This window comes from Arthrobacter sp. Soil_N43 (assembly GCF_057655195.1).
The window spans coordinates 1-56,914 of the sequence record NZ_JBDGML010000116.1 but is presented as its reverse complement, the minus strand read 5'-3'; the positions used below and the strand labels follow the sequence as shown (position 1 = coordinate 56,914).

Genomic DNA, 56,914 nt, shown 5'->3' with positions numbered 1-56,914 from the left:
AAGGCGGCACCATCCTTGGCACCTCCCGCACCAACCCGTTCGAGAACGGTGGCGGACCGGACGTCATCAAAGCCCACATGGAACGGCTCGGCATTGACGCCATCATCGCCATCGGCGGCGAAGGCACCCTCGCGGCCGCCAAGCGGCTCACAGACGCCGGACTGAAGATCGTGGGCGTCCCCAAGACCGTTGACAACGACCTGGACGCGACGGACTACACGTTCGGTTTCGACACCGCGGTCCAGATCGCCACCGAGGCCATCGACCGGCTGCGGACCACCGGCGAGTCGCACCACCGCTGCATGATCGCCGAGGTCATGGGCCGCCACGTTGGATGGATCGCATTGCACGCTGGCATGGCCTCGGGCGCCCACGCCATCCTCATTCCGGAGCAGAAGGTCAGCATCGAGCAGATCACCAAATGGGTGAACGAGGCCCATGACCGTGGCCGTGCACCGCTTGTCGTGGTTGCCGAGGGCTTTGTGCCCGAACACATGGAGTCCCCGCACTCCGAGCGCGGCCTGGATACCTTTGGCCGGCCCCGCCTGGGCGGCATCGCCGACCAGCTCGCGCCGGAGATCGAAGCCCGGACCGGCATTGAGACCCGCGCCACCATCCTGGGCCACATCCAGCGCGGCGGCGTTCCGTCTGCCTTCGACCGGGTGCTGGCCACGCGCCTGGGCATGGCCGCCGTCGACTCCGTGGTCGAAGGCCGCTGGGGCACCATGGTGTCGCTGAACGGCACGGACATTGACCACGTGGGCTTCGAAGCGGCCCTGGGCAAGCTGAAGACCGTCCCGCAGCACCGCTACGACGAGGCCGCGGTCCTCTTCGGCTAAGCCGCACGCCCGCCATCCCCCGGAGGATTGGCGCGAACGTACACTTGAGGCCCTGAATCCCTGGAGATTCGGGGCCTCAAGTGTACGTTCGCGCTCTTCCGCGGGGCTCAAGTGTACGTTCGCGCTTCGTCGGGCGCGCGGGTCGGTAGGCTGGAGGCATGAGCCTTGAGTCCCATTCCGCCGCCATCATTCAGCTGGCCTGGGCACGCCGGCTGGGGCTCGACGACGGCGCGTTCGCCAGCGCCTTGGAAACCGGCGAGCGTATCACCCGGGCGGACGATTCGGCCCGCTCCGTGGAGTTCGTCCGGCTGTTCGGCAGCTCCGCACTCGTGGGGCCGCAGTGGGCACTGGACGCCGCCGCCGGAATCGCCGACGAGGAGATGGCACAGCACGTGACCCTGCTGACCATTACACGGCAGCACGGCGGCCACGGCCAAGGCTCCGCCGCACTGTTCTTCGCCGACGACCTGCCACTGCTGCAGCCCTCCGGGGAGCTGACCGTCTCCCACGGAAACCCGGCGGCCATCGAACTGGAGGGGCTCTGCCCGCCGGACGACGTCAATGAAGTGGGGCTCTCGGACCTCGAAAACCGGTACACGATCCTGCACGAAGAGGATGGCCGCAAGGTGCCTGTGGCCTGCGGCGCGTACTCCGAGTGGGAAGGGATCCTGGCCCACATGGGCGTGCTCGTGGCACCGCGGTGGCGCCGCCGCGGAGTGGGGTCACTGGCGGCCTCCGTCGCGGCCCACGAGGCCCTCGCGTCCGGTCTGACGCTGCAGTGGCGCACCGACGTCAGCAACAAGGGGTCTTTGGCCATTGCGCGGAGCCTGGGCTTCGCCACGGGAGGCATCGAGACCAGCGTGCTGCTGGGCTGAGGCGGCGCGGCTAGGGCCCCTTGGCCGCTGCGCTTTCTGCATCCGCCGTCTGCTGCCCGGCCCAGCCGTGGACCGCATTCGGCCGGGCGAAGAAGAGTGCCACCGCGGCGCCGAGCACGATCACGGCCGCAGGCAGCATGATCGACTGGCCCATCGCCGTCGAGAATCCCTGGTGCAGCGCCTCCGGAAGCAGGCCCCCGAAGCTGATTGCCTCGCCGGCCGGCCCGCCCGCACCCGGTTCCCCCTGCGCGCCAGCGGCCGGAAGCTCCGCCGCGAGCCGGGCCTGCATCAGGACGGCGATGGCCGCGCTGCCGAGGACGGCGCCGATCTGCCGGGTGGTGTTGTACACGCCGGCCCCGGCCCCCGCCTGCCGCGGCGGCAGGTTGCGGGTGGCCGTGGAACTCAGCGGAGCCCAGATACCCGCGTTCGCGAAGCCGAGCAGGGCGCTCGGCAGCAGGAACAGCCACACGGGGGTGTCCGGGTGCATGAGAGCCGAGTTCCAGAACAGTGCCACGGCCATGAGCAGCAGCCCGGCAGAGGTGAGGTATTTCGGGTTCACCCGGTCGATGATCCTGCCGACCACTGGGGCCAGTCCGCCGGAAATCAGCGCCATCGGCACCATCATCAGGGCCGACTGCGTGGGCGTCATGCCACGCACCATCTGGTAGTAGAAGACCAGCGGCAGGCCGAACGCCGTGACGGTGAAGCCGACCGTGGTGATCCCGATGTTGGCGAGCGAGAAATTGCGGTCCCGAAAGAGGCGCAGCGGCAGGAGCGGTTCGCCCTTGTTGACGCCCTGCCAGCCGACGAAAAGCGCCAGCACCACTATTCCGCTGATGATCAGTCCCCAGACCGTCACGGGGCCGGATATGGTGCCCCAGTTGTAGGTCTCGCCCTCCTGGATGCCGAACACCAGGAGGAAAAGCCCGACGGCGCTGAGCACCACGCCGGGGACGTCGAACCTGTGCGGATGCGTGGTCAGAGACGGCACGAAGCGCCAGGCGAGGATGAACCCTACGATCCCGATGGGGACGTTGATGAAGAAGATCCATTCCCAGCCCAGCCCGTCCACCAGCACGCCGCCGAGGACCGGACCCACCAGCGTTGCCATGCCGGCGGTGGCACCCCAAAGTCCCATGGCAGCTCCGCGCCGGTCCGGCGGAAAGATCCGGGTGATCACGGCCATGGTCTGCGGCGTCATCAGGGCGGCACCGAGGCCCTGAAGCACGCGGGCCGCGATCAGCATCTGGATGCTGCCGGACAGCCCGCACCACAGCGAGGCCAGGGTGAACACGACGAGTCCCGCCAGATAGAGCCGCTTGGGTCCGAAGCGGTCACCCAGCCTTCCGGTGATGAGCAGCGGCACGGCATACGCCAGCAGGTAGGCGCTCGTGACCCAGATGACGGCATTGATGTCCGTCTCCAGCCCCGCCATGATCCTCGGATTGGCCACGGACACGATGGTGGTATCGATCAGGATCATGAAGAAGCCGATGACCATCGACCACAGCGCAGGCCACGGCCTGCTGACGTTTTCCAAGGACTCAGCCCAGCAGGTCCTGGATGTCCCTGCGGGCGAACATCTCCGCGGCGGCGCGCGCCGAGGGGGTTCCGGCGTCGGCATCGGCGCCGGCGTCGAGCAGCACCCGGGCAACGTCCGTGTAGCCCTTGAAGACCGCACCCGCCAAGGGCGTCTGTCCGCGCCCGTTGGCCTGGTTCACGTCTCCGCCGTGGTACAGGATCAGCTGAACAGTCTCGGCATGGCCGTGATAGGCGGCGAGCATGAGCAGCGAGTCCCCGGCGGAGTTGGTGAGCGTCGCCGGGGCACCTGCGTTGAGGTAGCTGCGGAGCATCTCGGTTTCCCCGTTGCGTGCGGCGTCGAAGAGCCGGTGCGCGAGTTCGAGCGTCTCTTCGTCCATCCCGGCAGCGGTGCCGCCCGCGGCGTTCGGGTCGGTCTGGTCTGTCATTTGTGGGTCCCCCTCAGGAATCCGGTCTGCCGGCCAACCACCTGCCCGGCGTCGGGAGCCACGATCACTTCCTGCGCGGCTGTGTACGGCTCTTCACCGTCCATGACAGTCAGTATTTCATCCGGCCCGACAGAACGCTTTATGACCGCCAGCGCAATGGGACCCATCTCGTAGTGCTGGGCCACGGACGTGACGGTTCCCACCTTGCGCTCCCCCAGCAGCACGGGGCTCCCGGCCTCCGGCATGGTGTGCTGGGAGCCGTCGAGCTGCAGGAACACGAGCCGGCGCGGCGGATGGCCCAGGTTGTGCACGCGTGCGATGGTCTCCTGGCCCTTGTAGCAGCCCTTGGCCAGGTGGACGGCGGTCCGGAGCAGGTCCAGTTCATGCGGGATGGTCTTGTCGTCCGTTTCGGCGCCGAGCCGGGGCCGCCAGGCCGCCACGCGGAGCGCTTCGGCTGCCGAGACGCCGGCCAGCGGCCGGTCCGCCACCGTTGCTTCGAGCTCCGCGGCCGGGACCAGGTATTCGAACCAGGGGCGCTCGGCGCCAGGGTGGGCGTCCTCGCCCACCACCGAATATGCGTACCCGCCGGCGGCGACGTGCGGCCAGGGGTCCTGCCAGACCTTCAAGGCGGACCACTCCGGGACGGCCCTGGTGGATCCAACCACGGCCCAGTCCTCCGAGACGTCTGCGATTTCCACTCGCAGCATGAACTTCATCTTGTTCAGCCACTCCGCCAGCGGGGCGGCCTCGGCGGCTTCCACAATCAGCCAGGTGGTCCCGCCGTCGTCCACTACCCGGGCGTCGAATTCAATGCGGCCCTGCACGCTGAGGAGCAGCAGCTCGCTGGACTCGCCAGGCTGCAGGTTGGTGACCTGCTGGGAGGACAGCGTGTTGAGCCAGCTCAGGCGGTCGGGCCCGCTGACGGTCACCACGCCGCGGTGGGAAAGGTCGACGACGGCGGTGCCGGCGGCCAGGGCGCGCTGCTCGCGCAGCGGCTCACCGTAGTGGGAAGCGACGCCGGAATCGGCGCCGCCCGCTTCGACGGCGCCAGGGCGCGACAACAGAGGGCTCTTGATAGTCATATGAAGGGAACGTCCTTGGCTTGGCGGGTATTCCGGTGCAGCGAGTCCGTGCACCGGCTCTGTCATGCCCGGCTTCCCGGACAGCTCAGCGGTATTCCGGGTTTTCGAAACCGAACTTGGATCCGGATTTCCATTCTTCCGGAAGGTTGCCGTACGCGGGAATCCCGCCGGCGTCCTTGAGCATCCTGGCCAGATGCAGGAGATTCCACGTCATGAAGGTGGTGTTTCTGTTGGTAAAGTCACTCTCCGGGCCGCCGGATCCCTCATCGAGATAGCTGGGGCCCGGGCCAACGGGCCCGATCCAGCCTGCGTCCGCCTGCGGCGGAATGGTGAATCCGATGTGCTGCAGGCTGTAGAGGACGTTCATGGAGCAGTGCTTGATGCCGTCCTCGTTGCCGGTGATCAGGCAGCCGCCCACCTTCGGGTAGAACGCCCACTGGCCCTTGGCATTGAGCTCGCCCGAGTGTGCGTAGAGACGCTCGATGAGCTTCTTGGTCTGGGATGAGTTGTCACCGAGCCAGATGGGCCCGGCGACCACCACGATGTCGGCCTCCTGCACGGCCGGATACAGCTCGGGCCATTCATCGGTCTCCCAGCCGTGCTCCCGCATGTCGGGGTAGACGCCGCTGGCGATGTCATGGTCCACGGTCCGGATGACCCGGGTGGCCACGCCCTGCTTTTCCATGATGAGGCGGCTCAGCCGGATCAGCCCCTCGGTGTTGCTCCGTTCCGGAGAACGCTTGAGGGTACCGTTGAAGAACAGCGCCCTGAGGTCGCTGTAGTCAGTGGTGACTGCGGCTTCATCCATGGGCGGGTGCCTCAGGAGACGCGTTTCAGGAACGCGGAAGCGTGCGCTTCCAGGCCGTTGCCCGGCGCAGACGAGGTGGCCGTGGAGGCACCGCCGGTGGCCACATCCCACCGCCACAGCAGGTTCCCGTCCACCAGCCCGAAGATCCGGGTGGCGGCGCTGTAGTCCTTGGAGTGGCTGCCCCGCATCACCATGTCGGTGCTCAGCTGGATCTGCGGCCCCTTGATCTGGCCGTAGTACAGCTCGGAAATCCCGCCCGGATGCGAGATGGACACCGAAATGTCGAATCCACCGTCCTTGTTCCGGAGCGCCTCCACCTCGTCGGCGCTTTTCAGCGCCGGCACGATATCGGCGGGAATAAGGCCGGGACCGCCGTCGGCATCCAATTGTTTGCGCTCAAGCGCCCAAAAACCGGTCTCGACTGTGAGGGGCCGGAGCTTGGTGCCGTCCTCGTCAGTCAGCCAGCTTTCCGCACGGTACTGCAGGTACGGCAGCCCGTTGTGGGTGAACGAAACATGCTGCAGGAAGTGCTCAGATCCTTCGTCGCCGGATCCAAGCCGGCCGCGGCCCTCCCACTCACCAATGAGCCAGGACAGCGGGACCAGTTCGGGAGTCAGGTCTGTGGGTATCTCAATAGGCACAGCTGTTACCTCGTGAAGCAGCTAACAGGGAAGCGGTTCTACTTCTGGCCCTTGAACAGCCGATAAACCACAAAGCCGGCAAACCAGGCCATGGCAACGCTGGCGATGCCGAGCAGGACAAGGAAGAAAATTTCATATGCAAGTACGGACATGGTGCCATCCTAACGCGTTAGAAGATGAGTAGTTTGTCTATGAAGTAAGCAAGTGAACCAACCGCCGAAACAGGCGCCAGCCCCATCCCCAGGGCGGCAGGAAAGTTCAGCGGGGTACCCCGCAGCGTCACGAGCCGCCGGAAGCTGACCAGCACCGCCCCCACGACGACGCCGAAAACCGCGGCGGGCAGCACGGCAACGCCGGAGAGCACGAGCCCTGCCAGCGGCCCGGCAAGTCCGGCCAGGGCGATTCCCAGCGGGGCGACGATGCTGTCGGGCCAGCGGATCAGGCCGGCCAGCAGGGCAAAGGCAGCGCTCACCCCGGCCACGAGCATCATTTCCTTGACGCCGTTGAACCGGGCCCCGGCAATCCAACCTGCGCCCAGGCAGGACAGAAGGACGCCCACGCAGCAGCCCAGGGTTGACTCCAGCCGCTGCGCCTGGCCCGTCCCGCGCACAAGCTGGACGAGGAACACGGAGATGACCCCCAGGGCGATGAATCCGGGAGTCCAGTCAAGGTAGCCGGGAGCCGGAACGGTGGCTGCGGCCACGGCCGAACCGGCACCCGAAAGTCCGATGACCGCCGCCAGTGTCTTCTTGGCCGGGATGCCCAGGTAGTGCGGCCAGCCCACACCAACGGCCAGCGCAATGAGCACGGCCACAGCGAGAAGGACATCCGGCGTGCGGTAAATACTGGCGATGATGACGGCCAGGCCCGCGAGGCCGATGACCCCGACGCTCCAGGACTCCACGGCGGCCCCGGAGGGCGCGGCGGCGTTCACTTCAGGCGCGGCCATGGCGCACTCCTCTTTGACTCTGCACTCAAGTTCGCTGCGTCCTCATCTGCCTGTGCCGTTGACGGGCTGGGCTGGCGCCCTGACGGTTCAATCCTGCCCTATATGACTGCCATATGTCGCAAATGAGGCGCGTTGCCGGCCCGGATCAGTGTCTGCCGAAGAGCCGTTGGGTATACTCAAAGCTCAGCTACGCTTCCCGCAGGGGGAATGGAGACACTGGCCCGCCAGCGTGTCCGGGCTTCCTGCGGCAGCACAGTACCAACCGGTGAAAGCCCGGTTCAGTCGCCCAATGATGCGCGGACGGCCCCTTGGAGGAACAATGTCGCACATCCTGTTACTGACCAACAGCACCGGATCCTCGGTGGACATTTTGCCTGCCTTGGAGCTCCTGAACCACCGGGTTCACATCCTCCCGGCGGAACCGACTGCCCTGCTGGAAACGGACCCGTGCGACATCGTCCTCCTGGACGCCCGCAAGGACCTTGTCGGGGCCCGCTCCCTCACCCAGCTTCTGAAGGCAACAGGCCTCAGCGCACCGCTGGTGCTGATCCTCACCGAAGGCGGCATGGCCGCCGTGTCGTCCGCATGGGCGGTTGATGACATCGTCCTGGATTCCGCGGGTCCCGCCGAGGTGGAGGCCAGGATCCGCCTCTCAGTGGCACGGGCCGTGCCGGACGCGGAGGACACTCCGTCCGAGATCCGTGCCGCCGGCGTCGTCATCGACGAGGCGAGCTACACGGCGCGCGTCAACGGCGCGGCGCTCAACCTGACGTTCAAGGAATTCGAGCTCTTGAAGTACCTCGCGCAGCACCCCGGCCGCGTGTTCACGCGCCAGCAGCTGCTGACCGAGGTGTGGGGCTACGACTACTACGGCGGCACGCGCACGGTCGACGTTCACGTCCGGCGGCTGCGCGCCAAGCTCGGCGCCGACCACGAAAACCTGATCAGCACCGTCCGCAACGTCGGGTACCGGCTCACGCTGGTGCGCCAGCAGGAGGACGAACAACTCGCCGAGGCCTGACCCGCCCGCGATTTCGTACAACATTCCAAGCAAACATGAAGGCCCGGACTCTTTCGAGTCCGGGCCTTCTGCGTTGCATCAGTGGAGGACATACGGGTCGAACGTATCGAGGCCACCCCAGTGGTGGATCCCCCTCACATTCAGCTTCAGAAGCCGAACGAGATATCGACTATACCGGGCCATCCCGGCGGCTCCAAATCGGACAGCCGGGGTCACTGCGTATAGCCTTGACAGCATGAGTGTCGCGCATCCGGAGAACTGGCCCGTCACCGTCATCAAGGGCGGTGTGGACGAACAGCTGCTGCGTGACATCAGGACCCTGCTGTCCGCGGCCGAGGAGTCGGACGGCAACCCTTCGATCTCGGAACAGACCCTGGTCACGCTGCGCGCCGCGGACACCGGCCCCCACTCCCTGCTGACCCTGGCCCTCTATGCGCCGGATGAGGATTCCGATCCCGCCACGGCCCAGGACCTGGCGGGCTTCGCCGTCGTGGTCGAGGAGGGGGACGCCAGCGGGGTCCTGGAAATCGCCGTGCACCCGAGCTACCGGAACCAGGGCGTGGCGGACCGGCTCGTGAGCACGCTGAAGTCGGTCCGCGGATTCGACGGGCTGAAAGCCTGGTCCCATGGCAACCACGAGGCCGCCGCGGAACTGGCCTCCCGCTACGGCTACGGTCCCGTGCGGGAACTGTGGAAGATGCGGCTCGCCACAGCCGCCGCTGAACTGCCCGACGTCGGCCTTCCCGACGGCGTGGTGCTCCGCGCCTTTGTGCCGGGCAGGGACGAGGACGCCTGGCTGGCGGCCAACCGCGCGGCGTTCGCCCACCACCCGGAACAGGGTTCCATGAGCAGGGCGGACCTTGACGCCCGAATGGCGGAGCCGTGGTTCGACCCGGCCGGCTTCCTGCTGGCCGAGGACGGGGAGGGGCGGTTGCTCGGCTTCCACTGGACCAAGGTGCACCCGCGGCACGGCGACCACCCCGCGATCGGCGAGGTCTACGTGGTGGGCGTGGCACCCGCCGCCCAGGGCATGGGCCTGGGCAAGGCGCTGACAGTCGCGGGCATCCGGCACCTCCAGAAGCAGGGCCTGCACGCCGTCATGCTTTACGTGGATGCGGACAACGCTCCGGCCGTCGCACTGTACCGCCGCCTGGGTTTCACCCGGTGGGATGTGGACGTCATGTACGGCCCCCTGGACGGGCGTTAATCCAATCATTCGGCGCTGACCCCGGTCCGGCCGAAATCTGCGGGTCCCGCCGGGGCGGATGATTGTAAGGTTGAAGCTAAATCCCCCAGCACCAAGGAGAGAGCATGCAACCGGAATCCGCCGGATCAGCCACGACCGAAATCAAGGCGGCCCCCGTGCGTGCCCGTTTCGGCTCCTCCGAAGTGCCCGCGTCCCGCGCCACGCAGGACCGCATCGACATCCCGGAATTCGCCGCCATCCTCGAACCCGAAGGCGAAATCAGCCCGGACCGGTTCCTGGACCGGGAACTGAGCTGGCTTGCCTTCAACGCCCGGGTCCTTGAACTGGCCGAAGACCCCAATCTCTACCTGCTCGAGCGGGTCAGCTTCCTGTCGATCTTCGCCTCCAACCTCGACGAGTTCTTCATGGTCCGGGTGGCCGGCCTGAAGCGACGGATCGCCACCGGACTCGCGGTGCCCTCCCCCGCCGGCCTCAGCCCCGTCCAGGTCCTTGAGCAGATCGGCGAAGCGGCGCACCGTCTGCAGGAACGCCACGCCAAGGTCTACGCCGAGCAGATCCGGCCCGCGCTGGCGTATGAGCACATCCACCTCATGCACTGGGACGAGCTCGACGACGAAGCCAAGCACCGCCTCAGCGTCATGTTCGCGGAAAAGGTCTTCCCCATCCTCACCCCGCTGGCGGTGGATCCCGCCCACCCCTTCCCCTACATTTCGGGGCTCTCCCTCAATCTGGCTGTAGTGGTCCGCAACCCTGTCAGCGACAAGGAGCTGTTCGCACGTGTCAAGGTGCCGGACCAGCTGCCGCGCCTGATCTCCATCGACGGCCCGCGCGCAGGGTCCGTGCCGGGGCGCGTTGCCCGGTTCATCGCCCTGGAGGAAGTCATTGCCGTCCACCTCGACCAGCTCTTCGCCGGCATGGAGGTCCTGGAGCACCACACCTTCCGTGTCACGCGCAACGAGGACGTGGAGGTGGAAGAGGACGACGCCGAGAACCTCCTGCAGGCCCTCGAGAAGGAACTCCTGCGCCGCCGGTTCGGCCCTCCTGTCCGCCTCGAGGTCACCCACGACATCAACCCCAACATCCGGGCCCTGCTGATCCGGGAGCTCGGAGTGGAGGAATCCGAGGTCTACTCGGTACCCGCCCCGCTGGACCTCCGCGGGCTGTCCGTCATTGCGGGGATTGACCGGGCAGACCTGCACTACCCGAAGCACGTGCCGCACACGTCCCGCTACCTGAACGAATCCGAAACGTCCAAGGCGGCCAACGTCTTCGCAGCCATGCGCCGGCGCGACATCCTGCTGCACCACCCGTATGACTCCTTCTCCACCTCCGTGCAGGCGTTCCTGGAGCAGGCGGCCGCCGACCCCAAGGTGCAGGCCATCAAGCAGACCCTGTACCGCACCTCCGGCGACTCGCCCATCGTGGATGCCCTCATCGATGCGGCGGAAGCCGGCAAGCAGGTGCTGGCCCTGGTGGAGATCAAGGCCCGCTTTGACGAACAGGCCAACATCTCCTGGGCGCGCAAGCTCGAACAGGCCGGCGTGCATGTGGTGTACGGCATCGTGGGCCTGAAGACGCACTGCAAGCTGTCGCTGGTGGTCCGCCAGGAGGTGGACGGGCTGCGCCGCTACTGCCACATCGGAACGGGCAACTACCACCCCCGGACGGCACGCTACTACGAGGACCTTGGCCTCCTGACCGCCAACGAGCAGGTGGGCGAAGACCTGTCCAAGCTCTTCAACCAGCTCTCCGGCTACGCCCCGAAGTCGACGTTCAAACGACTCCTCGTGGCGCCGCGCTCGGTGCGGTCCGGACTCATCGACAGGATTGAGACCGAGATCCGCAACGCCCGCGCCGGAATTCCGGCCCGGGTGCAGATCAAGGTCAACTCCATGGTGGACGAGGCCATCATCGACTCCCTCTACAGGGCGTCCCAGGCCGGTGTGAAGGTCGACGTCATTGTGCGCGGTATTTGCTCGCTCCGGCCGGGCATCGCCGGGCTCAGCGAAAACATCACGGTGCGTTCCGTCCTGGGCCGCTTCCTCGAGCATTCACGCGTCTTCGCCTTCGCCAACGCGGGCGATCCCGTGGTCTACATCGGCTCGGCCGACATGATGCACCGCAACCTGGACCGCCGGGTTGAGGCGCTCGTCCAGCTCTCGGGCGGCGAGGACACCACGTATGTCCTGGACATGCTACGCCGCTACATGGACCCCGAAACGGCAAGCTGGCACCTGGACAGCAGCGGGGACTGGACCCGGCACCACCTTGACGAGGACGGCAGGGAGCTCGACGACGTCCAGTCCTGGCTCCTGGCGTCCCGGTCCCGCCAACGCGCCGTTGCCCGGCGGTAGGACCCGGGTTTGAAGAGCGATTCACCGGTAGCCGACCAGACTGACCACCCCGGCGAGCCCATTGCCGTTACCGCGGCCGGTGCCATCCCGTGGCGCGTCAAGAACGACGAGTTGGAAGTCCTGCTGATCCACCGGCCTAGGTACGACGACTGGTCGTGGCCGAAAGGCAAGCTCGACACCGGCGAGACAGTCCCCGAGTGCGCCGTCCGGGAAGTCGAGGAGGAGATCGGGCTGCAGGCCCCGCTGGGCATTCCGCTCCCGCCGATCCACTATCACGTGAGCGCAGGACTGAAGGTGGTCCATTACTGGGCGGTGGAAGTCGTCAACGGAGCCCAACTGCGCCCTGACGGCAAGGAAGTGGACAGCGTCATGTGGTGCACCCCCGAGAGGGCGGCATCCCTGCTGTCCAATCCGACCGACGTTGTGCCCCTTGAGTTCCTGGCCGCGGCGCATGCGAGGAAGGAACTGCACACCTGGCCGCTGGTGATCGTGCGTCACGCCAAGGCCAAGCCGCGGTCCTCCTGGACCAAAGCGGAAGGCGAACGTCCCCTCGCAGCCACGGGCGTCCGGCAGGCCCAGGCCGTCCGCCGGCTCCTGCGGGCCTGGAAGCCGATGCGCGTGGTCAGCAGTCCGTGGCGGCGGTGCGTCTCCACGATCGCGCCCTATGCCAAGGCCTCCGACGCGAAGGTGAAGCTCGTGGACGCCCTGACCGAACACCGGCACGCCCGGAACCCGAAGAAGACGGCGGCTGCCGTTGAGGCGCTGTTCGATAAGCAGCGGGCCGTGGTGCTGTGCACGCACCGTCCGGCCCTGCCCACCGTCCTGAAGCAGCTCAGTGACTCCATGAGCCCAAGGCTGAAGGGCGTGCTTCCCGTGGCCGACCCGTATCTGGCACCCGGCGAGATGATCATCTGCCACGTGGCCCACGCCAGCAAGAGCAAGATCGTCGCGGTGGAACAGTTCAAGCCGTTCGACGACTGAGGCGGATGCCCTCCCGGGCGGCAGGCCGCCACTCCACTAGACTGGACGCGTGAGCATCCCAACGCCCTATGAAGACCTCCTGCGCGATGTCATGGCCCATGGCACGCACAAATCCGACCGCACCGGAACGGGCACGAGCAGCGTGTTCGGGCGCCAGATGCGCTTTGACCTGAGCAAAAGCTTTCCGCTCATCACCACCAAGCGTGTGCATTTCAAGTCAGTGGCCGTCGAGCTGCTGTGGTTCCTGCGCGGCGACACCAACGTCAAGTGGATGCAGGACCAGGGCGTCACCATCTGGAACGAGTGGGCAGACACCGACGGCGAACTCGGCCCCGTCTACGGCGTCCAGTGGCGCAGCTGGCCCACACCCGACGGCGGGCACATCGACCAGATCGCCGAGCTCGTCGAAAACCTGAAGGCGAACCCCGATTCCCGCCGGCACATCGTGTCGGCCTGGAACGTGGCGGAACTCAAGGACATGGCCCTCCCGCCGTGCCACGCCTTCTTCCAGTTCTACGTGGCCGACGGCAAGCTGTCCTGCCAGCTGTACCAGCGTTCGGCGGACATGTTCCTGGGCGTGCCGTTCAACATCGCCTCCTACGCGCTGTTGACGTGCATGCTGGCCCAGCAAACCGGGCTGGAGCCCGGTGAGTTCGTCTGGACCGGCGGCGACGTCCACATCTACGACAACCACATGGACCAGGTCCTGAAGCAGCTGGACCGTGAACCGTACGAGTACCCGCAGCTGAAGATCACCCGCAAGCCGGCCTCGATTTTCGACTACACGCTGGATGACTTCGAGGTGCTCGGCTACCGCCACCACCCCACGATTAAGGCACCGATCGCCGTATGAGCACCGAGGAGACCATGGATCCGCAGGCCTTCAGCGACGACATCGCTGCGAACACCACCGGGATCGGGCTGGTCTGGGCGCAAACCACGTCCGGCGTCATCGGCAGGGACGGCGACATGCCCTGGCACCTGCCGGAGGACCTGAAGCACTTCACCAAGGTGACCAGCGGGCATCCGGTCATCATGGGCCGCAAGACGTGGCTGTCTTTCCCGCAAAAGTACCGCCCGCTTCCCAACCGGACCAACATCGTCATAACCCGGCAGGAAGACTGGGGCAGGACGCCCGAGGCGGAGGGCGCCGTCGTCGTTAAATCCCTTGACGATGCACTCCTGGAGTCGCAGTTCGCGCCCGGCTGCGAGACGATCTGGATCCTGGGTGGCGGCGAGATTTTCAGCCAGTCCGTGGACCTCGCCAACACTGCCGTGGTCACCACGATCGACGTCGAGGCCGACGGCGACACCCACGCGCCCCAGCTCGGCGCAGCGTGGGCTGCGGAGGACTCCGTACCCCGCGAAGGCTGGCTGACGGCAGCCAACGGCACACGCTACCGGTTCACCAAATGGAACCGCAGAGAAGGTTAGACACACAATGCTTAAGAAACCCGAAACACTCTTTGTGCTCGGCTACATGCTGCTGCCGCTGCTGGCCCTGCTGTCGGCCATCGTCGGCCTGACCATGATCCTCGGCGGAAACAAGATCGCCGGCATCATTGTGCTGGTTGTGGTCACGCAGGCGTTTGCCTTCGGAGCCTTCTTTGCACTGCGCGCCCGCAAGAATGCCGTCCTGGAAGAGACCGACCGGCAGTAGGGCCCCGCGATGGGGAGGGCTGCCCATCGCGGCGCCTGCGCACGCCAACTACAGTGTTGGCAGGACTCAGCAGCAACCGTTCAGACACTGAACGCTCAAAACTTTGGGGGATGATGCCACAGTGGCAGGCAACTTGTGGGGCGCGGATGTGGCGCAGCTGCGCACACTCGCGCAGCAGTTCGGAAAGGTCTCCGACAACCTGCTGCAGACATCATCACACCTGACAAACCAGATCAACAGCACGCCGTCGTGGAAGGGCACTGACGCAAGCCGGTTCCGCTCAGCCTGGAATGCCGACCACCGCGCCCTCATCCAGCAGACGGCACGTGCCCTCAAAAACGAGTCAAAAAGGCTGCTGGACAACGCCAACGAGCAGGAGAAAGCCAGCGACGCGGCTCCCGGGTCCGGCGGCGGTCCGGGCACTCTCAGCGATCCCGGCGGGACCGTGGCGGGGGTGCTGGGTGGCGTGCTGCTTGGCGGCTTGGGGGCGCTCAAGACCGGCCTGACCGTCCAGAAGTACATCAAAGCCCCGCTGACCCTGGCCAAGCACGTCGGGCAGTACGGCTGGGTACTGAAGAACCAGCGGGCGGATTTGGCTCAGGCGCTGCTGACGAAGGGCCGGCACCGGCTCGGCGGCCCCGTTTTTGATGGCCGGAACCTGCTGCAGACCACCAAGGGAAATACCGCCCTCGAGGGTCTTCTGAGGAACTCGTCGACGGCAAACCGCGGCATCGGCCTCATCGACAAGGCCACGGACATTGCCTCGCTGAAGAACCTCCATAATTACCCAGGGCTGACCAGGCTCGCCCCGTTGCTGGAGGAGAAGCCATGGATCGGCAAGGGCAGCAAGCTCGAATGGCTGGGCAAGGGCGGCCTCGCCCGCGGGCTGGGCTGGGCCGGCGTCGGCTTCAGCGCCGTTGACTCGGTCAACAGCTTCGCCAACGGTGATATCAAGGGCGGGGCGACCAGCGCGCTCAAGGCCGGCCTGGGGGTGGGCTGCTTCCTGCCGCCACCGGCCGGTACGGTCTGCCAGGTTGCCAGTGTTGGAGTGCTCGTCTACGAAAACTGGGACACCATCAGCAGCGTCGGAAAGAACGTTGGCGAGGGGATTGCCAATGCGGTGAAGGATCCCGGTAAGTTCGTCAGCGACACAGCGGACACGGTAACGGACGGCCTCAAGTCCGTGGGCAATTTCCTTGGTGGTATCGGCGATTAGGAGACAGGCATGACTGTTCAGGACCAGACCCAGCAAGAGCCGCGGCTCGGCGTTGACGTCATTGGCTTCGGCGTGGGCGAGTTCGCCTATCTTCTCAACGTCTTCGAGGGCCCTGCCCGGGACCGCTCCGTCAGCGTCTTTCGCGCCGAAGAGATGGTCGACGACGTCACCCTGTCTACGGCAGGTGCATCCTCGCTGCTGGCGCGGGACATGGCCACTGTCGATGATGACGGCGAGCTCGGTGTGAAGGGCGTCGCCGCTGCCGTCGCCACAGCACTCGGCCAGGCCACCCGCTGGACTGAAATTTCCCTGCTGACCGGCGACAGCATGGACAACGTGGCCTTTGTCGAAGCGCCCGAGGTAGCCATCATGCTCCAGCCACGCGTGCTCGGAACATGGTTCGTGTTCGCCAAGGACCCCTCCCTGTCCTCGGCGGAAGCCATCCTGCGCATCGTCCGGCAGCACGTCTCAGAGAACCCCGCGGGCTCGGCCTATCTCGTGTTCAAGACCCTGGACTCCGAGCAGCACCTTCTGATCCGGCGCGAAGACGGCTCCTGGACCACCGGCGTCCCGGACTTCGACAAGGACGAGGTCGCCGAGACTCCCCGCCTTGACGACGCCGGCCTGCTTGCTGCGATTGAGAATGCCCGTGGCTAGGCGCAGCGAAGGGGTCCCCCAGGACCCGGGCTATGTACCGTCCGCGCCCTCCGGGGATCAGCTGATCCACCGGCGCGCCGAGAACGGCGAGATCGTGGGCTACACGCCTGAAGAGTACGGCGTGCGCAAGGACGATGGCCTCAGCGTGGTGAAGCCCGTGAACAGCTCGGCCGGGTTGCTGGTCCTTGCTGTCCTGATCAGCCTGGCTTTTGGCGGCATGCTCTACGGGATTGTGCAGATGGCCCTCACTGACCAGTGGCACATTCTGGGCGAGATCTGGTGGATGTACCTGCTGATCCTCTTTCCGCTCCTTGCTGGATGGTCCAGCTACTTCAAGGAACGCAAGGCCGAAAAGCTGCGCAAGTCCCGGAACCTGCCGCGGCCGGTGGAATAGCGCGCCCCACGGAGGCCCGGGCCGGGACCGCCCTGCGGCGGCCGGCCCCCGAGTGACGTAACCGACTGCGCCCCCGGCGCTCCAAAGTCTAAACTGGCCAAATGACTACAGCAGCTACCCCCTCCGTCGGCCTGGTCGGATGGCGCGGCATGGTCGGCTCTGTCCTGATGCAGCGCATGCAGGACGAGGGCGACTTCGCCAACATCAACCCGGTATTTTTCTCCACCTCAAACGCAGGAGGTGCCGCCCCCTCCTTTGCTGAAGGGGCAGGCAAGCTCGAGGACGCGTTCGACGTCGAGACGCTGGCCAAGCTGCCGATTATCGTCACCGCCCAGGGCGGCGACTACACGAAGCAGGTCCACGGCGAGCTGCGCAGCCGCGGCTGGGACGGCCTCTGGATCGACGCCGCCTCCACCCTGCGGATGAACGCTGACTCCATCATCGTGCTGGACCCGATCAACCGAGACGTCATCGACAAGGGCCTGGCCAACGGCACCAAGGACTTCATCGGCGGCAACTGTACCGTGTCCTGCATGCTGATGGGCCTCGGCGGGCTCTTCAAGAACGGCCTCGTAGAGTGGGGCACCTCCATGACCTACCAGGCCGCCTCCGGCGGCGGCGCGCGGCACATGCGCGAGCTCCTCAGCCAGTTCGGCACGCTCAATGCCGAGGTCAGCACCGAACTGGACGACCCGGCGTCGGCCATCCTGGACATCGACCGCAAGGTCCTGGCCCACCAGCGCACCGACATCGACGCCACACAGTTCGGCGTGCCGCTGGCCGGCTCCCTGATCCCATGGATCGACGCGGACCTGGGCAACGGCCAGTCCAAGGAAGAGTGGAAGGCCGGGGTGGAGACCAACAAGATCCTCGGCACCTCCGCGGACAACCACGTCATCATGGACGGACTGTGCATCCGGATCGGCGCCATGCGCTCCCACTCCCAGGCACTCACCCTTAAGCTGCGCGAGGACCTGTCCGTCGCTGAAATCGAAGACATCCTCGCCAAGGACAACGAGTGGGTCAAGGTGGTGCCCAACAGCAAGGAAGCCTCGATGGCCGACCTCACGCCCGTGGCGGCCTCCGGCACCCTGGACATCCCGGTGGGCCGTATCCGCAAGCTGGAGATGGGCCCGGAGTACATCAGTGCCTTCACGGTGGGCGACCAGCTGCTGTGGGGAGCTGCCGAACCGCTCCGGCGCATGCTGAACATCGCGACCGGGACGCTGTAGCCCCCTCGCCCCGCATGAGCGGCCCGCCCCGCATGACCGGCCCCGTCCAGGGCCGCTCATGCGGGGCGGGGCCGTTTCTGCATGTCAGCCCGGACCAGGGTGGCCTGCAACCGGCGACGCAGCTCGATGGGTGCATCCAGGTGCTGCCACTTGAGGCGCAGGAAAATCCATCCGGCCTCGACCCTGGTCCGGGTTTCTCCCGCTGACTCCGCGCGGCCGTCCAACGAGTCCAGCACCGCAGCGGCGCGCCTGCTCCCCCGCTTGACCGTCGCTGCCCCGAGCCGGTCCTGCGGGCACGGGCCGGTCTTGCCGGGGGGTACGAGCCGGTCTTGCGGGCACGGGCCGGTCTTGCCAGGGACGGGCCACAGCGGCCCAGTCAGGACGCGAGGAACCTCTCGTACCGCTCGATGGACCTGTTAAACCCTGCCCGGGCCGCGGGGCCGAGGGGCCGGGCGTCGTCGAACGGCTCGGGAATGAACCGGGCGGCGCGCACTGTGCCCTGCCGGGCCCAGGTCCCGACCACTTCGCCGCCAGCCACGATCGCCTTCTTGAACACTCCATTGCCGCCCGGGACGATCTTCTGGGCATGTTCCGGCGGCAGCACCAGGCTGCGGTCGGTGTACCCGAGCACGAACTCGTCGAACCCGGGCAGTGCAAGAACGGTGCGCTGCCCGGGCACGCCGTCATCCAGCAGCGCGGCTGTTTCGGGTGCGAGCCAGTAGCTCGTCCCGCCAAACTCCAGTTCCACGAGTTCCCCGCTCACCGTGGCCAGGGCCGCCCGTGCCTCCGTCAGGGTGGTATTGGACCACCAACCGAAGTCCCGCACCGTCGCCGGTCCGTGGCTGCGCAGGTACCTCAGCAGCAACTCGGCAATGCCTTCCTCGCGTCCGAGGTCCCGAGAGGTGGTGATCCAGTCGTCGAACGCCACGAACTTCTGCTGGTTGCCGTCCAGCGGCCCCGGCACCAGCGACGCACTTTGGCACAGCAGCCCCAGCAGGTGGATGCCGCGTTGGCCGGTGGGAGGCTGGCCCCCGGCTTCGAAGGCTGCGAACAGCTCGGCACGGGTGGCCCCGGACGGCCGGCCGGAGGCACCGCCAGCCTCGGAAACCAGGTCCAGGGCGATCTTCCGGCAGACTTCGACGTCGCCTGCGGTGATCTCCAGCTGGCGGTGACGGCTCGACATGCCCTGGATCAGCCGTGCGGTGGTGATGTTGAGGATCCACCGCAGGTCCTCCGGGGCGAGCAGGTGGAGCGTGCCCCGCATTGGCCAGGAGCGCACGATTGTTCCCGTATCCAGGGCGGCACGCACATCGCTGCTGCCGGCCCCGGGAACCCGCAGGCCAACCGCCCACAGGGCCGCCTGCAGGTCCTGTGCCTGCATGGCCGTCATCCCGCGGACGGCCTCGGGCACGCCGGGGAATCCCTCCCCGAGCAGCCCTTGCGACGCCAGCCGCAACCGTCCGATGATCCTGGGGGTGACCCGTGTCCGCGCCGGCGATGCCATGAGCCCATCCTAAGACTGCCGCCACAGCACATGAACGGCATCAGCGGCATCACCGTCGGGCGCGGGAACAGTGGCTAGAGTTCGACGCCGATCAGCAGGGGCTCCGGGTGGAGTTCAATGCCGAAATGCCCGACGACGCCGTCCCGCACCTCCCGCGCGATTGCCACCATATCGGCGGCGCTGGCGGAGCCGCGGTTCGTGATGGCCAGGGTGTGCTTGGTGGACAGTGAAGCCCGCCCGCCGGAAACACTGCCGGCGTCCAGCCCGAAGCCTTTTCCGAACCCGGAGTGGTCGATCAGCCACGCCGCGGAAAGCTTGACGAGGCCGTCCGAACCACCCGGGTACCGGGGCGCATTCTCCGGCAGGCCGGCCGCCACCTCCTCGGAGACCATCGGATTGGTGAAGAAGGAACCGGTGGAGTAGGTGTCGCGGTCTGCGGGGTCGAGGACCATGCCCTTGGACGCGCGCAGCCGGAGCACCTCCCGGCGGACGTCGTTGGAGTAGGCACGCTGCCCCTGTTCAACACCGAGGACCCTGGCCAGCTCGGCGTAGCGGACCGGAGCGCTCATCCTGCCCAGCGGCAGCTGGAACTCGACGGTGAGGACGATGTAGCGCGGGGACCCGTTGACGGTGGTCTGTTTGAGGATGGAATCCCGGTAGCCGAACTTCAGCTCGGAGTTGGTGAAGGTCTTCACGGCGTTGCGTTCCCTGTCCCAGGTGCGGACCGCGGCGATGGTCTGGGAAACCTCGGACCCGTAGGCGCCCACGTTCTGTACGGGGGTGGCGCCGGTGGCTCCCGGGATTCCGGCCAGTGCCTCGATTCCGGACCAGGCGTGCAGCACCGCGTGCTCCACGAGGGCGTCCCAGTTGTGGCCCGCCTGCACCACCACGGACACCCCGCCGCAGGAGTCCTCCGCGCTGACGGTGAACCCTTCCGAGGCGATCCTCACGACGGTCCCGGGGAACCCGTCGTCGGAAATCAGCAGGTTGGAGCCGCCGCCGATGATCAGGACCGGATCCCCTGCGGCATCCGCCGAACGCACCGCCTCGATGATTTCCGCTTCCGTGCGGGCCTCGATGTAGTTGCCGGCGGGGCCGCCGACGGCAGCGGTGGTCAGGTCGGAAAGCATGGTGGGAGTCACCCGTCCAGCTTAACCGGGTTTCCCGGGGTGCCTGTTATCCGGTCCGCCATGGGTGACGCTACGGAAGTTTCCGCGCTACCGGAGACAGCAGGAAGCTCACCACGAGGACCGCCATGACGGCGAGCAGGGAATGCAGGATCCCGACATGCTCGGCCAGGAGACCCAGCAGCGGCGGCCCGCAGAGGAAGGCGCCGTAGCCAATGGTGGACACCACGGACACACGGGCGGCCGCTTTGGTTGGGTCATCGGCGGCGGCGGACATCCCCACCGGGAATCCCAGGGAGGCCCCGAGTCCCCAGACGGCCAGCGCGGCGTAGGCCATCCACGGAACCGGTGCGAAGACGAACAGCGCCAGCCCGGCGACGGCCAGGGCGGAGCACCAGCGCATCACGGGAACGCGGCCGAACCGGTCCAGCACCACGGTGCCGGCGAACCGGCCAATGGTCATGAAGGTGACGAAGATCCCGTAGCCGGCGGCTCCCGCGGCGTCGGACTGGTGGTGGCCGTCGGCGAGGGCCAGAGCCACCCAGTCCCCCGCCGCGCCTTCGGCCAGCGCCAGGCCGAGCACCATGACGCCCAGCAGCAGTGTCCGTTTATCCCGCCAGGCCTGCGCGATCTTCCGTTTGTTGTCCAGCGGCGCCGCGCCGTCTTCGGATCCCGGACGGATGATGGGGATCGGTCCGGTGGACGGGTCCTCGAAGTTGTCGGGACGGTAGGGGGCCGCGCGCACAACCGGCGTGACGTCCGCACGGAACCAGCGGGCCGCCGTCGTCACCGAACCCGCCACGACCAGCCCGACGGCGGCGAGGTGCCAGAACACGGGCACCTCCGCGCCCGCCGCCCAGGCCCCCAGTCCGGCGCCGGCAACCGTTCCCAGGCTGAAGGCGCCGTGCAGCCGCGGCATGATGTGGCGTCCGACGGCACGCTCCACGGCGGCACCCTCAACGTTGGACGCGGTGTTCCAGCTCGCGGTGCCGAGGCCGATCACAACCAGCCCGGAGGCAACCGCCAGCGGGCTTGCCAGCACAGACGTGCCAAATCCCGCCAGGACGAGCCCGACTCCCACCATGATGCTTCCGGTCCGGATGGTCCGCTTGGAGCCGAGCCGCAGCACTATGAGCCCGGAAGCGGACACGGAAAGGAACGACCCGGCCGACATGCACAGCAGCAGCAGCCCGATGGTCGCCGGAGTGAGGTTCAGCCCGTCGCGGATGGCGGGCAGCCGCGCCACCCATGAGGCGAAAGCGATCCCGCTGGCGGCGTAGGCCACCACCACAGCGTTCCGCCAGTGCGTTACCTCGGGTGCCTGGACAGAGGCAGTGCTCAAGAGCAGATCACGCGTCAGGCCACCTTGACGAGGGCCTGGGCCTTCATCAGGACTTTCTGTCCGTCAAACACGACGGCGAGGTCCACGCGTGCGGTGCGCGCATCGGCGTCGAGCGCACCGATGGTGCCGCTGACGTCGAACACTGCGCCGGGGTCCGAGGATCCCGTGGTGTCAGTGACCAGCACCGGCTTGGTGAAGCGGGTCTGGTAATCGACGACGGCGGCCGGGTCGCCCGCCCAGTCGGTCACCAGCTGCACGGCGGCACCCATGGTGAACATGCCGTGGGCGATGACGCCGGGGAGCTCCACACTGGTGGCGAAACTCTCGTTCCAGTGGATGGGATTGAAGTCACCGGACGCGCCGGCGTACTTGACGAGGTCCTGCCGGGTCACCTCGATGCTGCTGCTGCCGATGTCCTGGCCGACGCTAAGTTCTTCGAATGTGGGGCTCATGGTTACTGTCCCTCTCCGCGGACCAGGATGGATGACTTCGTGGTGGAAACGGGCTCGCGGCCGTCACCGTCTGTCAGGGCGAAAATCTCGGCGCGGGTGGTGATCATGGCGCCTCCGCCCATGGCCCGGACGCCGTCAACGTGCAGCTCCGCCACGAGTCGGTCGCCGGCGAAGATGGGGCGGTGGTGGGTGAAGCGCTGGTCGGCGTGGACCACGCGTGAGAAGTCGATGCCGGCCTCCGGATCCTCGATCAGCTGCGCGTCGGCACGCTGGGCGATGATGATCGCGAACGTGGGCGGGGCAACGAGGTCGCGGTGACCCAGGCCCTTCGCGGCGTCGACGTCGAAGTGGGCGGGGTGGGTGGCCTTGACGGCCCGGGCGAATTCGCGGATTTTCTCGCGGCCGACGTCGTACACCTCTGCGGCAGGGTAGCTCCGGCCCTGCAGATCCGGATTGATAGTCATGGCCTCAAGCCTATCGGGGTCGGCGCGGACCACCCAGTTGGCGGCTACTTCCGGAGGTTCCTGCGGACCTGCTGGCCGCGCACCACGAGGGCAATGATGTGCAGCACCAGCCCCAGGCCGATTACCGGCAACGAGGCGACCATCAGCCCCTGGTTCTGCGTGCCGTTTCCCACGAGGTTGAGAATTATGCCCGCAGCGATCAGTCCCATCGCGCTGAATACGAGGACTTTGTATGAGGCGGGGGCCGTGGCCCAGAATTCGTTCAGCACCGTGCCAGTTTACCCAGTCCCGGCGGCCGACCCGTCAGAACAGGGCTTCCTGCACCGCGGGCACCTCCGAGCTGAACTCCCCGAGCTCTATGCGCCACGCCTTCAGCAGCCCCAGGTTCACCACGAAGTCGAGACCCGAGCCGTCAATCGCCGCCAGGCCGTGGCTTCCGCACAGGGCCCCGAGGGTGAAGCCGTGGCTGCCGCCGTCCATCGCGTGCGGATACGCGTGCCGGGGCGTGGCCTTGCACAAACCGGTGGCCTGCCCGGGACGCACCCACTGCTCGTCCACCGTTTCAAAGCCCCCGACGGCGGTGCCCGCCAGCAGCGACCGCACCTGATCCGCGAGGCGGCGGTTCAGTTCGTCGAGCTCTTCCCCGCGCCGCGGGTCCGTCAGGGCAGCGGTTTTCGCAGCCGAGCGGACCTGCTGGGCCAGTCCTGCCTCGCGCGTGACCATGTCCTCCAGGAGGCGCACCACGCGGCCGTCCTCGGCGAGTGCAACGTACCGTGCAACCACCGCACCCTGCTCGGCCAGCCGGTTCCATTTCCGGGGCTGCGACGCCGTGCCGATCTTGCTGGTGCCGTGGGCGAACGTGGCAATGTACAGCCAGTGCGGCTGCATGAGGTAGCTCCGCAGCCCCGGCGGCACGCGGCCGCCGCGGTGGAAATCGTGGATCAGTCGGGAATCGTCCACCACGAAGCAGCGCTCACACTGGCTGCCCCGTAGGGCCGGGAACCGGTCGGGGCACGGCACATGTTCCCGCTCGGATAAGGAGATGACTCTGGTGTGCCCGAGGCAGTGCTTCCCGTCCGCCACCCGGAAGCCAAGCCGGGCGCCGGCGTGGAGCCGTAGCTCGCTGAATCCCTGGCCCGGCGAAAGCTGCTGGAGGCGCAAAACCGGGCTGCCGCCGTCGGACGTCCCGGAAGCGGCGGGCGGGCCATCCCAAAAGACCCCGTGCACCAGATAGCGGGTATCGGTCACGGGGTCTCCTGGCAATACTGGTGCGGGCTACAGCGCCGGCTGCACCCCAAAGGCTACCGCGAGCTTCATGATCTTCTCGGCACGGCCCAGGCGCGGCAGGTCGGAACCGTCGCGGATGACGCGGCCGTTGGCTTCGAAGTCGGCCATGAAGTCGGTGGCCCAGGCGACGTCGGACGGCGTGGGGCTGATGACCTCGTTGATGACGCTGGTCTGGTCAATGGCCAGGCACAGCTTGCCGGTCATGCCCATCATCACCGTGATGCCGGTCTGCTCGCGCAGGATCGGGTGGTTGGTGCCGACGGTGGGGCCGTCGATGGGCCCGGGCAGGTTGCCGACGCGGCTGGCGACCACGAGCTTGGCGCGGGGATAGGCCATGGCTTCAGCGGTTGCGGCCATGCCTGTGTCGCGGCGGAAGTCGCCGGAGCCGAAGGCGAGTCGGAATGCGCCCTGGGCCTTCGCGATGTTGTTGGCTTCCTCGATGCCGACGGCGCTCTCGACGAGCGGGATGACGGGCGTCTTGCCGTCCATGCGGTGGAAGCTCTCCGTGACCTGGTCGGCGGATTCCGTCTTGGCCAGCATGACGCCGAGCAGGCCGGGCGTGCCGCGGAGGCCTGCGAGGTCGTCGGCCCAGTACGGGCTCAGGGCGTCGTTGATCCGGACCCAGGCCTGGCCTCCGCCGGTCAGCCAGTTCACCACGTTGTCGCGGGCTGTGTCCTTCTGCGAGGGGTCCACCGCGTCTTCGATGTCCAGGATGATGGAGTCCGCTCGGGACACCGCCGACTGGTCGAAGAGCTCGGTTTTCATTGCGTTGACCAGCAGCCACGAACGGGCGATTTCGGCAGGGATGTTGCGTTCGTGCCGGGTGATCTCGGCGGTGGAAGTAGACGTCATACATCTACCGTATCTGGCCTTCACCTGCTAAGGCGAAGATGACCGGCCTCCGGCGGTGATCAATACGACCAAAAGCGTGATCTTACGCTCCCCGGGAACGTTCCGCACGCCGTCCGTCACAGGGTTTATTCCGCCGCAACTGAAGGTCTCATGACCCTCCGTTGCGCCGTGTTTCCGCGGATTTCCAAGGGTGTCCCGCCATGAACCGGGCGCTTTTCCCGGCGCATGAAGTGCGCTTACATCGATCCATCGGCCGCTGCGGCGGCCGCCAGGAACGGCCCCAAGCCGCCCGCACAGAACCCCGACGGCAACCGCCTGTACAGAACCAACCCACCGAAGGAACCTCCATGAAACGACACCTGACCATCCTGAGTGCTGCGGCCGCCGTCGTCATCGCCCTGACGGTGTCCGGCTGCGGCGGGAGCGCCGCCGGCGGTGACACAGGCGGCGCCGGCGCACCGGGCGCCAACGAAGTCAAGGAACTCCGGTACCAGGGCTGGGCCAACACGGTGACGCTGCCCGAACTGGCCCAGGACCTTGGGTACCTGGGCGACGTGAAGCTGAACTGGGTGGGCAACACCATCAGCGGCCCGCAGGACATCCAGTCGGCGGCCACCGGCCAGACCGACTTCGGCGGGGCTTTTGCCGGGGCCGTGGTGAAGCTGGTTGAGGCCGGGGCGCCGGTGAAGGCCGTGATCAATTACTACGGCGAGGACAAGCTGACCTTCAACGGCTTCTACGTCAAGGAGGACAGCCCCATCAAGACGGCCAGGGACTTCATCGGCAAGAAGATCGCCGTGAACACCCTGGGCGCCCATTCGGAGGCCGTCATCAACACGTACCTCCGCAAGAACGGCCTCAGCGCGGAGGAAATCAAGCAGGTCCAGCTCGTCGTGGTCCCGCCCAACGACACCGAGGAAGCCATCCGCCGCGGTCAGGTGGACGCCGGCTCCCTCGGCAGCATCCTCCAGGACAGGGCCATCGCCAACGGCGGGCTGCGCTCCGTCTTCAGCGACTTCGACCTGTTCGGCAGCTTCGCCGGCGGACCGTACGTCCTGCGCGAGGATTTCATCGCCCAGAACCCCAACACGACCCGGACGTTCACCACCGCCGTGGCGAAGGCTATCGAGTGGGAGCGCACCACGCCCCGCAAGGAAGTGATCGCGCGCTTCACCAAGATCCTGAAGGAGCGCGGCCGCAATGAGAACCCGGCCGCGCTGCAGTACTGGAAGAGCGTGGGCGTGCCCGCCAAGGGTGAAATCAAGGACGAGGACTTCACCCGCTGGAATGACTACCTCAAGTCCGTCGGCATCATCAAGGACGACCTCGACCCCAAGAAGCTCTACACCAACGAATTCAACGGCCTCGTCTCCAAGTAGCGCACCGCAAGTAACCCGGCCCCGCAGGGAAATAACGCAGGGACACAACGCAGAGAAACAACAGAGCGACACAACAGTAAGGAAGAACAATGACCGCCATCACCGAAACCAAGCTCGAATTCGCCAAGCTGGGCTCCCGCATCGGCGCCGAGATCCGCGGCCTTGACCTCAGCGGAGACCTTCCGGCGGAGACCGTGGCGCAGATCCGCGCCGCGCTGAACGAACACAAGGCGCTCGTCTTCCGGGAAGCCAACATCCGCTCCGACGAGGCCCAGGTGAAATTCGCCAGCCACTTCGGACCGCTGACCAAGGCCCACCCCACCGTTGCCTCCGTGGAGGGCGAGGAAAACGTCCTGCCGGTGGACAGCGAGAACGGCTCCGCCAACAACTGGCACACCGACGTCACGTTCGTGGTCAACCCGCCGCAGGCATCCACGCTGCGCAGCATCGACCTGCCGGCCTACGGCGGCGAGACACTGATCGCTTCGTCCGCCGCGGCGTACCGCGACCTGCCGGATGAACTGCGGAACTTCGCCGACACCCTGTGGGCCATCCACACCAACGACTACGACTACTCGGTGCCGAAGAATCTGGAGCACGCCAACGCCGAGGAGCGCCGCAAGGAGTTCACCCGGCTCAAGTTCGAGACCGCCCACCCGGTGGTGCGCGTCCACCCGCTGACCGGCGAGCGCGGGTTGTTCATTGGGGGCTTCGCGCAGCGCCTGCGGATCGTCGGGCTGTCCAACACCGAGTCCCGGGACATCATCCGGCTGCTCCAGGCCTACGTCACGCGGCCCGAGAACGTGGTGCGGGTCAACTGGGAGCCCAACCAGCTGGTGTTGTTCGACAACAGGATCACCCAGCACTACGCCCCGGACAACTACGACGGCCAGCCGCGCAAGCTCAACCGCGTGACCATCGCCGGAGACATTCCGGTGAGCGTCGACGGAACACCCAGCCAGGCGCTCAAGGGCGACTCGTCCACGTATTCGGAGGTTGCGCCGCTTAACTGACGCGCCGCCGTCGTCCTGGCCCAACCAGCTCGCGTCAACGTCGTTTTGAGCGCTCCTAACGACATCTGCTGCGACCTGGTTGGGCCATGCGGGTTTAAGCGCGGGTTTAAGGGATGACGCTCCCGCGGGCCGTGATCCAGAGCCGGTACCACTCCTCACGGGTCATGGTCTGCGCCACCCTGGACGCCCCGGCACAGGCCCGGATCCGGTCCGGGTTCGCCGTGCCGATCACCGGAGCGATGCCGGCCGGGTGCCTCATCAGCCATCCCAGCAGCACGGCCTCCCTGGTGGTTTCCCTGTCCCGTGCCATGTCGGAGAGCAGCTGGGCGGTGGCGTCTTCGGCAAGCGTGGGCCGTTCAGGCGGGTTACCGGTGTAGTGCCCCCGCGCCAGGGCGCCGTAGGCCTGCAGGGTAATCCCCCGGCGGGCGCAGTATTCCAGGGTGCCGTGCGGGAAGCTGTAGTCCGCGGCGCCCGGGTGGTTGACCAGCACGGTGCTCTCCAGCCAGTCGCGTTTGAGCAGGCTCAGTTCGAGCTGGTTCGCGATCACGGGCGTCTCGAGGCTGTCCTGCAGGAACTCGATCTGGGCCGCGGACATGTTGGACACCCCCAGCGCGCGCACCTTGCCGTCCGCCATCAGCTTCCCGACGGCGGAGCTCACCTCCGCGGGATCCATCAGGGGATCGGGGCGGTGCAGCAGGAGGACGTCGACGTAGTCGGTGCGCAGCCGTTCCAGGCTGCCGTTCACCCGTTCGATGATGGCGTCCGCGCTCAGGTCGTAGTGGGTCTCCAGGCCCCGCTCATTGAGCCGGATACCGCACTTGGTCTGCAGCTGGATGCGGTCCCTCAGCCCGGGAGACTCGGCAAGGACCTCGCCGAAGACCGCCTCCGATTTCCCGTTCCGGTAGATGTCCGCATGGTCGAACAGAGTGACCCCGATGTCCATCGCGGCCTCGACCGCCGCCGCAGCGGTTTCAACGTCGGTCATGGTGTACGGCGCCGTGGACCAGCTCCCGCCCAGGCCCATGCAGCCGTAGATCAGCCGTCCGCTGTTCACCTGGCCGGAAGCCGTTGCAGTTTCTTCAGTCATTGCATCACTCTTTCACTTCCGCCGGAGAAGTCCCAGCAGTTGAATGCGCCGGTTAAATGCGCCGGTGGCGGCACCCTGGCGAAAGGGCACGGCCACCGGCACGGTTTCACTGCGGTCAGCTGCTGCGGTTAGCGCAGCCAGGCCGTGGTGTTGGCCGGCAGCTTGCCGCCGTCCAGCGGGGCGCTGCTGACCAGCACGCTTCCGGCGGGAAGCTCGACGGCGGTGTCGCCGAAGTTGGTCACGGACTGCCAGCCGCCGGGGCGGCGGAAGTGCAGGACCTCCGGGTTGCCGGTTTCAATCCACTCCAGCTCTTCCGCAGCCTGCAGTTCGCGGCGCAGCTTCAGCGCCGTACGGTACAGCTCGAGGGTGGAACCCTCGGTGCCCTCCTGCGCCTCGACGGCGTGCTTGCTGAACCAGTCCGGCTGCGGCAGGTGCGCACCGCCGTCGCCGAAGCCGAAGGAGGTCCCTTCAACCTTCCACGGGAGCGGCACGCGGCAGCCGTCGCGGCCCACTTCCACGCCCCTGTTGCGGAAGAACGAGGGGTCCTGGCGCTCGGATTCCGGGATTTCGGCGACTTCCTGCAGGCCCAGTTCCTCGCCCTGGTACAGGTAGGCCGAACCGGGCACGGCGAGCATCAGCAGGGTGGCGGCGCGGGCGCGGCGCTCGCCGAGCTCCACGTCCAGGTCCTCCTTGGGCCCGCCGGCCAGCAGCCAGGCCTTGCCGTCCTGGCCCTTGGCGGGTGTGCCCTTCGTGCCCTTGGTTCCCTTGGGCAGGCCGTAGCGGGTGGCGTGCCGGACGACGTCGTGGTTCGAGAAGACCCAGGTGGAGGAGGCTCCTGTGGCGGCGGCCTCGGCCAGGTTGCGGGTGATAATTTCCTTGAATTCCTCGGCGTCAAAGTCGGCCTGCAGGAGGTCGAAGTTGAAGGCCTGGCCCAGTCCCTCGGGGCTCGCGTACCGGGCCCGGCGGGTGGCGTGCACCCAGGCCTCGGCCACCGCGGTGCGCGGCGGGTTGTACTCGTTGAACACCTCGCGCCACTCCGCGTAGACCTCGTGGACCTCATCGCGGTCCCAGAACGGGTGTGAACCGTCGCTGAACCCGTCCGTGCCGGTGTTGGCGGCACTCAGTTCCAGCTTGGACAGCAGCGGCTCGGTGAGGTCCTTGGTCAGGGCGTGCGCGACGTCCACACGGAAGCCGTCCACGCCGCGGTCGGACCAGAAACGCAGGGTCTTGAGGAAGTCGTCACGGATTTCCCGGTTGGCCCAGTTCAGGTCCGGCTGTTCCTTGGCGAAGATGTGCATGTACCACTGGCCGGGCGTGCCGTCCGGTTCGGTGATGCGCTCCCAGGCGGGACCGCCAAAGACGGAGTCCCAGTCCGACGGCGGGAACTCGCCGTTGGGGCCCTTGCCGTCACGGAAGATGTAGCGGTCCCGCGCGGCGGAGCCCTTCGGGGACGCGAGGGCCTCCCGGAACCATTCGTGCCGGTCCGAGGAATGGTTCGGGACGATGTCCGCGATCAGCTTGATGCCCGCAGCGTGCAGGGCCGCCGCCATCTCGTCGAAGTCCTCCAGCGTGCCGAGTTTCGGGTCCACGTCCCGGTAGTCGTCTACGTCATAACCGCCGTCGGCGAGCGCCGAGGGGTAGAAGGGGCTCAGCCAGACGGCGTCGATTCCCAGCGACTTCAGGTACGGGACCTTGGCCGTGATGCCCTTGATGTCGCCCAGGCCGTCGCCGTTCGAATCGGAAAAGCTGCGGGGGTAGATCTGGTAGACGGACGCCTGGCGCCACCAGTTCGGATCGGCCAGACGGTCGGAATCGGACAGGGTTGCCAGCGTGGCGGTGGTGGACAAGGGATGATCCTTTTCTTGTGGTTGAGGTTGTTGCTGGACTGGATTGATGGGTCTACTTGACGGCCCCGCGCATGACTCCGGACAGTACCCAACGCTGGGCCAGGATGTAAACCACCAGTGTGGGTGCCATGGCCATCAGGTACGACGCGAATGCGAGGCTGTAGTTGGTGTTGAACTCGCCCTGGAAGAGCATCTGCACGACGGGCAGGGTCTGCAGGGCGGGGTCGGCGATCATCATCTGCGGCAGCAGGAAGTCGTTCCACGAGCCGAGGAAGGCGAAGATGCCAACCGTGGCGTTCATGGGGGCCAGCAGCGGGAAGATGATCTTGCGGAACACCTGCCAGGTGGTGGCGCCGTCCATGCGGGCCGATTCCTCCAGCTCCACCGGGATGGAGCGGACGAACGCGATGTAGAGCAGGGTGTTGAAGGAGATGCCGCCGAGCACGTGCAGGAACACGACGCCTGCGGGGTTGTCCAGGCCAAGGAGTGCCGTCTGCTTGATCAGCGGCAGGATGATCACCGGAAACGGGATGAACATGGCCGACAGCAGGTACACGAAGGACCCGCGGAAGAACTTCCGGTTCCAGTTCCGTGCGATGGCGTAGGCCACGAGGGAGCTGCAGGCCAGGGATCCCAGAACGCTGAAGACCGTCACGAAGGCGGTGGACATGAAGGCGCGCGGGAAGTTGGTGGCCACATACGCTGCGGCGAAGTTCTCCCAGTTCATCGGGTTCGGCCAGGCCAGGCCTGTCCCGCCGATCTGGTCCGGGGATTTCAGGGCCATGGCCACGGTGAAGTACAGCGGCAGCAGGACTGTCAGGGAGGCCACCAGCATCAGCGCGGTGAGCCACCAGTTGACCTTGTAGCCTTCGCGGCTGGACTTGCGGGTCCTGCCGGCCTGCCGTGTGTTGTTCACCGGCTTGGAAAGTGTGGATGCGGTCATTAGAGAGAAACCCCCCGGCGCTGGATGAGGCGCAGCTGGATGACGGAGATCAGCAAGGTGATCAGGAAGTAGATGACGGCATTGGCCATCTGGTAGGAGTAGTCCCCGCCGGTGAAGCCGGAGAAGATGCGCATGGCCACGGACTGCGTCGCCATGCCCGGGCCGCCGCCGGTGAGGCCCACGATGATCTCGTAGGTGCCCAGGAAGCCCTTGAACCCGAGGATCACATTGATCACCAGGTACCCCATGATCAGCGGGAGCGTGAGGCTCAGGAACTGCCGGAAACTGCCGGCACCGTCCAGGTCCGCGGCTTCATACACCTCGGAGGGCACGCTCTGCAGGCCCGCCAGGTAAATGATGGTGGCGCCGGGAGCTGCCTGCCACACGGTGACCAGCACAATGGCGATCCAGGCCAGGTTCTCGTTGGCCAGGATGCTGGTGGCCAGGGGTGTGTAGCCAAGCCGTTCCATCAGCACCGGCAGGGAATTGGAGAAAAGGTAATTGAAGACGAAGGACACGATCAGGGCGGACAGCACCATGGGGATGAAGAACACGGTGCGGATGCCGGTGCGCCACTTGATCTTGGCGTTCAGGCCCAGTGCGATGGCCAGCGCCACAACATTCACCACCACGGTGGTGGTCAGGGCGAAAACGAACGTGAAGACATAGGACTGCAGGACCGCCGGATCCTTGAAGATGTTGACGTAGTTGGACAGTCCGATGAACTTCCAGTCGCCGTAGCCGGCATAGTTCGTGAGGCTGAAGAAGACGCCCACGAGTGCCGGCAGGGTGATGAAGAAGGCGAACAGTGCCAGGACCGGCAGCACCATCCAGTAGTACGTGGGATCGATGCTGTTCTTGGACCGGAACGTTCCGGTCTTTTCGGAGGCGGACGTCGGGTTCTGGCGTCCTGCGGGACGGGCTGTCTGGGCCACCCGGGAAGTGATAGTCATTGGGGCTCCTGAAATCGGGGTGGGGGTCAGAGCGCGGTGCGCTCGGCGACCCGGCGCCATTCGTCGTCGAGGGCGGAGAGGAACTGCTGGCCGTTCTTGCCGTACACAAAGGACTGCACGTAGTTGTACAGCGGCACCGACGGCGGGAAGTACGTGGTGGCCCCCTGGTAGTAGCGTCCCTCGGTGACCGAGCCGCTCAGACCGGTGATCTGGGGGTTTTCGACGGCGGGAGCGTCCTTGAGGGGTGAGAACGCGGCGTTCTTCGCGTTGTAGGTGTTCACCACTGAGGGTTCGAGCAGATAGCTGACGAACCGCTGCGCCGCGGCCATGTTCGGAGTGTTCCGGGTAATGGAAAGCGCCATGTCCACGTTCACGCGGGCTTTGGTGTCCGCGGGGTTGTTGGTGACCGGAAGCGGGAAGGACCCGAGCCGGACGTTCTTGTTGGCTGCCACCAGCTGGGAGAGCGCCCACGGGCCCTGCAGGTACATGGCGGCCTGCCCCTTCGCGAATGCGGCGTTGCCGTCAGCGTAGTTCTTGCTGGCTGCGCCGTTTTGTGAGTAGGCCGCCAGCTGCAGCATCTTGGGCAGTGCCGGCCCGAAGTTGCTGGTGAAGGACTCCGGGGCACCCTGGGTGATGTTGGCTCCCCGTGCGGTGAGCTTCGAGAAGAAGTCCGCCACGTCCAGCGTGCCGCCGGCAACGTAGTCGAACATGCCCTGCCCCAGGGTCCAGTTGTCCTTGAACGTTCCGTAGATGGGGGTGATGCCGGCTGCCTTGAACGTTTCGCACGCGGCCACGAATTCGTCCCACGTGGTGGGAACCTGCACCCCCTTGGCCGCGAAAATGGTCCGGTTGTAGATGACGCCCGCTGCGGCCAGGGAGAACGGCAGGGCGCTGGTTTCGTTGCCGTTGTACTGCCCCCAGGAGCTGACCAGGTCCTGGACCTTGGGATCAATCGTGGCGGCCACCGGCATGTCGGACAGGTCGGCAAAGACGCCTTTGCGGACGAAGTCGGCGGTGGCCTGCGCGAAGCCGCGGGTCACCACGTCCGGCGGATCGTTGCGCACCAGTCCGGGCACGAAGTTGCCTTCGTTGAAGTCCTGGATCACGCGGATGTCCGGGTTCAGTGCTTCGAAGTCCTTGATGACCTGGTTGAAGTAGGCCACGACCTCGGGCTTGTTCTGCATGAACCGCAGGGTGGTGACCCCGTTCTGTGTGCTGGGCGTGGCGCCGCACCCGGTGAGCGGCAGCATGGCTGCGGCGCCGGCAAGGCCGGCGGCCTTCAGCAGCGCGCGCCTGCTCAGCGGGGCGGTTCTGCCAAGAGCGTCCGCGTTCACAGGGCGGAAACCGACGAGCGGGCCTGGCGGCGCTGGTGGGGCTGGGGTCCGGGCGGGCAGTGCTTCAGGATGCTGTTCACGGTTGCTCCTTTGCAAAAGGCTGGGTGAAGAACTGGAAGAAAAGCCAGTGGTCGGCGGCCGTCCGGCCCACCATGCTCTAAGTTTATTTGGGATCTAAATTTAGTTCCTCAAGTATTATGTGGTGAAAAGCACAAGGAGGTCAACACCATGTCTGAGATGACGGCGGCAACGCCCCAGCTGTTGCGGCGGGTGAGTGCCGGAGCCGTCCTGGACTTCATGCGCGCTTCCCAGGCAGTGACCGTCACCGAAGTCATGCAGGCCACCGGGCTCACCCGGGCCACCGCCATCTCCGTGTGCGAGGACCTCATGGAGCGCGGCTGGATCAGGGAGCTGGAAAACCAGCGGGCCTTCGGCGGCTACCAAAAGGGCCGGCCGGCGCGCCGGTTCGAGCTCAACGAACGCGCCGGCTACGTGCTCGGCATGGACGTGGGCATCGCCAAGGCCACCGTGGTGGTGTCCGATCTCCGCGGAAAAGCGCTGGGGCGGTCCAGCCAGCCGTTCGCCGGCGCCGAAATCCCGGCAGAGGAACGCATCGCGGTGATTGACCGCACGGCCATGATGGCGCTGCACAGTGTGGGCGCCTCGCCCGAGTCGGTGCTCGCCGTGTGCGCGGGGATCGCCGCCCCGGTGGACCGCAACGGCGATGTTTTGGTCACCCAGCACTTCTGGGGGCTGTTCGACGTCGGGCTCAAGGCGGCGCTCCGGGACCTCCGCGGGTGGACGGTACTCCTTGAAAACGACGCAAACCTGGCCGCCTTGGGAGACCGCTGGCGCGGCGCGGCCGCCGGCGTGGACGACGTCGTGGTCATCCTGGCGAGTGAACGCTTTGGTTCCGGGGTCATCGACGACGGGCGCCTGCTGCACGGCGTGGGCGGCGGCGCCGGCGAATTCGCATTCCTGGACATGGTGGAAGGCGTGGGAGACACCTACGGCATTGCCTCGCTGGCCCGGGTCTGGGCCGCCGAGGCCCTCGCGGGCAAGGCCAAAACCTCACTCCGAGAGCATGCCGCCGAAGGCCCCGAAGCGGAACATGTATTCGCCGCTGCGGCTGCGGGGGACGCCGTTGCCTTGAAGATCCTGGACCGGCTGGCCGACCGGATGGCACGCGTGATCGCACCGGTCGCCACTGTCATAAACCCCGAGCTGGTGGTCATCGGCGGTGCCGTGGCAAACTCCGCCGGGGTGCTGCTGGAGGACATCGCCGATCGGCTCAAGAAGTTTACCGTCACGCCGCCGAGGTTGGCCGTGTCCCCGCTGGGCGACTCGATCGTCACCGTGGGAGCCGTCAGGTGCGCCCTGGATTACGTGGAGAAAAACAGCCTGGACCTGGAGCTGTCCCTGCCGGCCTGACCCGCTTCGCCGAGCACCTGCACAGACCACCGCCAACCACCACCGCCACAAACAGCGCGAACGTACACTTGGGGCCCCTCTGCGGCGCAGCTGCGGGGCCCCAAGTGTACGTTCGCGCTTGTTCTGTTCCGGGGCTGTCCTACTCCGGCATGATCATGGTCCGCAGGTCGAGCTGCCGGAGCACCCTGTCGGCCACCTCGGGGTCCGTGTCAGGCTCATTGCGGGCCGCCACGACTTCCTGGCGCGCGGCGTCCAGGGCGATGGTCTGGACGGTGATGGCCAGCTCCCTCCCCCGCTCGCGCTTCTCGGCCAGGCTCTCATTGCGAAGGCTGCCGTCCAGCAGCTCGGCGTGGAGCCTGGTCATCTTCTCCCTCACCAGCGCCACCTTCTCCGGCGGCAGCTCCTTCACCAGCTCGTGGTCCTTCAGGGCCGCCACGGCCGCAGCCTGCGCACGGCGGGCCAGGACCCGCGCCGCATCCCGCTCTTCCGTGCCGTCCTGGGAGGCCTTCAGGACCTTCATCAGCCACGGCAGGGTCAGCCCGGGCAGCACCAGCGTGGCCAGCAGCACGGCGCACGCTATGACGAGCAGCTGGTCCCGGGCCGGGAACGGCGTGCCGTCCGCGAGGGCAAGCGGAAGCGCCAACGCAAGGGCCAGTGTGGCCAGGCCGCGCATGCCGCACCACGTCAGGATCAGGACCTCTTTTGCGGAGGTCGGCTGCAGCACGTTCTTCCGCTTGCGGGCGGACAGCGCCAGCAGCCCCAGCCAGCCGAACCGCACCGCGAAGACCAGGATGCAGACCACCACGGCCGTCCCCACCATGCCGAGGACCGCCGAGCCCTCCGTGCGGATCACGTCCTGGATTTCGAGCCCCACAAGGCCAAACGCCAGCCCGGTGACAAGGAGCTCCACCACGTCCCAGAACGCCGTTCGGGTGACCCGCTCGGCGGCGTCCTGCGGCCGGGCGTGCCGCTGCATTTCCAGGGCAGTGACCACGACGGCGATCACACCGGATGCGTGGAATTCCTCCGCCAGGATGTAGGCCGCAAACGGCACCACCAGGGTGACCGCACTCCGTGCGACCATGGAGGCCACCAGCCGCGTGATCAGTGACGTCAGCCAGCCCATGGCGATGCCCACCACGACGGCAAGCGCCGCCCCCACAACGAACTTCAGGACGACGTCGGGCCCTATTTTGGTGCCTTCAACAGCGGCGGCCACGGCCGCCTGGAAGATGACGATGGCCGCGGCGTCGTTGAACAGGCCTTCGCTCTGCAGCACCGTGATCAGGCGCCGGGGCATGTGGACGCGGCCGGCAACAGACTCCACCGCAACCGGATCCGGCGGGGCCACCATGGCGCCCAGCGCGATGGCAGCGGGGATGCCGATCCCGGGGATCATGAGCCACGCAGCGCCGGCCACCACCGCCGTGGATATCACCACGAGGGCCACCGCGAGCATGATGAGTGTGCGCCACCGGACCCGGAAGACCGCCCAGGAGCTGCGCTGGGCCGTGGCGAACAGCAGCGGCGGCAGGAAGATCGGCAGGATCAGCTCGGGCGGAATCTCCAGGTCCGGGAATCCCGGGATGAACGTCAGGGCCACGGCCAGGAGGAGCATCAGGACCGGGTACGGCAGACGCAGCCGGTCCCCCAGGCCCACGGCCACCACGGTGGCGAGCAGGAGTCCGACGATGAGTGCCAGCTGGTCCATATACCCCTTACTTCACCGGTTCAAGCGCGGCCGAAACCGGCAGGGTGCCGTCCCGGAATTCGATCGTCCTGCCGGCGCATCCGGGCAGGTCCAGCACGGCCGCGGCGACGATGGCCACGTTGGCCCGCGACGTCTGGGTGCCGGAGGACGGGTCGGACGGGTCCACGTCGATCAGCCCGTTGCCGGGTCCGTCCGTCAGCGAACCGGGCCCCAGGATGGTCCAGGAGAGCCCGGAGCCGCGGAGGTATTCGTCCGCCGCGGCCTTGGCCTCCGCGTAGGCATGGAAGCTGTGGTCTGCGGGCACACCGTGGTCCGGACCGGCGCCGAAGTAGGAGACCATGACGTAGCGGTTCACGCCGGCTTCCACTGCGGCGTCGATGGAGCGGATGGCGGCATCGCGGTCCACCGCGTAGGTGCGCTGCGGGTTCCCTCCCCCGGCGCCGGCTGACCAAACCACGGCGTCGTGGTTCCGGAGCGCGGCGGCGATTTCCGCCGTCGTCGAATTTTCCACGTCAAGGACCGACGGCGACGCACCGGTGGCGGCGACGTCGGCAGCGTGGTCGGGGTTGCGGATGAAGGACGTGACGCTGTGCCCCTCGTCCGTGAGCAGGGCGGACAGCTGGAGGGCCACTTTGCCGTGGCCGCCGATGATTGCGATACGGGTCATGCCCCCATTCTGTCCCAGCGGGCGGCTGCGTCCCAGCCGCCCGCTGGGACGCAGCCGCACGCGTCAGGTGCGGTTGGCGTAGCGGAGGAACACGACGCCGTTGCGGAAGCGCCGTTCTTCCAGCAGTTCAAGGCGCAGGCGGACGCCGTCGGGGAGGTACTTTTTGCCGCCTCCCACCGCCAAAGGAGAGATGAACATCTGAAACTCGTCCACCAGGCCTGCCCGGATGGCGGAGGAGGCGAGCTCCGGACCGCCCACGGCCAGGTCCTGCCCGGCATCCGCCTTGAGCTGCCTGACGGCGTCGGCGTCGAACTCCCGCTCGATGCGGGTCCGCTCGCTGGACGGCCTGTCCAGTGTCCGGGAGAACACCACCTTGTCGGCCGCCTTCCAGAGCTCAGCAAAGTCCTGGATATAGGGAGGTTCCTGCGCGAAGGCGGACGGGTCTTCCCACGCCACCATGACCTCATAGAGGCGCCGCCCGAACAGAAAGGTGCCTATCCCGCGCTGCAGCCCGTTGACGAAGGTGTGCACTTCCTCGTCCGGTTCGCCCCAGTCGAAACGGCCGTCGCGGTCCGCCACGTAGCCGTCCAGGGACATGATGAACGAGTAGATCAGATTGGCCATGACGGGCCTCCTGTCGGTGCCTGATGCAGTCCGAGCCTAGGCTCCCGACCCTAGATCTCCCGCAGCTTTGTGACAATGCTTCGGGGTTTCCGGCGGCCCGCCGCAGCAATGGCACAGGATTCCATCAAGACCTCGTCAAGAATCAGGTCCGGTGCAGCCTCGGCTGTAATGCTGGTCTTCGCATCAAATTTTGCGCCACTTTTCACGAGACTTAAATGGGGGAAATCATGCCGGCAGGCCTGTTCAAGCACGTCCGAAAACGGGCGGCATCACTCGCCGCATCCATCCGTCCCGCCGTCTGGGGCAGGTCCCTTGCCGCGTCCGCCGTGGCGGGCGGCCTGCTGCTCGCCGGGGTGGCTGTCCCCGCGGAGGCCGCGTCCTACTATTCGGCGCCCCTGCGGACCGCGGCCCGGTCCCTTGCGGTGGCAGCCGAGAACAACGCCGGGTACGACAGGAACCGCTACTTCGGCTACTGGAATGACACCAACCGCGACTGCCAGAACACCAGGGCCGAAGTCCTCCTTCAGGAGACAAAGTCGGCCGTGACCTACACGACGGCGCGGCGGTGCACCCTGCGCACCGGCCGCTGGGTGTCCGTCTGGGACAACCGGGTCCACACCTCGGCGTCGGCCGTGGAGATCGACCACACCGTGCCGGTGCATGAGGCGTGGGGCTCGGGGGCGCGGTACTGGTCCCAGGCGCGGCGCGTTGCGTTCTACAACGACCTCGGCGACTCCCGTTCCCTGAACGCGCTGACGGCGGCGCTGAACTCCGCCAAACAGGCCAGGGGGCCGGAATCCTGGATGCCTCCCGCGAACCGCTGCGCCTACATCGGCCAGTGGATTGCGGTAAAGATCCGGTGGGGCCTGCGGGTGGACAGCGTGGAGAAGGCCGCGCTGGTCCGCTACGCAGACTCCTGCCCGAATGTGCGCGTCAGCGTCACCAGGGTTTAGGGGTTCCCGCCGCTGCCGGTGAGACAGGGCTTCCTGTCCTGCCCTACCGGTGGAGGAAGAACGGCCCCGCGCTGCCCGACGGCGGCGCGGGGCCTTTTCATGCCCGGGGCGCCTTCATATCGGGGCACCTCTACGCCGGGCACCGTCATGCCGGGGCGTCTGGCGCCTGCACCGGCCGGCCCGGCGCATTGAGGTCGATGATCGGAAGGTGGCCGTCCGTGCGGATGGCGTCGCCGCCGCCGTTGCGGTGGTGGTAGCCGGAGGAGAAGTTCCGGATCACGTGCACTGATTCCACGGCGTTGGCCGCCCGAAGGGTCTCGATGATGAAGTCCCGCTCTTCGTCGGTCCGGTCGGCGATTTTGTGGGTGATCTGGAAGGTGAAGAGGGACAGGCCGACACTTCGGTCGTACGTGCCGGCGCCCACCCAGTCCACCGCGAGTCCTCCGGGCAGCATCCAGCCCTCCGGACACTTCCAGAACCGGACATGATGCCTCTTGCGCGGGTTCCCCTCGATCTCCCGCTGGAACGCCATGTCCTGCCTGTTCCCGAACACATAAAGGGAACTCACCGGCGCGGCCGGATAGCTGCGTCCCAGGACGGTCGATTCAAGAGTCCGCCAGGCAGTGCCGGGAGTAACGGGGTCAGCCTCGACCCATCCGGCCGTGATCATGGCGTGCCGCAGTTCCTCCGCCGGACCGATGACCGCGAGATTGACCGGATCACCGAGCACCCCGTCACCGGTGCGCGTCCGACCGATGAAGTAGTCCGGGATGTAGAGGCTGCTGAGAATCTTGTGGATACGCGGCAACAGCGCATAGGCCAGGATCAGCCACACGGGCAGGAACACCCAGACCTGTTCAGGCCCTCGCGCCAGGCGTGCCAGCAGGAAGTAGTAGACCGCCCAGCCCACTGCCACCGTAATGGCCCCGTACAGCACCCTCTGAAGCACCGCCAGCACGGTGGCCCAGCGGCTCTGCCTGCGTTCCGTCCGGCTCTCCGGCCGGGAATGGTCCGGTTCGGCCGGAGCGGGCCGATTAACTTCACCCGATGTCACTGCCCGTTCTCCTCCTTTGCCGGATCGTCACCATGAATACTCTGTCATCCCTGGGCATGTGTGCGCGGGTCGATGACAACCCAGTGCTGCACCATGGTCCCCAGGCGTTAACGCTCAAGCCCCATGGAAGCACACCCGTCAGCACATGGCCGTTGCTGACTGCCAGTCACATCGCACTTTGGCGTTGAAACACTCGATTTTTTTGTTGACTCTGCAATGTCGCCCGAAGGACTCTTGAGGCTACCTACGCCACCTTGGGGGACACCGTGTACGACGTGAATTTTTTCGATGAGAAGCAGGCCATTACCGCGTTCGCGGACCGTGTCCCCCAAAGCGTGGCCATGGCGGCAGCCTTGGAGTTCCACGCCAACCGGTCCTCCGGTAATCTGACGGCCATCCCAAACCGCCGAAACGTACTGATGTTTTTCGGTATCGGAGGGATCGGCAAAACCACGCTGTCGGACCGTCTCGAAGCGTGGATCAAGGATGAACTAGAAGACCCGGGCGAGTGGGGGGAACCTCCGGATATCGATCGGATCGTGACGGGACGCTGGGAACTGAACAATTCGCACGGCAACCTCTCCGCCGCACGGCTGCTGATCGACCTTCGCGACACCATGGGAAAGTCCCAAAGGAACTGGCCCGCTTTCGACGTCGCGTTTTCTTCTTACTTCAGCAGTATCCGTCCAGGGGAGCCGTTGCCCGAGCTGGCAGGGAACACTGCGCCCGTGGAATCGGGCGTCGTAACCTTGGCCCAGAACGTTGTGCAGGACCTCAAGGACTTCAGCAGCGATCTGGAATTGGATTATTCAAACCTTGTGTCCGAAGCCGGAGGCGGTCTTCTGCGCAGCGCCATCAAAGTCCTGCGGGTCGCGGCCCGGCGGCACCAGGCCTTTAAGCACGCGCCCCAGCTGGACCGCCTGCTTGACAGATGTTCACGGGAGCCGTCTCCGGAGAATCAAATGCCGCATCTGGTTCCCCACATCATGTCGATGCTGACCTTGGACATGAATGCCCTGCCGGTGGGCAAACGTCCAGTACCTGTGATCTTCATAGACCATTTCGAGAAGGTACAGACTCCAGGACGGAGGCTCGGAGAGGAACTGCTGAATGCCTGTATCCATGCCCTGCCAGGAGTGCTGTTCGTCATCACAGGACGAAATCGGATGGACTGGGACTCGGATTCGCGACTCTCCCTGCCCAAGGCCGGGGCCGCAGCCTGGCCTGGCCTTGTCAAAGGAGCCGCCGAGGATCCGCGACAACACCTCGTCGGATCCCTATCCGAGGAAGACACCCGGAGCGTGGTCACCCAGCGTGCGGAAATTGAAGGCATAGCGCTCGCGCCTGCCGTGGTGGAGGCCATAGTCACAGCAACCAGGGGATGGCCCATTCACATCGATGCTGTTGCTACCTACATCAGGAACGTCGCAGCAGACGGCCGGCGGGTCCGAGTGGACGATGTCCGCGGAGATTTGACCACGATCATGGAGCTCCTTGTCGAGGACCTGCCCGATGACGAAACGAAGGCACTACAGGCAGCATGCCTGCTTCCGTTCTTTGACACCGCCCTTGCTGCAGCCGTGGGAAACGTCGATGAGGGCGCGGTGATCCGCTTCACGGGCCGTGCCATCATCATCAAGACCTCGGCCAGGATGTACCCCTTCCGGGTCCACGACGCCGTCCGCGACGCCGTCAAATCAGCGGGTCCCCATGCGTCAGGCGGGTGGTCCGAACGGGATTGGGCTTCCGCTGCCCGCAGGGGACTCGCCGAGGCACACAGCCGCTACGACGCCGGCAAGGCACTCCATGACGACGCCGCCATGATCCGCGCACTCGGGCTTGCCTTGCGCATCTGCCAGGACTACAGCCTCTGGGATGAATGGCTCACCGAGGCCGTGCCACACACCCCATCATTTGCCGGCATGGAGGACGTCATGCCAAGCCGCGGGACCCAGGGACTGACGCGCGAAGTAGAAGACACCCTCGAGTACGTTGCAGCCCATGAGATGGGTTCCACTGAAGAAAGCCTGGAAGTATTCAAACGCCTCGAATCAGGTGGCGGTTGCATGGCACGGTCAGCGTCGTTATGGATTGCGTACAGGCTGCGATCCTTGGGCAGATTCGCTGAAGCCAGCGAGCAGATCGCCGCGCTGATGGACACCCAGCCGGACAGGAAAGACCTGTTGCGGCGACAAAGCGCCATCACGCTCGCGATGGGCCGGCGTTTCCAGGACGGAATGGCCGCCGCGGACCAACTCAACCCGGAGCCAAGAGGCAGTACCCGGGACTACATTCGTCAGTTCCACGGAGACTTCTCGGGATTCATGGAATCAACGAGCCAGCGCCTCGCCGATGTCACGGCGAAACGGACCCGGCGCTACCATCTCGAGCTCGAAAGCCGCCTCGTGCGTGCCCGTGCTCTGTGCGGCACCGGCAACGAAAGTGAAACCCGCCAGTTTTACGACTATGTGACGGCCGTGGGCTTCCGTGTCGGACGGAAGCACGCACTGACAGCGCTCGGCTACTTTTGCATCACGGACCGTTCAAAAATCGCCTCCATCGCTGAGGAACTGCAGTCCGTGCAGACGGTCGCCGGGCCTCTCGAAGCTCAGGAGGCCGAGCTGTTGGCATTACATGCCCTGGCGCTGAACGACACTGCCCTGGGCGAAGAAGTCGCCTCGCGCTTCTCGGAAAATCCCCGGCCCTCTCCTCTGTGGATCAGGGCCGAGATTCTCCTGGAAGAACTCGGTATCCGTGTTGCGACAGTAGAAACTCAGTGGACAGAGCCCTATGACGTTGTTAGGGCACGATGGCTCAAGCTGTACCGTGAGCTGATCGCACGCCAGCCGTGACAGAAAAACCCCCGGAATCTCGCGGATTCCGGGGGTTCTGTTTGGTAGCGGTGGGGAGGCTCGATCTCCCGACCTCACGATTATGAGTCGTGCGCTCTAACCAACTGAGCTACACCGCCACGAATGAGAAAAACCTGTGTCAAGCCGGTCAAGACCGCCCTGACACAGGCCCTCATTCAGAGCCCCCCACCGGAATCGATCCGGTGACCTCGTTCTTACCAAGAACGCGCTCTACCACTGAGCTAGGGGGGCAACGAGTAAATACTCTACCGGAAGATTTCATCCTCAACAAATCGGCGGAAGGACGGCTCCGGCACTGTCGAAACACTTGCGCACGAACGGTTTTTATGGCCTTCAGAACGGCCGTCTAAGGCCTCTCCGGGGCTGGCCGGGTTGTGAGGTGCAGCTCCTTTAAAGCACTCAGGGACCGGCTCGAAAGCCGGTCCCTGAGTGTCGCAGGAAACCACTGCCGGGGAACTAGTCCCCCGGGCCCGAGGTCACCACCGGGCGGTGGTCACCACTTGGCTGTGATTACCATTTGCCCTTGCGGTTGAAGTCGCGGTGTCCGCCTTCGTTGCCGTGGCGGGGCTTGCGTGCGCCGTCGCCGTGGCCGCCGAAGCGGGAGTCGCTGGCCTGGCCGCGGCTTGCACCGCTGTCAGCGCCGATGCTGCGCTCGGAACGATCGCTGTACGAGCGGCCGCCGCGGTCGGCGGAGGAACGTTCGCCGTCGTTCTTGCGGAATTCCTTCTTGAAGCCGCCGCCGCCCTTGAAGTTGCCGCCACGGTCGCCGCCGCGGTTGCCCTGGTAGCCTCCGCGGTCGCCGCCGCCACCGGACGGCTTGCGGCCGTTGTCCAGCTCGAGGTGGATCAGCTCACCGCCGATCCGGGTGCGGGACAGGGCCTTAAGCTGGTCGGCACTCAGGTCCGCCGGGAGCTCCACGAGGGAGTGGTCCGAGCGGATGTCGATGCCGCCGATCTGGGCCGAGGAGATGCCGCCTTCGTTGGCAATGGCGCCCACGATGGAACCCGGCATGACGCGCTGGCGGCGTCCGACGGCGATCCGGTAGGTGGCATTGCCCTCGGTGAGCGTGCGGGTCGGGCCGCGGGAGCCGAAGCCGTCCTTGGAGCGTTCGCGCTTCTGGAACTCAGGAGCTGCCGGCAGTTCCTTGACCAGCAGCGGCTGCCCGCCCTGCGCCATAACGGCCAGCGCGGCAGCGATCTCTGCAGCCGGAACATTGTGCTCTTCCTCGTAGGAAGCGATCAGGTCGCGGAACGCTGCTACGTCTTCGGACTCGAGGGTCTCCGTGATGCGCTCGGCGAACTTGCCCAAGCGCAGCGTGTTGACGGTCTCGGCGGTGGGCAGGTGCATCTGCTCCACCGGCTGGCGGGTTGCCTTCTCGATGGAACGCAGCAGGTACTTTTCCCGCGGGGTCATGAACAGCACGGCGTCGCCGCTGCGGCCTGCACGGCCGGTACGGCCGATGCGGTGGACGTAGGACTCGGTGTCGTGCGGGATGTCGTAGTTGATCACGTGGCTGATGCGCTCAACGTCAAGGCCACGGGCCGCGACGTCGGTGGCCACCAGGATGTCGATGCGGCCTTCTTTCAGCGCATCGACAGTCCGCTCGCGCTGCTGCTGCGGGATGTCGCCGTTGATGGCGGCAGCCTGGAAGCCGCGGGACCTCAGCTTGTCAGCCAGGTCCTCGGTGGCCATCTTGGTGCGCACGAAGGCAATGACGCCGTCGAACTCTTCCACCTCGAGGATGCGGGTCAGCGCGTCGAGCTTGTGCGGGCCCATGACCTGCAGGTACCGCTGGCGGGTGTTGGCGCCGGTGGTGGTCTTGGACTTCACCGAGATCTCGGCCGGGTTGTTCAGGTACTGCTTGGACATCCGGCGGATCTGGCTCGGCATGGTGGCCGAAAACAGTGCCACCTGGCGGTCCGACGGGGTCTGCTGGAAGATCTGCTCCACGTCTTCGGCGAAGCCCATGCGCAGCATCTCGTCGGCCTCGTCCAGCACCAGGTACTGGAGTTCGGACAGGTCCAGCGAACCCTTGGAGATGTGGTCGATCACACGGCCGGGGGTGCCGACAACAACCTGGGCGCCGCGGCGCAGGCCAGCGAGCTGCGGGCCGTAGGCGGAGCCGCCGTAGACCGGGAGGACCGTGAAGTCATCGATGTGCTTGGCGTACGAGGTGAAGGCCTCGGCAACTTGGAGCGCCAGCTCGCGGGTCGGGGCGAGAACCAGGGCCTGCGTCTTGCGGGACGGGCCGTTGAGGTCGTGGAGTTCTGCCAGGCGGGACAGTGCCGGTACTGCGAATGCTGCAGTCTTACCGGTGCCGGTCTGGGCGAGGCCCACGACGTCGCGGCCTTCGAGCAGCAGCGGGATGGTTGCTGCCTGGATGGGGGACGGCTTTTCGTAGCCGACGTCCTGCAGGGCGGCGAGGACGCGGCCGTCGATGCCGAGATCGGCGAAACGGACGCCTTCTTCTTCGGTGTCGTCAGCCTTGGGGGCTTCCTCAGCCTTGGGGGCTTCTTCGGCCTTTGGGGCTTCTTCGGCCTTGGCCGGAGCGTCGGCGGGCTCTGCTGCGGGCGCAGCGGCCTCAGTGAACTCGACGGTCGCGGTGTCGGCAGTTGCCGTTTCGGTGTCGATGGCGTCGTTGTGATTTTCGGGCATAGGGAAGTTTCCTCATCCATAGGGGGCCAGGCGGCACAACCCGAGGTGAGCGGAGCCGCAGTACATGTGCCGTGGTTGCCGGGCATACATTGACCGGCCGGTCACGTAGAAGTCCGGCGCTTTCGCAATCCCGTGGCAGGACTTCCCGCTGCATCTCTTGGCTGCTATCCCAGCAGTCTGTACAGCGTTTTCTTTAGCCGGCTCTCCCTATGAAAATGCCCGCATCACAGTTGCGGACTCCAACACTTGCCAGTCCTGCCTCAAAAATTGGGCAGGAATAAGGGATTTCCGGAGTGGGGGATATTTCAAGTGTAGGGCATACTCCCGCCCATGGGTAACCGAGGGGCCCGGAGCACCGGTGAGCTTGGCCACACAAGCAGCCGTCACGCCGCGTGTTCCGCCCTCCTCCGGCGTCCTCGCCCCAGATTTGCACCGCTTTCCGGCGCAGACGGATACGGCTCGCGCGCCGATTCCAGGGCCGGCTCCCCGCAGGCTGCTGAAAGCGGTGCAGAAATGCCAGGGGCGGGAGACTTTAGCTGCCGACGCGGCGGAGCAGCTTCTCGAATTCGTCGTGGTACTCGGGCTGGAGCCTGACTTCGCCGTCCGCCTCGGCGTCCCGCAGCGCCTCCATGGCCTCAACGTCCGGGGTGCTGAACCAGCGTCCGATGGTCACGCCGTGGCTCGGCACGAACAGCCGGTGGATGTGGTCGCCCGCCTGGATGGACCCCGTCCGGATCACCCGGAGGTATGTGCCAACACGTCCGGCCTCGGTGAAGCGCTTGACCCAATGGCTCTCCCCCATCCGCCGCTGGAAGGCAGCGCACGGCACGCGGGGCGAGGTGACCTCGACTTCCACGTCCAGGCCGATCTTCCAGCGCTCACCGATGACGGCGCCGGTGGTCTCGATACCGGAGACCCTCAGGTTCTCCCCGAAAATGCCCGGCGGCAGCTCACGCTCCAGCTGGCCGACCCAGAAGTCAGCGTCGGCTTGGGAATAGGCGTAGAGGGCCTGGTCCTCGCCGCCGTGATGGATCCGGCTGGCCTGGACGTCACCATGCACCCCGAGCTTGTGCACCTTCACCGGCCCCTCCACGGGGCGCTTGTCGATCGCGGTGACGCCCACGCTCCCCTCATCAGGCAGGAGCTGGTGTACCCGGCAGACGGCGAGCAAAGTGGCTGTGTCCATGGCAACAGTCTAGGTTCTCGGTCCGCCGGGCGTTCCAGCAGGCTCTTGGCGGGATGTGCCCGGGATATTTCGTTCGCGGCGCGGCGGTGCAGCTACTAGGCTGGCAGCAGGATTTGCGTGCGGTTTCGGCCCGCCAAGGACGGCAACGCCAACGGCGTGAATCGCCCAGCCGGAACACATCAGCCAGAACAGATCGGCATGGACCAGCAGGGGGAACCATGGACCCGGAGAAAGACCAGCCCAAAGACCGCGACGACGATGCGCGCGACGATGCGTCTGCCGCCGGCGCCCCCAAGCCTCCGCCTTGGCAGGTGCCCAAGCCGGAGCTCCGGCCCGAGCTGCTGCGCCCCGCGGCAGGGCAAGACGGAACGGGAAAAGACGGGGCAGGGCAAGACCAGTCCGGGCCTCCCCAGCCCAGCCCCATCATCGACCCCTTCGCCCGGGAACGCGAGCGCGAACTCAACTCGGCGGCGGCAAGGAAGAAGCGCTCGCAGCGCCGCACCGTGGTGGTAGGCCTTGGCGTGACGGCCTTGCTGGCAGGCACTATCACGGCGATCGTGGCCAGCAACGAACAGGAACCCGAGTACGCGCAGGTGTGTTTCAACGAGGAAACCGGCGAACGCGTGGAGGACACCCAGTGCAACAGCAGCGCGGGGCGCGGCGGAGCCCTCTACGCCTGGTACTTCTACGCCCGCGGCGCCAGCGTTCCGGGCGTGGGACAGAGCCGGAACGCCTATCCGAATTTCACCAGGACTGTTCCGCAGGGCGCCAAGGCGTCCACGGGGTACAGCACCAAGGGCGGCACGGTCAGCAGGGGCGGCTTCGGCAGCAGCTCCAAGGGCGGAAGCACGGGGGGCTAAGTGAAGCGTTTATTGTCAGAACCCCGGCCGGACTGGAAACAGAAAATTGAAGAGCAGGGCCTGGTGTTCTCGACCACCACCATGCCGGACGGCAGGAAGATCGAGTACTGGAACGAGTCGGCGTACTACGAGTTCACCATGGACGAGGTCGAGGCGCTCGAGGTCACGGCCGAGGAAATGCACGCGATGTGCCTGGAGGCCGCGAAGTTCCTGGCCACCGGCGCCATGGGATCCATTGGCATCGGCCAGCAGGGCCTGGAGTTGGCGGCCGAGTCGCTGCAGGCCGGAGACATGGACATCTATGGCCGCTTCGACTTCATCTATGACGGCCGGGGCGGCGCCGCCAAAATGCTGGAGTACAACGCCGACACACCCACCGGCCTGATCGAGGCTGCCGTGGCCCAGTGGTTCTGGCTGCAGGATGTCTTTCCCGAGAAGGACCAGTGGAACGGCATCCACGAGGCCCTCATCCGGCAGTGGAAAAAGCTCCAGTACCGCACAGGCATGAGCACGCTCCACATCGCCCACTCGGAGGCCGAGGAATCCGGCGAGGACTGGATGACGGCGGCTTACATGCGGGACGTGGCCAGCCAGGCGGGCTGGACCACCATCGGCATCAACATGTCGGACATCGGCTGGGACCCGAACCTGAACCGCTTCGTGGACCTGGACAACTTCATGATCAGCACCATCTTCAAGCTCTACCCGTGGGAGCTGATGCTGAAGGAGCCGTTCGGCCACCGCCTCCTGCAGCGTGCCCACAATCCGCGCTGGGTGGAGCCGGCCTGGAAGATGCTGCTCTCCAACAAGGCGCTGCTGGCCGCCCTCTGGCATTTGTATCCGGACCACCCCAACCTGCTTCCGGCCTACCTGAATGAGCCGGGGCCGCTGAAGGAATGGGCTGCCAAGCCGCTGCACGGCCGCGAGGGCGACAACATCAAGATCCGCGCCGAAGGCATCAGCATGGAGCAGCCCGGCGGGTACGGCCGCGAGGGCTGGTGCTACCAGCAGTTCCATCCGCTTCCCGATTTTGACGGCAACCACCCCGTCCTTGGCCTGTGGGTGGTGGACGGCGAATCGGTGGGCTGCGGCATCCGCGAATCCGACGGGCCCATCACCGACTACTTCTGCCGGTTCGTGCCCAACACCATCGACGCGCCGGCGCCCCTCTCGGCCCAGGCCCACTCCAACAAGGCAGGTATCGCCCTATGAGCACCGGAACCACGACGGCGGGCGGCGGCGCCGGGAAGCAGCCAGGCAGCGGGGTTCCCGCCAAGGGGCTGCACGCCGGCATCCTCGACCTGGGTGACTCCGTCATGCTGGGCCTGGCCTCCACTGCGCCCGTCTACTCGCTGGCGGCCACCCTGGGCCTGATCGTGGCTGTGAACGGGAACTACACTCCCCTGATCCTGGTCCTGGGCTTCATCCCCGTGCTGTTCATCGCCTACGCATTCCGGGAGCTCAACAGCGCCATGCCGGACTGCGGCACCACGTTCATCTGGGCGCGCCGCGCCTTTGGTCCGTGGGCCGGCTGGCTGGGCGGTTGGGGGGTGGCCCTGGCCGGCATCGTGGTCCTGGCGAATCTTGCCCAGGTGGCCGGGCAGTACCTGTGGCTGCTCGTGGGAGACGGTTCCCTGGCCGGGAACACGCTGCTGGTCACCGCGACGGGCGTGGTGTTCATCGCCTTCATGACCCTGGTCAACTACCGCGGGATCCGGCTGGGCGAACACGTCCAGCGCGTCCTGACCTACGTGCAGTACATCTCGCTAGGCGTTTTCGCCGTCGCCATCATTTTCAGGATCGCGGGGGGCGCTCCAGAAGGCCAGGCCTTCGATTTTGAGTGGTTCAACCCGGTGGGGGCCTTCGCTGATCCGGGCGAGGTGGTCCACGGAGCCCTGCTGGCGCTGTTCATCTACTGGGGGTGGGACACCTGCCTGGCGGTGAACGAGGAAACAGAGAACCCTTCCACCACCCCGGGCCGGGGCGCCGTGATCTCGGCCTTCGTCCTGGTGGCCATTTACGTGTCCGTGGCACTGCTGGTGATGATGTACGCCACGGTGGGGTCAGAGGGCATCGGCCTCGGCAACAGCGAAAACCAGAACGACGTCTTCCTCGCCATGAAGGACGTGGTGCTGGGCCCATGGGGCTGGCTGATCGTCGTCGCCGTCCTGGCTTCGGTGCTCTCCTCGACGCAGACCACCATCCTTCCGACGGCGCGCGGAACCCTGTCCATGGGGGTCCACGGCGCGTTGCCACCGAAGTTCGGTGAGGTCCATGCCCGGAACCAGACGCCCGGGTTCTCGACTCAGGTGATGGGCGCCGCTGCCATCGTGTACTACGTGGCGATGAGCTTTCTTAGCGAAAACCTGCTCTCGGACTCCATCAGCTCGATCAGCCTCTTCATCGCGTTCTACTACGCACTGACCGGGTTCGCGTGCGCCTGGTACTTCCGCGGAACCCTCCGCGACTCCGCCAGGAACCTCTGGCTCCGCGGCGTCCTGCCCCTTCTGGGCGCCCTCACCCTGACCGCCGCGTTCTTTGTTTCCGCTGTCCAGATGTGGGACCCGGCCTACGGGGACACCGAAATCTTCGGCGTCGGCGGCGCGTTTGTCAGCGGCGTGGTGCTGCTGGGCCTGGGCGTGGTGCTGGCCGTGGTCTGCCGGTTCCTGCCGTCCACGCGGGCCTATTTCCAAGGCAGGCAGCGCGTTGCGTCCGGGCCCCAGGGCGGCTCCGTCGGATGACGCATGCACCGTAGGATGCTGGCATGAGCAACGACGCCCTTGACCCCGCGGCAGCAACGGCCGAGTACGGCCTTCCCGACCCCTCAGACATCCTGGCCCTGGACTCACTGCTGATGCCTGAGGAGCTGGCGCTGCGGCAACGGATCCGCGACTTCACCGACCAGCAGATCCGGCCCGACATCGCGGACTGGTACGACCGCGGCGTCTTCCCGGGGCACCTGCCCGCGCAGCTGGGTGAGCTGGGCGTGCTCGGCATGCATCTGGACGGCTACGGCTGTCCCGGCCGCACAGCTGTGGAATACGGGCTGGCGGCGATGGAGCTCGAGGCCGGTGATTCGGGGATCCGCACGTTCGTCTCAGTCCAGGGTTCGCTGGCCATGTCTGCCATCCACAAGTGGGGCTCCGAGGACCAGAAGCAGGAATGGCTCCCCCGCATGGCCGCCGGCGAGCTGATCGGCTGCTTCGCGCTGACGGAGCCGTCCGCCGGGTCCGACCCGTCGTCCATGGCCACCGTGGCCAGGCGGGACGGCACGGGCGAGGACGCCGGCTGGATCCTGGACGGCGCCAAGCGCTGGATCGGGCTCGCCTCGATTGCCGATGTGATGGTGGTGTGGGCCAAGACCGACGACGGCGTCCGCGGCTTCCTGGTCCCGGCCGGCACCGATGGGGTCACCGCCACGCCCATTGAGCGGAAACTCTCGATGCGCGCCTCGGTCCAGTGCGACATCACGTTCGACGGCGTCCGGCTGGGACCGGATGCACTGCTGCCCGGTGCGCGCGGACTCAGCGGACCGTTCTCCTGCCTTAACGAGGCCCGCTACGGCATCGCGTGGGGTGCGATGGGCGCTGCCCGCGACTCCTACGAGGCCGCCCTGCAATATGCGATGGACCGGCAGCAGTTCGGCAAACCACTGGCCGGATATCAGCTCACCCAGGAAAAGCTGGTGAACATGCTGCTGGAGGTCCAGAAGGGCACCATGCTTGCCCTCCAGTTGGGCAGGCTCAAGGACTCCGGCCGGCTGCAGCCGGAACAGATTTCCCTGGCCAAGCTGAACAACGTCCGCGAAGCCATCAAAGTGGCCCGCGAGGCCCGGACCATCCTGGGCGGCAACGGGATCACGCTGGACTACTCTCCGCTGCGGCATGCGGCGAACCTGGAGTCGGTGCGCACCTACGAGGGTACGGACGAGGTCCATACGCTGATCCTCGGCCAGCACATCACCGGGCTGTCCGCCTTCCGTTAGGCAAGGACCGCTGGTTGAAACCGGTCAGGCGGAGAAGCCGCCGTCGGCCTTGATCAGCTGGCCGGAGACCCAGCGGCCCGCCGGGGACAGCAGGAAGGCCACCGTACCTGCCACGTCCGCCGGCGTTCCCAGCCTGCCACCGGGCTGGCGCCGGGTGCCTTCCTCACGCACTTCCTGGCTCATCCAGCCGGTGTCCACCGGCCCGGGGTTCAGCACGTTCGCGCTGATGCCGAGCGGCCCCAGCTCCCGGGCGGCGGCAATGACGATCCGGTCCAGCGCCCCCTTGGATGCGCCGTACGGAAGGTTGAAGGCTGTGTGGTCACTGGTCAGCGCAACGATCGCGCCGCCGTCCTGCCCCGCCTGCCGGGCGAAGGCTGCCACCAGCTGCCAGCTGGCGCGGGTGTTTACGGCGAAATGGCGTTCGAAGCTTTCCAGCGAGGTGTCCAAAACCCCCGAATCGACGGACTCCGCGTGGCTCAGCACCATGCCCTGGAGCGTGCCGGCCTGCTCCGCGACGCTGGCCATCAGCCGGTCCACGGCCTCTGGGTCCTGAAAGTCCGCGGGCACGGCCACCACCTTGGCGCCGATCGCCTCCAGCTCTGCGGTGAGCCGTTCGACGTCGTCCGGCTGGATCCCCCACGGCATCCTGGCGTCATAGTCCTGCCAGTAGGTCAGCACCAGGTCCCAGCCGTCGGCGGCGAGCTGCCGGGCGATGCCGGCGCCGATCCCGGCCAGCCGGCCGACGCCGGTGACCAAGGCCGTCCTGCGCTGGGGTTCTGCAGGCTGGGGTGCCACACCATGGTTCATGCCGGCAGCTCCTTGAGGTTGCCCCGCCGCAGGACCACGAACCAGCAGGCCAGGATGGCCAGCCCGCAAAATACCCCGGCGCTGGAGGCCATAATCCACAGCCCGGGCGTTTGGAGGTCGAGGTTCTCCGCTCCCAGCGCCGCGCCGATGGTCTTGGGCGAAAAGAAAAACACCACGATCGAAACGCCCAGCAGGCAACCCATGAGAGAGCGCGTGGCCATATGCCGCCGGGGTGTTTCACGCAGGGTCCAGGCGAATGCCGGCAGCACGGCGGCCATCCAGACCCAATGGTGGGACCAGGAAACGGGGCTGATCAGCAGCATGGTGAGGGCCGTGGCGCAGATAGCCACCACCCGGGCTCCCTGACGGCTGGCAATCCTGATGACCGCCGCGCCCAAGGCCACCACGAGGAGGCTCAGGACCAGCCACGGGACGGTGACGCCGGCGGCGGGGACACCGAAGTGGAGCAGCGCGCCCTTGATGGAGAGGTTGTCCACGTACCCTGCCCCGCCGATCCGGGACGTGTCCGGAAGGATCTCGAGCCAGAACCGCAGGGACTCGGCGGGGCGGAGGAACCAGCCGAGCAGTACGGTGGCAGCGAATCCGGCGCCCATGTTCAGCAGTCCGCGCCAGTCCTTGCGCATCAGGAAGTACAGGCCAAACACGAGTGGCGTCAGCTTGATGCCGGCCGCCACACCCACGAGGAATCCGCTCCCTGGCTGGCCCCGGCTCCATCGGGCGTCCCGGCCCAGCAGGTCTGCCGCCATCATCCCCATGAGCAGGATGTTGATCTGGCCGAAGGCCAGGGTTTCCCGCCACGGACCGAGGTTCAGGACGGCCAGAAGCAGCACCACCGCGCCGAGCCGGTTTCGCAGCGAGGGCCATGTGGCCGCGGCGAAGGTGCTGCGCCAGTCAGGTTTGGCGTTCCAGTAGCGGACCCCCCTCGCCGCCACCCAGGCGGCCACGGCCACTCCGGCGGCGTTGAACAACATCAGGGCGGTTGCCTGTGGCAGCTGTGCGAGCAGGCTGAAGAGGAGCGCAGCAAACGGCGGGTAGGTAAAGGGCAGCTGCGGGCCGCCGGCCCACTCCAGCGTCAGGCGGTAGAGACCCGACGGGTCAAGGCCGGTCTCATGGAGCACCCTGCCGCCGTGCCAGTAGACGCTGAAGTCCAGGCCGCCCTTCTCGCTCCAGTCGCCGAGCCGTGACGAGATGAAGACGGCGGCGGCCAGCACGGCGACGACGGTGAGCATCTCGGCGGCGACCACAGCGATCCGGGGATCCCGCAGCCTTTCCTGCCTGGTGACCGTTCCCGCCGCACCGTCACCGGCCAGGATTTCAGTAGCCAGGGTGCCAGTGGCAGGGGCGTCAGCACCAAGAACGTCAGTAGGAAGCGCGTCGGTAGGACTGCCCTTGGTTTGGGCGTCGAGAAGTGCCATTCAGTGTCCCCCGTGGTGTGATGCCGTCAGTGCCGAAGGACCCGGGCCCGGTCAAGTGCCGGGGTCGGCGCCCGCGCTCATTCTACTGAGGGCTGGCCGCTTCCACCGGTGCACGGCGCCCCGTGTCCCCCGTCTTCGACGCATCCTTGCGGATCGTGGCGCTGATGACCGCGGCAATGGTGCACATCGCGGCGGCGCCGAACCAGGCGTATGTGTAGTGGCCGGTGGCGTCCCGGATCGCCCCCGCGGCCAGGGCCGCTGCGGCGGCACCCAGCTGGTGGGCGGCGAACACCCAGCCGAACACCACACTGCCGTCGGCGCCGAACACCTGGCGGCAGATGGCTGCGGTGGGCGGCACCGTGGCCACCCAGTCGAGCCCGTAGATCACCACGAACACAATCATGCTGGGCTGGACCGTGGCGCTCAGCAGCAGCGGGAGCACCAGCAGCCCGATGCCGCGGAACTGGTAATACACCGCCAGCAGGATCCTCGGGTTGAAGCGGTCGGTCAGCCAGCCGGAGGCAATGGTGCCCAGGATGTCGAAAATCCCGACGACGGCCAGCAGGCCCGCCGCGGTGGTTTCCGGCATGCCGTGATCGTGCGCGGAGGGAATGAAGTGCGTGCCGATGAGTCCGTTGGTGGTGGCACCGCAGATGGCGAAGCCGGCGGCGAGTGCCCAGAACGTGCGCACCTTGCTGGCCCTTTTGAGTACCTGAAGGGCGCGGACGGCGGCGTTGCCGGCGGGGCGGGCCGCCGGTGTGCCGGTCGCCGCTGCGCCGGCCGCCCCCGCAGGGGAGGCGGACTCCGGTGCTGCCTCAGGCGCCGGTGCCTCCGCGCCGTAGGGCAGCACCCCGGCGTCGGCCGGTGAGTTCTTCAGGAACTTCAGCACCAGCGGGACCACGGCCAGCGCACCCGCGGCGATCAGCAGGGAGGCCTGCCGCCAGCCGGGATCCTGCGCCAGCATGGCGATGAAGGGCAGGAAGACCAGCTGGCCGGCGGCGCTGCCGGCCGTCAGGATGCCGATGACCAGCCCGCGGCTCTTGGAAAACCAGGTGTTGGCGATGGTCGCCGCGAAGACCAGCGCCATGGAACCGGTGCCCAGTCCGATCAGCAGGCCCCACGTCAGCAGGATCTGCCATGACTGGTTGACCAGCACCGTCAGGGCACTGCCCGCGCCGATCAGCATGAGCGCGAAGGCGGTGACGGCGCGGATGCCAAACCGCTCCATGAGGGCGGCGGCAAAGGGGGCGGTGAGCCCGAACAGGACCAGGTTGATGCTGACAGCCGCGGAGAGCACTGTGGTGGACCAGCCGAACTCCTCTTGCAGCGGCACCATGAGGACGCCCGGCGCGGCCCTGAAGCCGGCCGCGCCCACGAGGGCCAGGAACGCCACGGCGGCCACGATCCAGGCCGGGTGCAGCCGGCGGCGCGGCGTCGCCGGCGGGATGCCAGGCCGCTCACTCGAACTCCGTGTCCGCTGGCTGCTGCTCATGCTGCTGTCCCCTTGTCTCCCGTGGCCTCTTCTGCGGTGGCCTTGGTTGCTCCGGCTGCCGTGCTTGCGGCGGTTGCCAGCTGCACCGGCTCGCCGGTCCGGGCCAGGCTGTGCCAGCTCGTGTTTTCCGCTGTGAGCCGCTCGCCGCATTCCGTGCAGGTGTCCGCCGAACTGGTCCGGCGGCCGCACGTCGAATGGATGACGTACATGTGGGCCTGATCCGACGGGGCAGGCAGATGCTTCTCCGCCCAGATGACGACGGCGTTGAGCACGGGCAGGGCGTCCTCGCCTGCAGCGGTGAGCACGTACTCCTGACGGGTGCGGCCGCCGTCGTCGTATGGCCTCTTGGTCAGCAGCCCGGCGTCGGTGAGGGCGGCAAGCCGCTTGGTGAGAACGGAGTCCGCCACCCTGAGCCGCTCCCGTATGGCGTCAAAGCGGCCGTTGCCGAAGAACACTTCGCGCAGGACGAGCATGCCCCAGGCGTCGCCGAGGATGTCGAGGCCGCGGGCCATGCTGCAGGTACGTTGAGACCAGTCGGAGCGGAGAGCCATGCTGCGACACTAGCTGACTTTCTTGAAGAAAGCTAGGCTGGAGCGAAGCGTCATCTCGGCGCGGAGAAGAGGGTCCTCGAAGGCCGGTAGGCCAAGGCCCAATACACCAGCAGGGCAATGCCGCAGAGCACGCCCAGGCTGGCTGCCATCAAAGGCCATTGGGTCGAAGGGTCCTTGCCCCACTCTTCGGCTCCGGCCATCATGGCAAGATCTTTGGGCGCCAGGAAGAACGCCACGGCGGATGCCGCCACGATGATCCAGCCGGCCAGCTGCATCTTCCCGCTCCGCGTGGGGACGCGGTGCATCGCGAACGCCATGGACGGCAGCGCCACGGCCATCCACACCCAGTGATGGGACCACGAAACCGGGCTGATCAGGAGCATCAGCACGGCCGTTGCGGACACTGCCACGAAGTTCTCGTCGACGGCGAGCGCCCACTTGATCACGAGCGCGGCCAGGGCCACCAGGGCAAGCGACAGAACGAGCCACAGCACGCTGGTGAGGCCGGAGTCCGGCATCCCGAAGTGAAGCAGCAGACCTTTGACGGACAGGTTGTCCACGTACCCGGGCCCGCCGATGCGGCCGGTGTCCGGCAGGATCCTTGTCCAGAAGGCGGCCGAGGCATGGGGCAGCGCCGCCCAGGCGAGCGCTATGGAGCCGAAGAATCCCGCTGCCATCCAGGCCAGGGCCTTGAAGTCGCGGCGGACCAGGAAGTAGAGGCCGAACGCCAAGGGGGTCAGCTTGATGCCAGCGGCGAGACCGATCAGCAGCCCGGCCGGCCACCTGATTTCGCCGGCCCGGGACTTCCCGTGCAGGGCAAAGTCGGTCAGGATCACGCCCATCAGGATGATGTTGATCTGTCCGAACACAAACGTGTCGCGCCATGGCCCCAGGAGCAGGATCGCCCCGGTCCCTGCCAGCGCAACCGTCCGGAAGCGCCAGTCCGCCGCTGCCTCGCGCCAGCGGCCCAGGCCGAAGTAGTGGCGGCTGAGCCAGGCGGACACCACGGCGGCTCCCCCGAGCGCTGCGCCGATGAAGAGCGCGCTGCTCTGGCCGAACGTCAGCGTCGCAAGGCCGGCAAAAAGCAGCGCGGCGAACGGCGGATAGGTAAACGGCAGCCCGTCACGGACTGCGTACAGTTCGCCGACTCCGCCCTCACCGG

53 protein-coding genes and 2 tRNA genes (1 of these 55 cut by a window edge) are annotated in these 56,914 nt (G+C 66.6%); 22 read left to right on the top strand and 33 right to left on the bottom strand.

Annotated features, from left to right (window positions below):
* Together AC3A3W_RS17810 and AC3A3W_RS17805 are read left to right on the top strand one after the other, a co-directional pair.
* Window positions 1-839 carry the 3' portion of a 6-phosphofructokinase gene (locus AC3A3W_RS17810; protein ID WP_205652814.1) on the top strand. 187 nt of this gene lie to the left of the window's left edge, so 839 of the gene's 1,026 nt are visible here — the last part of the coding sequence; its start codon lies beyond the left edge, outside the window; it ends in the stop codon at window positions 837-839.
* A gap of 158 nt (window positions 840-997) precedes the next feature.
* Window positions 998-1,714: a GNAT family N-acetyltransferase gene (locus tag AC3A3W_RS17805; RefSeq protein WP_487444328.1), complete on the top strand. Its 717-nt coding sequence runs from the start codon at window positions 998-1,000 to the stop codon at window positions 1,712-1,714.
* A 10-nt stretch (window positions 1,715-1,724) separates the two neighbouring features.
* On the opposite strand, the gene AC3A3W_RS17800 is transcribed toward AC3A3W_RS17805, so the two are convergent.
* The 6 genes from AC3A3W_RS17800 to AC3A3W_RS17775 form a co-directional block, all read right to left on the bottom strand.
* Window positions 1,725-3,254 carry a DHA2 family efflux MFS transporter permease subunit gene (locus tag AC3A3W_RS17800; protein ID WP_487444327.1) on the bottom strand — a complete coding sequence of 510 codons (1,530 nt, stop codon included), beginning with the start codon at window positions 3,252-3,254 and terminating at the stop codon, window positions 1,725-1,727.
* A 4-nt stretch (window positions 3,255-3,258) separates the two neighbouring features.
* Window positions 3,259-3,681: an ankyrin repeat domain-containing protein gene (locus AC3A3W_RS17795; protein ID WP_487444326.1), complete on the bottom strand. Its 423-nt coding sequence runs from the start codon at window positions 3,679-3,681 to the stop codon at window positions 3,259-3,261.
* Window positions 3,678-4,763: a CAF17-like 4Fe-4S cluster assembly/insertion protein YgfZ gene (ygfZ, locus tag AC3A3W_RS17790; RefSeq protein WP_487444325.1), complete on the bottom strand. Its 1,086-nt coding sequence runs from the start codon at window positions 4,761-4,763 to the stop codon at window positions 3,678-3,680. The genes AC3A3W_RS17795 and ygfZ overlap by 4 nt, the downstream gene beginning before the upstream one ends.
* Window positions 4,764-4,848: 85 nt before the next feature.
* Window positions 4,849-5,571 (bottom strand): flavodoxin family protein, encoded by a 723-nt coding sequence (locus AC3A3W_RS17785; RefSeq protein ID WP_487444324.1) that lies wholly within the window; start codon window positions 5,569-5,571, stop codon window positions 4,849-4,851.
* A gap of 11 nt (window positions 5,572-5,582) precedes the next feature.
* Window positions 5,583-6,212: a nitrobindin family protein gene (locus tag AC3A3W_RS17780; RefSeq protein ID WP_487444323.1), complete on the bottom strand. Its 630-nt coding sequence runs from the start codon at window positions 6,210-6,212 to the stop codon at window positions 5,583-5,585.
* A 169-nt stretch (window positions 6,213-6,381) separates the two neighbouring features.
* Window positions 6,382-7,116: a permease gene (locus AC3A3W_RS17775; RefSeq protein ID WP_487444362.1), complete on the bottom strand. Its 735-nt coding sequence runs from the start codon at window positions 7,114-7,116 to the stop codon at window positions 6,382-6,384.
* A 364-nt stretch (window positions 7,117-7,480) separates the two neighbouring features.
* Here AC3A3W_RS17775 and AC3A3W_RS17770 point away from each other — a divergent pair, with 364 nt between their 5' ends.
* The 11 genes from AC3A3W_RS17770 (at window position 7,481) to asd (ending at window position 17,883) form a co-directional block, all read left to right on the top strand.
* Window positions 7,481-8,182, top strand: coding sequence for a winged helix-turn-helix transcriptional regulator (locus AC3A3W_RS17770; RefSeq protein ID WP_487444322.1), 702 nt, complete (start codon window positions 7,481-7,483; stop codon window positions 8,180-8,182).
* 235 nt (window positions 8,183-8,417) lie between these two features.
* Window positions 8,418-9,389, top strand: coding sequence for a mycothiol synthase (gene mshD, locus AC3A3W_RS17765; protein ID WP_487444321.1), 972 nt, complete (start codon window positions 8,418-8,420; stop codon window positions 9,387-9,389).
* A 104-nt stretch (window positions 9,390-9,493) separates the two neighbouring features.
* Entirely contained in the window at window positions 9,494-11,743 is a 2,250-nt protein-coding gene (locus tag AC3A3W_RS17760; RefSeq protein ID WP_487444320.1) for an RNA degradosome polyphosphate kinase, read from the top strand.
* A gap of 9 nt (window positions 11,744-11,752) precedes the next feature.
* Window positions 11,753-12,724, top strand: a complete 972-nt coding sequence (locus tag AC3A3W_RS17755) for an NUDIX hydrolase (RefSeq protein WP_487444319.1) — start codon at window positions 11,753-11,755, stop codon at window positions 12,722-12,724.
* Between the two features lie 49 nt (window positions 12,725-12,773).
* Window positions 12,774-13,577 carry a thymidylate synthase gene (locus AC3A3W_RS17750; RefSeq protein WP_487444318.1) on the top strand — a complete coding sequence of 268 codons (804 nt, stop codon included), beginning with the start codon at window positions 12,774-12,776 and terminating at the stop codon, window positions 13,575-13,577.
* Entirely contained in the window at window positions 13,574-14,158 is a 585-nt protein-coding gene (locus AC3A3W_RS17745) for a dihydrofolate reductase (RefSeq protein WP_487444317.1), read from the top strand. Before AC3A3W_RS17750 ends, AC3A3W_RS17745 begins: the two co-directional genes overlap by 4 nt.
* A gap of 7 nt (window positions 14,159-14,165) precedes the next feature.
* Window positions 14,166-14,384, top strand: a complete 219-nt coding sequence (locus AC3A3W_RS17740) for an NF038396 family protein (RefSeq protein ID WP_205652827.1) — start codon at window positions 14,166-14,168, stop codon at window positions 14,382-14,384.
* A gap of 121 nt (window positions 14,385-14,505) precedes the next feature.
* Window positions 14,506-15,600: a WXG100 family type VII secretion target gene (locus AC3A3W_RS17735; RefSeq protein ID WP_487444316.1), complete on the top strand. Its 1,095-nt coding sequence runs from the start codon at window positions 14,506-14,508 to the stop codon at window positions 15,598-15,600.
* A gap of 9 nt (window positions 15,601-15,609) precedes the next feature.
* On the top strand, window positions 15,610-16,257 hold the full coding sequence (locus AC3A3W_RS17730; RefSeq protein ID WP_487444315.1) for a hypothetical protein: 648 nt from the start codon (window positions 15,610-15,612) through the stop codon (window positions 16,255-16,257).
* Window positions 16,250-16,651, top strand: coding sequence for a hypothetical protein (locus AC3A3W_RS17725; RefSeq protein ID WP_487444314.1), 402 nt, complete (start codon window positions 16,250-16,252; stop codon window positions 16,649-16,651). Before AC3A3W_RS17730 ends, AC3A3W_RS17725 begins: the two co-directional genes overlap by 8 nt.
* A gap of 101 nt (window positions 16,652-16,752) precedes the next feature.
* Window positions 16,753-17,883 carry an aspartate-semialdehyde dehydrogenase gene (gene asd / locus AC3A3W_RS17720; protein ID WP_487444313.1) on the top strand — a complete coding sequence of 377 codons (1,131 nt, stop codon included), beginning with the start codon at window positions 16,753-16,755 and terminating at the stop codon, window positions 17,881-17,883.
* Window positions 17,884-17,939: 56 nt separating this feature from the next.
* Here asd and AC3A3W_RS17715 read toward each other — a convergent pair whose 3' ends face one another.
* From AC3A3W_RS17715 to AC3A3W_RS17675, 9 genes are all read right to left on the bottom strand, one after another.
* Complete coding sequence (locus AC3A3W_RS17715; protein WP_487444312.1) at window positions 17,940-18,119, bottom strand: hypothetical protein; 180 nt, start codon at window positions 18,117-18,119, stop codon at window positions 17,940-17,942.
* Between the two features lie 140 nt (window positions 18,120-18,259).
* Window positions 18,260-19,387 (bottom strand): winged helix DNA-binding domain-containing protein, encoded by a 1,128-nt coding sequence (locus AC3A3W_RS17710; protein ID WP_487444311.1) that lies wholly within the window; start codon window positions 19,385-19,387, stop codon window positions 18,260-18,262.
* A gap of 74 nt (window positions 19,388-19,461) precedes the next feature.
* On the bottom strand, window positions 19,462-20,529 hold the full coding sequence (locus tag AC3A3W_RS17705; protein WP_487444310.1) for a UDP-N-acetylmuramate dehydrogenase: 1,068 nt from the start codon (window positions 20,527-20,529) through the stop codon (window positions 19,462-19,464).
* A gap of 58 nt (window positions 20,530-20,587) precedes the next feature.
* Window positions 20,588-21,856, bottom strand: coding sequence for an MFS transporter (locus AC3A3W_RS17700; RefSeq protein WP_487444309.1), 1,269 nt, complete (start codon window positions 21,854-21,856; stop codon window positions 20,588-20,590).
* Window positions 21,857-21,870: 14 nt separating this feature from the next.
* Window positions 21,871-22,308, bottom strand: a complete 438-nt coding sequence (locus tag AC3A3W_RS17695; protein WP_487444308.1) for a MaoC family dehydratase — start codon at window positions 22,306-22,308, stop codon at window positions 21,871-21,873.
* 2 nt (window positions 22,309-22,310) lie between these two features.
* Window positions 22,311-22,772 carry an FAS1-like dehydratase domain-containing protein gene (locus AC3A3W_RS17690; RefSeq protein WP_078027338.1) on the bottom strand — a complete coding sequence of 154 codons (462 nt, stop codon included), beginning with the start codon at window positions 22,770-22,772 and terminating at the stop codon, window positions 22,311-22,313.
* Between the two features lie 44 nt (window positions 22,773-22,816).
* Complete coding sequence (locus AC3A3W_RS17685) at window positions 22,817-23,041, bottom strand: DUF3188 domain-containing protein (protein WP_487444307.1); 225 nt, start codon at window positions 23,039-23,041, stop codon at window positions 22,817-22,819.
* A gap of 34 nt (window positions 23,042-23,075) precedes the next feature.
* Window positions 23,076-24,020, bottom strand: a complete 945-nt coding sequence (locus AC3A3W_RS17680) for a DUF2797 domain-containing protein (protein WP_487444306.1) — start codon at window positions 24,018-24,020, stop codon at window positions 23,076-23,078.
* Between the two features lie 27 nt (window positions 24,021-24,047).
* The gene (locus AC3A3W_RS17675) at window positions 24,048-24,911 is read right to left on the bottom strand and encodes an HpcH/HpaI aldolase/citrate lyase family protein (RefSeq protein WP_487444305.1); all 864 of its coding nucleotides are present in this window, start codon (window positions 24,909-24,911) and stop codon (window positions 24,048-24,050) included.
* Between the two features lie 347 nt (window positions 24,912-25,258).
* On the opposite strand from AC3A3W_RS17675, the gene AC3A3W_RS17670 reads away from it, so the two are divergent.
* Both AC3A3W_RS17670 and AC3A3W_RS17665 read left to right on the top strand, forming a co-directional pair.
* The gene (locus AC3A3W_RS17670) at window positions 25,259-26,290 is read left to right on the top strand and encodes an ABC transporter substrate-binding protein (protein WP_487444304.1); all 1,032 of its coding nucleotides are present in this window, start codon (window positions 25,259-25,261) and stop codon (window positions 26,288-26,290) included.
* A gap of 89 nt (window positions 26,291-26,379) precedes the next feature.
* Complete coding sequence (locus AC3A3W_RS17665) at window positions 26,380-27,303, top strand: TauD/TfdA dioxygenase family protein (RefSeq protein ID WP_309986126.1); 924 nt, start codon at window positions 26,380-26,382, stop codon at window positions 27,301-27,303.
* 106 nt (window positions 27,304-27,409) lie between these two features.
* On the opposite strand, the gene AC3A3W_RS17660 is transcribed toward AC3A3W_RS17665, so the two are convergent.
* The 5 genes from AC3A3W_RS17660 to AC3A3W_RS17640 all read right to left on the bottom strand — a co-directional run bounded on the left by AC3A3W_RS17660 (window position 27,410) and on the right by AC3A3W_RS17640 (window position 33,467).
* Window positions 27,410-28,390 (bottom strand): aldo/keto reductase, encoded by a 981-nt coding sequence (locus AC3A3W_RS17660; protein ID WP_487444303.1) that lies wholly within the window; start codon window positions 28,388-28,390, stop codon window positions 27,410-27,412.
* Window positions 28,391-28,518: 128 nt separating this feature from the next.
* The gene (locus AC3A3W_RS17655) at window positions 28,519-30,237 is read right to left on the bottom strand and encodes a glycoside hydrolase family 13 protein (RefSeq protein WP_487444302.1); all 1,719 of its coding nucleotides are present in this window, start codon (window positions 30,235-30,237) and stop codon (window positions 28,519-28,521) included.
* Window positions 30,238-30,289: 52 nt separating this feature from the next.
* Window positions 30,290-31,180, bottom strand: a complete 891-nt coding sequence (locus AC3A3W_RS17650; RefSeq protein ID WP_487444301.1) for a carbohydrate ABC transporter permease — start codon at window positions 31,178-31,180, stop codon at window positions 30,290-30,292.
* Entirely contained in the window at window positions 31,180-32,133 is a 954-nt protein-coding gene (locus AC3A3W_RS17645; protein WP_487444300.1) for a carbohydrate ABC transporter permease, read from the bottom strand. The genes AC3A3W_RS17650 and AC3A3W_RS17645 overlap by 1 nt, the downstream gene beginning before the upstream one ends.
* Before the next feature lie 26 nt (window positions 32,134-32,159).
* Entirely contained in the window at window positions 32,160-33,467 is a 1,308-nt protein-coding gene (locus AC3A3W_RS17640) for an ABC transporter substrate-binding protein (RefSeq protein WP_487444299.1), read from the bottom strand.
* Between the two features lie 228 nt (window positions 33,468-33,695).
* On the opposite strand from AC3A3W_RS17640, the gene AC3A3W_RS17635 reads away from it, so the two are divergent.
* Window positions 33,696-34,898: an ROK family transcriptional regulator gene (locus AC3A3W_RS17635; RefSeq protein WP_487444298.1), complete on the top strand. Its 1,203-nt coding sequence runs from the start codon at window positions 33,696-33,698 to the stop codon at window positions 34,896-34,898.
* 139 nt (window positions 34,899-35,037) lie between these two features.
* On the opposite strand, the gene AC3A3W_RS17630 is transcribed toward AC3A3W_RS17635, so the two are convergent.
* The 3 genes from AC3A3W_RS17630 to AC3A3W_RS17620 form a co-directional block, all read right to left on the bottom strand.
* Window positions 35,038-36,609, bottom strand: coding sequence for a Na+/H+ antiporter (locus AC3A3W_RS17630; RefSeq protein WP_487444297.1), 1,572 nt, complete (start codon window positions 36,607-36,609; stop codon window positions 35,038-35,040).
* 7 nt (window positions 36,610-36,616) lie between these two features.
* Window positions 36,617-37,276, bottom strand: a complete 660-nt coding sequence (locus AC3A3W_RS17625) for an NAD(P)H-binding protein (RefSeq protein ID WP_487444296.1) — start codon at window positions 37,274-37,276, stop codon at window positions 36,617-36,619.
* A 63-nt stretch (window positions 37,277-37,339) separates the two neighbouring features.
* Entirely contained in the window at window positions 37,340-37,900 is a 561-nt protein-coding gene (locus AC3A3W_RS17620; RefSeq protein ID WP_487444295.1) for a dihydrofolate reductase family protein, read from the bottom strand.
* A 215-nt stretch (window positions 37,901-38,115) separates the two neighbouring features.
* On the opposite strand from AC3A3W_RS17620, the gene AC3A3W_RS17615 reads away from it, so the two are divergent.
* The gene (locus AC3A3W_RS17615; RefSeq protein WP_487444294.1) at window positions 38,116-38,853 is read left to right on the top strand and encodes an HNH endonuclease family protein; all 738 of its coding nucleotides are present in this window, start codon (window positions 38,116-38,118) and stop codon (window positions 38,851-38,853) included.
* Window positions 38,854-38,998: 145 nt separating this feature from the next.
* Here AC3A3W_RS17615 and AC3A3W_RS17610 read toward each other — a convergent pair whose 3' ends face one another.
* On the bottom strand, window positions 38,999-39,907 hold the full coding sequence (locus tag AC3A3W_RS17610; RefSeq protein ID WP_487444293.1) for an LssY C-terminal domain-containing protein: 909 nt from the start codon (window positions 39,905-39,907) through the stop codon (window positions 38,999-39,001).
* 275 nt (window positions 39,908-40,182) lie between these two features.
* On the opposite strand from AC3A3W_RS17610, the gene AC3A3W_RS17605 reads away from it, so the two are divergent.
* Complete coding sequence (locus AC3A3W_RS17605; protein ID WP_487444292.1) at window positions 40,183-42,759, top strand: hypothetical protein; 2,577 nt, start codon at window positions 40,183-40,185, stop codon at window positions 42,757-42,759.
* A 42-nt stretch (window positions 42,760-42,801) separates the two neighbouring features.
* On the opposite strand, the gene AC3A3W_RS17600 is transcribed toward AC3A3W_RS17605, so the two are convergent.
* From AC3A3W_RS17600 to AC3A3W_RS17585, 4 genes are all read right to left on the bottom strand, one after another.
* A tRNA-Met gene (locus AC3A3W_RS17600) sits at window positions 42,802-42,878 on the bottom strand.
* 61 nt (window positions 42,879-42,939) lie between these two features.
* Window positions 42,940-43,011: transfer RNA gene (locus AC3A3W_RS17595), tRNA-Thr, on the bottom strand.
* A 279-nt stretch (window positions 43,012-43,290) separates the two neighbouring features.
* Window positions 43,291-45,435: a DEAD/DEAH box helicase gene (locus AC3A3W_RS17590; protein ID WP_487444291.1), complete on the bottom strand. Its 2,145-nt coding sequence runs from the start codon at window positions 45,433-45,435 to the stop codon at window positions 43,291-43,293.
* A 532-nt stretch (window positions 45,436-45,967) separates the two neighbouring features.
* Window positions 45,968-46,621 carry an MOSC domain-containing protein gene (locus AC3A3W_RS17585; protein ID WP_487444290.1) on the bottom strand — a complete coding sequence of 218 codons (654 nt, stop codon included), beginning with the start codon at window positions 46,619-46,621 and terminating at the stop codon, window positions 45,968-45,970.
* Between the two features lie 218 nt (window positions 46,622-46,839).
* On the opposite strand from AC3A3W_RS17585, the gene AC3A3W_RS17580 reads away from it, so the two are divergent.
* The 4 genes from AC3A3W_RS17580 to AC3A3W_RS17565 are packed head-to-tail and all read left to right on the top strand — an operon-like array spanning window position 46,840 to window position 51,466.
* The gene (locus AC3A3W_RS17580; RefSeq protein ID WP_487444289.1) at window positions 46,840-47,481 is read left to right on the top strand and encodes a Tat pathway signal protein; all 642 of its coding nucleotides are present in this window, start codon (window positions 46,840-46,842) and stop codon (window positions 47,479-47,481) included.
* Window positions 47,482-48,693, top strand: a complete 1,212-nt coding sequence (locus tag AC3A3W_RS17575) for a glutathionylspermidine synthase family protein (protein WP_487444288.1) — start codon at window positions 47,482-47,484, stop codon at window positions 48,691-48,693.
* Window positions 48,690-50,222, top strand: a complete 1,533-nt coding sequence (locus AC3A3W_RS17570) for an APC family permease (RefSeq protein WP_487444287.1) — start codon at window positions 48,690-48,692, stop codon at window positions 50,220-50,222. The genes AC3A3W_RS17575 and AC3A3W_RS17570 overlap by 4 nt, the downstream gene beginning before the upstream one ends.
* Window positions 50,223-50,245: 23 nt before the next feature.
* Entirely contained in the window at window positions 50,246-51,466 is a 1,221-nt protein-coding gene (locus tag AC3A3W_RS17565; protein WP_487444286.1) for an acyl-CoA dehydrogenase family protein, read from the top strand.
* A 24-nt stretch (window positions 51,467-51,490) separates the two neighbouring features.
* Here AC3A3W_RS17565 and AC3A3W_RS17560 read toward each other — a convergent pair whose 3' ends face one another.
* From AC3A3W_RS17560 to AC3A3W_RS17540, 5 genes are all read right to left on the bottom strand, one after another.
* Complete coding sequence (locus AC3A3W_RS17560; protein ID WP_487444285.1) at window positions 51,491-52,273, bottom strand: SDR family oxidoreductase; 783 nt, start codon at window positions 52,271-52,273, stop codon at window positions 51,491-51,493.
* The gene (locus AC3A3W_RS17555; RefSeq protein ID WP_487444284.1) at window positions 52,270-53,709 is read right to left on the bottom strand and encodes a glycosyltransferase 87 family protein; all 1,440 of its coding nucleotides are present in this window, start codon (window positions 53,707-53,709) and stop codon (window positions 52,270-52,272) included. The genes AC3A3W_RS17560 and AC3A3W_RS17555 overlap by 4 nt, the downstream gene beginning before the upstream one ends.
* Before the next feature lie 82 nt (window positions 53,710-53,791).
* Window positions 53,792-55,201 (bottom strand): MFS transporter, encoded by a 1,410-nt coding sequence (locus AC3A3W_RS17550; protein ID WP_487444283.1) that lies wholly within the window; start codon window positions 55,199-55,201, stop codon window positions 53,792-53,794.
* Window positions 55,198-55,752, bottom strand: a complete 555-nt coding sequence (locus tag AC3A3W_RS17545; protein ID WP_487444282.1) for a winged helix-turn-helix transcriptional regulator — start codon at window positions 55,750-55,752, stop codon at window positions 55,198-55,200. The genes AC3A3W_RS17550 and AC3A3W_RS17545 overlap by 4 nt, the downstream gene beginning before the upstream one ends.
* A 50-nt stretch (window positions 55,753-55,802) precedes the next feature.
* Window positions 55,803-56,914, bottom strand: a 1,112-nt coding sequence (locus AC3A3W_RS17540) for a glycosyltransferase 87 family protein (protein ID WP_487444281.1), incomplete at its 5' end; no start/stop codon positions are given.

Excerpts from the sequence above, each read along its gene's own strand:
- AC3A3W_RS17805 (WP_487444328.1), top strand. The coding sequence starts at position 998 with ATGAGCCTTGAGTCCCATTCCGCCGCCATCATTCAGCTGGCCTGGGCA.
- AC3A3W_RS17795 (WP_487444326.1), bottom strand. The coding sequence starts at position 3,681 with ATGACAGACCAGACCGACCCGAACGCCGCGGGCGGCACCGCTGCCGGG.
- ygfZ (WP_487444325.1), bottom strand. The coding sequence starts at position 4,763 with ATGACTATCAAGAGCCCTCTGTTGTCGCGCCCTGGCGCCGTCGAAGCG.
- AC3A3W_RS17785 (WP_487444324.1), bottom strand. The coding sequence starts at position 5,571 with ATGGATGAAGCCGCAGTCACCACTGACTACAGCGACCTCAGGGCGCTG.
- AC3A3W_RS17770 (WP_487444322.1), top strand. The coding sequence starts at position 7,481 with ATGTCGCACATCCTGTTACTGACCAACAGCACCGGATCCTCGGTGGAC.
- mshD (WP_487444321.1), top strand. The coding sequence starts at position 8,418 with ATGAGTGTCGCGCATCCGGAGAACTGGCCCGTCACCGTCATCAAGGGC.
- AC3A3W_RS17760 (WP_487444320.1), top strand. The coding sequence starts at position 9,494 with ATGCAACCGGAATCCGCCGGATCAGCCACGACCGAAATCAAGGCGGCC.
- AC3A3W_RS17745 (WP_487444317.1), top strand. The coding sequence starts at position 13,574 with ATGAGCACCGAGGAGACCATGGATCCGCAGGCCTTCAGCGACGACATC.
- AC3A3W_RS17740 (WP_205652827.1), top strand. The coding sequence starts at position 14,166 with ATGCTTAAGAAACCCGAAACACTCTTTGTGCTCGGCTACATGCTGCTG.
- AC3A3W_RS17730 (WP_487444315.1), top strand. The coding sequence starts at position 15,610 with ATGACTGTTCAGGACCAGACCCAGCAAGAGCCGCGGCTCGGCGTTGAC.
- asd (WP_487444313.1), top strand. The coding sequence starts at position 16,753 with ATGACTACAGCAGCTACCCCCTCCGTCGGCCTGGTCGGATGGCGCGGC.
- AC3A3W_RS17710 (WP_487444311.1), bottom strand. The coding sequence starts at position 19,387 with ATGGCATCGCCGGCGCGGACACGGGTCACCCCCAGGATCATCGGACGG.
- AC3A3W_RS17695 (WP_487444308.1), bottom strand. The coding sequence starts at position 22,308 with ATGAGCCCCACATTCGAAGAACTTAGCGTCGGCCAGGACATCGGCAGC.
- AC3A3W_RS17690 (WP_078027338.1), bottom strand. The coding sequence starts at position 22,772 with ATGACTATCAATCCGGATCTGCAGGGCCGGAGCTACCCTGCCGCAGAG.
- AC3A3W_RS17675 (WP_487444305.1), bottom strand. The coding sequence starts at position 24,911 with ATGACGTCTACTTCCACCGCCGAGATCACCCGGCACGAACGCAACATC.
- AC3A3W_RS17670 (WP_487444304.1), top strand. The coding sequence starts at position 25,259 with ATGAAACGACACCTGACCATCCTGAGTGCTGCGGCCGCCGTCGTCATC.
- AC3A3W_RS17665 (WP_309986126.1), top strand. The coding sequence starts at position 26,380 with ATGACCGCCATCACCGAAACCAAGCTCGAATTCGCCAAGCTGGGCTCC.
- AC3A3W_RS17660 (WP_487444303.1), bottom strand. The coding sequence starts at position 28,390 with ATGACTGAAGAAACTGCAACGGCTTCCGGCCAGGTGAACAGCGGACGG.
- AC3A3W_RS17650 (WP_487444301.1), bottom strand. The coding sequence starts at position 31,180 with ATGACCGCATCCACACTTTCCAAGCCGGTGAACAACACACGGCAGGCC.
- AC3A3W_RS17645 (WP_487444300.1), bottom strand. The coding sequence starts at position 32,133 with ATGACTATCACTTCCCGGGTGGCCCAGACAGCCCGTCCCGCAGGACGC.
- AC3A3W_RS17635 (WP_487444298.1), top strand. The coding sequence starts at position 33,696 with ATGTCTGAGATGACGGCGGCAACGCCCCAGCTGTTGCGGCGGGTGAGT.
- AC3A3W_RS17630 (WP_487444297.1), bottom strand. The coding sequence starts at position 36,609 with ATGGACCAGCTGGCACTCATCGTCGGACTCCTGCTCGCCACCGTGGTG.
- AC3A3W_RS17625 (WP_487444296.1), bottom strand. The coding sequence starts at position 37,276 with ATGACCCGTATCGCAATCATCGGCGGCCACGGCAAAGTGGCCCTCCAG.
- AC3A3W_RS17620 (WP_487444295.1), bottom strand. The coding sequence starts at position 37,900 with ATGGCCAATCTGATCTACTCGTTCATCATGTCCCTGGACGGCTACGTG.
- AC3A3W_RS17615 (WP_487444294.1), top strand. The coding sequence starts at position 38,116 with ATGGGGGAAATCATGCCGGCAGGCCTGTTCAAGCACGTCCGAAAACGG.
- AC3A3W_RS17590 (WP_487444291.1), bottom strand. The coding sequence starts at position 45,435 with ATGCCCGAAAATCACAACGACGCCATCGACACCGAAACGGCAACTGCC.
- AC3A3W_RS17585 (WP_487444290.1), bottom strand. The coding sequence starts at position 46,621 with ATGGACACAGCCACTTTGCTCGCCGTCTGCCGGGTACACCAGCTCCTG.
- AC3A3W_RS17580 (WP_487444289.1), top strand. The coding sequence starts at position 46,840 with ATGGACCCGGAGAAAGACCAGCCCAAAGACCGCGACGACGATGCGCGC.
- AC3A3W_RS17570 (WP_487444287.1), top strand. The coding sequence starts at position 48,690 with ATGAGCACCGGAACCACGACGGCGGGCGGCGGCGCCGGGAAGCAGCCA.
- AC3A3W_RS17565 (WP_487444286.1), top strand. The coding sequence starts at position 50,246 with ATGAGCAACGACGCCCTTGACCCCGCGGCAGCAACGGCCGAGTACGGC.
- AC3A3W_RS17560 (WP_487444285.1), bottom strand. The coding sequence starts at position 52,273 with ATGAACCATGGTGTGGCACCCCAGCCTGCAGAACCCCAGCGCAGGACG.
- AC3A3W_RS17555 (WP_487444284.1), bottom strand. The coding sequence starts at position 53,709 with ATGGCACTTCTCGACGCCCAAACCAAGGGCAGTCCTACCGACGCGCTT.
- AC3A3W_RS17550 (WP_487444283.1), bottom strand. The coding sequence starts at position 55,201 with ATGAGCAGCAGCCAGCGGACACGGAGTTCGAGTGAGCGGCCTGGCATC.
- AC3A3W_RS17545 (WP_487444282.1), bottom strand. The coding sequence starts at position 55,752 with ATGGCTCTCCGCTCCGACTGGTCTCAACGTACCTGCAGCATGGCCCGC.